The following is a 57,151-nucleotide window of genomic DNA, read 5'->3' on the forward strand; positions in this document are numbered from 1 at the left end:
ATGCGCGCCGAGGTGCCGGGGCGGCGCGACGCGCGGCAGATCACGCTGTTCGATTCGGTCGGGTTCGCGATCGAGGATTTCTCGGCGCTGCGCTTCGTGCAGGAGCGCATCAGGGGCACCGATTTCTTCGAGCCGCTCGACATGCTCGCCGACCCCGATGACCCCCGCGACCTGTTCGGCATGCTCGATCGGGCAAAGTGAGCCGGAAAACGGCCGCAGGCCCGCGGATCGGGGGCGGGGGGCGCGCCGCAGTGAAGCGGCTTTCTTTCCTCAGCGACCGCGCCAGGCGTCGCGCTGAGAACGCCTCTCGCGGCGACACGCTCGAATGACCCTTTCAGGGACTTCATGGCATTGGCCTGCGCGCCCGGGTCCTGTGCCAGGCTTCAATCCTGGTGCGGCCCGGCACCAGCTGCACGGCGCGCAGATTTCCGCACCGAAAGATTGCAGTGTCGCCCCTGCAGAAGCTGGTGAGAACCGCCGTGCGCTGGGGCCACCGGAGAGCGACTCAACGCGGCGGAGGTCATGTCTTCAGGTCAATAGTCCTGTCCGGTCGGAGCGATCTGAGGAATTCCGGGTCATGACTGACGACCAGCACCGCCCCGTCATATGCCGTCAATGCCGCTTCCAGGGCGCCGATGCCGTCAAGATCAAGGTGATTGGTCGGCTCGTCCAGGATCAGAAGCGCGGGCGGCGGCGTGCCGCCAAGGACGCAGGCGAGACCCGCCCGCAGTCGCTCGCCCCCGCTCAGATCCGCTGCGCGGCGCAACGCGTCCTCGGCGCGGAACCCGAACCGCGCCAAGGCCGCATGCGCCATATGCGGCGTTGCAGCAGGGTTCAGCCCCAGGAAATTCTCGCGCAGGGGCAGGTCGGCCTTGAGCAAGCCAACATGCTGATCCAGCATGGCGAATGTGCCGAGGAGGTCCACCCGTCCGCCCTGCGGCGTAAGCTGGCCGGTGATCAGCTTGAGAAGCGTGGTCTTGCCACTGCCATTCGGTCCGGCGATGACGATCCGTTCGGGGCCGGTGACGGAGAATGACAGATCGCGGATCACCGGACGGTCCGGATCGTGGCCGCCCGTCACATGGTCCAAGCGCAGCACGGTCTTGCCGGAAGGCAGACCGGTCGGCGCGATCTGCATGCGAAAGGGCTCCAGCACCTCGATCTTTTCGCGCGCGGCGGCAAGTGTCTCTGTCGCCGCGTGGTGTCGGGCTTCGTGCAGGCGCGCCCCCGCGCCGCCCGAGGCTTCGGCGCGCTCTTTGGCGGCATCCATGAGGAGTTTCGGCTGATCGCCCTTCGCCCTTGCCTTGCGTCCGGCGCTGTCCTTGCGGGCCTTGCGCTCGGCCGCTTGTTGTGCGCGCCGCGCCGCCTCGGAGAGGGTCTTTTCGGCATGGCTTACGTCTCGCGACGCGGCGTCCAGCGCGGTTTCCTTTTGCTGCCGAAAGGCGGCGTAATTGCCGCCATATCGGGTCGCCCCAAGCGGCGTGAGCTCGACGATGGCATCCATTTCCGCCAACACCTCCCGATCATGGCTTACGATGATTGCCCCGCCTTTCCAGCCGCGCAGAAGATCGATCACCGCCTTGCGTCCGCCCCGGTCGAGGGTGTTCGTCGGCTCGTCCAGCAGAAGGAAATCGGGCTCCGCCAGGAGCAGCGCCGCAAGAGACGCCCTGCTGCGCTCTCCGCCGGAAAGCGTGGCAAGCCGGGTCTGTGGCGCGATCGCCAGACCGCAGTTGGCCAGCGCGGCATTGATCCGCGCGGGCAAGGTCCAATCGGCTGCGGCCAGATCCTCAAGGCGCGCCGCACCCGCCTCGGCACGGCGCAGAAGGTCAAGCGCCGCCTGCACGCCGAAGAGATCCGCGATGGTTTCGTCCGGGTGCTCCATCGCCTCCTGACGCATCATGGCCATGGACCCCGTCACGCGGATCTGACCGGAGGCCGGCCGCAGCTGCCCCGCGATCAGCCGCAGAAGCGTGCTCTTGCCGGTGCCGTTGCGGCCCACAAGGCCGGTGCGCTCGGAGCCGAAGGTCAGGGTCAGGTCGGAGAAAAGCGGCGTGCCGTCAGGGGTGACCCAGGACAGGCCGGAAAGCGAAACATGTGCAGGCATGGGACAGGACTTCTCGCAGCGACACCAAAGGGGGGAAGGCGGCGAAGATCCTGTCCATGTCGAAGGCGTCCCCCGGGCTGCGATGCCTTTCAATTTAGGGGCCTTCGCATCCGTTCACAAGAAGGGACTTGTGGCGTCGATCCGCAGCAACCGAAGACCGGCACCAGAGGCGGAAGACAGCGGCCGCGCCGCGCGGAGCCGCCGTGGATCTCGCCGTCAAAAGCTTCTACAAACCGCGCAGACGGCATTCGAAACTGGGCTACATCAGCCCCATCGAGTTCGAGGCCCGCACTATGCTAGCTTAACCCGTTGTCCACGAAACCGGCAGCAGGCCGAAGGGGCGCAGGAATGTGTTGTCCCCCTCGGTCATGAGGACATCCTCGGTCGAGCACGTGACCCTGCTGCGCCTCAAAGCCTGGGCGATCCTCCCCGCCAAGGATCAGCCGCGCGACCATCGCTTCTTCCGTTTGCCTGGCCTCGCCGCATGCTGCGCAGGGAACCGAACGCCCGGTCCTCAGATCATCGCGCGGACCCGGGCCGCCCGCCCCATCGCATCGGTCGAGATCGCATGGATCAGCGCGCGCGGACCCTGATCTCCGACCGCAAGCGCCGCGGATGCAAGCGCGCCGCCAAGACGATCCGTCATGTCCCAAAGCAGCTCGAGCGCCCGGCCCTTGGGCAAGCCGCATGCCCTTCCCTCAGCCTCGAAATGACGCGGGACGATCTCATCGATGCGGCAATGGCCGTCGATGGACATTGCGAGACGATAGCGCTCGCGCTGCAGACGCCCCGCCTGAACGACCGGCGCGACGCTCAGGATGTCATGAAGCGGTGCCAGCCTGAACCGGCCACGGCGCCCGAGACGCAAGCTGAAATTCTTCGCATGCCCATCCGAGGCACCGATCAGGAAGAAAAAGATCTGTGCCCGAAAAAAGGTTTCCCGGTCCGTCCCCGGATCATCGGATTCCCGCAACAGCTCCATGATCTCGCGTATCCCCGGCCCCCTGATATTTCCGCGACGACGGAAATCCCAGCGCCTGACAGAGGTCTTCCTGCGGGAGGCGCTTGAGAACCTCTCCCCGCCAGATCCGGTCGAAGCGCTCGACGGCAAGGGCCACCTGCCCGGGCAAGACCAGCTTGGCGACGGACGCGGCGGGCAAGCCGATCTCGCACGCCAGCGTCATGCAGAACAGCTCGTTTTCGACGCTGTCGCTCCGGTCGATCGCGTCAGGTCCGGGCAGAATGCTTGTCGGCGTCTTGAAGATATGGCTCGTGGGCGTGATGCCGCGTGGCTTCGCCCAATGCGCGCCGACACGAAGATAGGCGGTCTTTTCCTGCGCCCCGGCAATCGAGATCCTGAAATCGTCGTCCGCGCCCCGCGCAAGCGGGGCCGCGGCAAGGCTTTTCAGATCCGCAACCATCTCGGCTTCGGGAATTTCACGAAACTGCATGTGCTGATCGGCGGGCTCTTCCTCGGGCGGCAAGAACTGCAGGGCACCGACACAATCGCGCCCCAGGATCGACAAGAGCGAAAAGACGTCCTTGCCGGGCGCCCCGAGGCGCGCGACGATCTTTTCCCGCAGCTCGCCTTCGGCATCCGGAAGCAGGTTGTCGAAAGCGGCGATGACGGGATCCCCGCGCCACGTGCCTTGTGTCAGCGGCAGGACATTGGCGACCGGAAAGGCCAGATCTGAGTGAAGCCAGGCGGGGTCATAGCTGAAGCGGATGCCGCCATCCGACGCCCTGACAAGCAGGCCAACCCTTGCGCGATCATACCAGACGGCGGTCTTCGAGCGCCGCCCCCCCTGTCGAAGGCGTGCTGGTCTTGCCATGTCAGAACCGATCCCGATCGGAAAGACGATCGCTGACCGAAAGGTCAGACCCAAGCGCTTCGAGCAAGCGCAGATAGACATCGAGGCTGACAGACACGCCCCCCGTTTCGATGTCCGAGATCGTCGACTGCGCCGTTCCGGTGGCGGCGGCCAGGTCCTTTTGCGTCATCTTGCACGCGCGCCTCCGGGCGCGCAGGGCGAAGCCGGCTTGCCGCAGACTTCGGATACAATGCGTGGGCGACTCACTCATGGCCGCAGGCATAGCCCAGAGGCAATATAATCGAGATATCGTCTGCGGGCTAATTTTCGACCTTATCGCTTGGTGGCGATATTTCGGGCATATCGTCCTTGGGAGATAAAGATCCCCGCGACCGCAACCGCCGCATGGATCCCGATCCCCGGCAACTTCGCTGTGAGAGACGCGATGACCGTGACGCGCCAGCCGGGTTCGATAACGCCCTCGGGGTCATCGTCTTGCGCCGCCACCCGCACGCGCTGCGCATCTTGGACCTTGGCACTGGCGCCCATCCCGTCAAGGCGCGGGTCGGGCAGCGCACCGCTTTCCGCGATCAGCCGCTGGCCCGCTTCGCCCGTGTCGCGCACCGCGCGCAGCGCTTGCGTCAGCGCAAAGGCCGCCTCCTGCGCCTTCGACAAGGCCCGCGTTTCTGCCGTGAGGCTGGACAAGCCCGCCTCGATCTTGCGCGCCTGCAAAAAGCCAAAGAGCAGATTGAAGTGATCGCGGGCAAAGGCGTGCTGATCGACCTCGGCCCGGTCACGGCCCAGATCGTTCTTGTCCCAGCTGTTGTGCAGCGTCTCGCGTGTGCGGTCGAGAGCGACCGAGGACACGAGCTTCAGGTCGAACCCGGCGACGCCCAGATGATACATCAGCACGCGATGATAATTGGCGGTGGCTTCAAAACCGATGCGCGCTGGCAGGCCGTATTCCTGCAAGATCGCGATCAGGCGCATGAAGTCATCGGTGCTGTTGGTGATCGTCAGGCGTCGGCGGCGCCTCTTGCCCGGGACGGCAATCAGCACCTCGTGCCGGGGTTTGGAAAGGCCGATGCCTGCCAGAACACGGGCACCCGAAGCATGCTCACCCTTGGTCATGGCCGGTCTCCTCTGTGGTGTGGTTCGCAAAACCACCATAGAGACCCGGCTATGACCGCCTGGCTCGCGCAATTTGGGAGGCTGCGCAGGCGGCCAGAACCTTCAACAGCGTGTCATTCCCGACATGCCATGGCCCGGAATACATCAGCTCCACGCTGATCAGCTGGGCCGAGAAGCAGGGCATTGCGCTGAACCACATCCAGCCCGGCAAGCCACAGTGAGACACGCCTATGTCGAGCGTTACAACAGGGCCGTCCGCGATGACTGGCTCGACCAATACATCTTTGACACCATCGAGGAGGCGCAGCAGATCGCAACCGACTGGCTATGGACTTACCCCAACGAGCGCCGCGACATGGGCGTCGGCGGCATGACACCCGCCCGGAAACTGACGATGGCTGCCTGAAGTCGACTTCTCTCCCTTGTTAAAATGAGGAGGATGGCCCGCGCAGGGAATTTCCAACGTCATGACGCCCCGGGCGTTCCCCGATCCTGGCTCAAACGCTGCAGGTGACGTTCCAGGATCGCGGCGGCGCCCTTTGCGTCGCGGCGGCGGATCGCGGCCATGATGCCATGGTGATCGTTGTCGATCCGTGGGCGCCAGCGCGCCCGGTAGTGGATAAGGATATAACGCGCCGCAAGATTTTGCATGTTCTCGACCGTTTCCAGCAGCCGCGGCATCTCGCAGGCCGCGTAGATCTGCATGTGGAAGGCGCGGTTCATCTCCTCCCAGTCATAGATGTTGGACGCCTGATCACAGGCCTCGCGCAGCCGGTCGGCCTCGCGCACCTGCGCAGAGGTCAGATGCGGGACGGAATGCAGAAGCGTCAGCGGCTCCAGCGCCAGACGCATCAGTTTCAGCTCGCGCTGCGCCAGCGGATCCAGCGGCGCAACCTGCACGCCCTTGTTGTGTTGCGACACCACCAGCCCGCGCGCGGCAAGCTTCAGCAGCGCCTCGCGCACGGGGACGTGACTGACACCGAATTCCGCCGCCACATAATCCTGCCGCAGACGCTCGCCCGCGATCAGCTCGCCGCGGATGATGCGGCGGGCGATTTCGTCGGCGATCAGCTGCGGGGTGGGCGAAACGGGCATGAAAGGCGGGATCCGAAGGGATTTCAACGGCGAGAGCGCCGGTCAGCACCTGCGCGCCATACAGTAAGACGGACGATAGGTCAAAGTTGTCGGTCCGGCCCGGTTCATCTGCCGCATCAGCGCGCGCAGGCCCGGCGCCGACAGATGGCCCGCCCGCAGCCCGTTCACCCCCGTCGCGCGCAGATGCGCCATCAGCGCGCGGGCGTCGGGGAAGGACAGTTCGAGGCTCTCGTCCCAGGCGGCGAGGACCTGCATCCCCGCGGGCAGATCGGCGCAAAGACCGTCGGCATCGCGATAGCCGGGTGCCCCGGGCGGCAGGCCCAGCCCGGCCAGTTCGGGAAAGTTCCCCGGCCCGAAACTGCTGACCGCCAAGATGCCACCCGGGCGCAGCGCACGGGCGGACTTGTGCAGAAGTGCCGCCGGATCGGCAAGCCATTGCAGCATCGAGGCCGAGGCGATCAGATCCAGCTCCGCGGGAAAGCGCAAGGCCGCCGCATCGCCGGGCAGCGCCTGCACCCGGGTTGCATCGGGCCAGCGCAGCACGGGCGGCGGCGCGACAAGATCGTTCAGCCAGATCTCCTCGGGGGCAAGCCGCGCAAGCTGGCGCGTCAGAAACCCGGTGCCATGGCCCAGTTCCAGCATCCGCGCCGCGGGGGCGACGAGCGGTGCGATCCGGGCCGCCAGCCGGTCGGCGATCTGCGCCTGCGCCGTGGCGGCGGTGCCGTAGCTTGCCAGATGACGGGCAAAGCCCGTGGCGATGCGCGGGATCATCCGGTGATCTCCTGCCAGTCGCGCCAGCGGGCGAAGGGGCTGTGGCCGCCCGCGATCCAGTCGATCTCTGCGCCCGGCCAGGCGGCGGCCATCGCGGCGCGGGGAAAGATGCGATCCCCGGTCGCGGCAAGGATACGGTCGAAAGCCGGGGCGGGGGCGGCCGGGCGGCTGGCCAGCGCGCGCAGTTCCGCGGCAAGGGCCGCGATCTCGGCCCCGGACGGCACGGCGGCCCCGGCGCGGCGGGAAAATTGGTCAAGGCTCTGCGGGCTCAGCCCGGCAAGGGTGGCGTCATAGACCGCGGGGCCGATCACCGCGCGCGGATCGGGGGCGCCGCAGATCGCCACGGCGCGCTCTGGCCGCAGCCGCGGCAGATGCCGGGCGGCGACGGCCACGCCCATCGAATAGGCGACGACGGTCAGGCGGTTGGAGGGGGTCCAAAGCGCCTTTGGCAGGGTTTCGTCGCGATAATCCGACAGCACCAGAACATCCGCCGCGCCACTCAGATGCCGGAGCGGATCGAGCCCCACCGCCCAGCCCGCGAAGACCAGGATCAGATCCGCGCTTCCCCGCCGTTGCAGCCAGTCTGCCCGCATCACAGCCCCCCGGCGATCATCCGCATCGCGGCGCTGACGCGGCTCAGATCGTCCGGCCCGATCGTCAGCGGCGGCATCGCGTAAAGAAGCCGGCCGAAGGGGCGCAGCCAGACGCCGGTTTGCGCGCAAAAGCGGTGGATCGGGTCCAGCGGCAGGGGGGCTTTCATCTCGATCACGCCGATGCCGCCCAGACAGCGGACATCGGCCACCCCCGCAAACCCGCGCGCAGGCGCCAGCTCTTGCGTGAGCTGCGCCTCGATCCGCCGCGCCTCGGCCGACCAGTCGTGGCCTTGCCACAGATCCATCGCCGCCGCCGCCACCGCGCAGGCGAGCGGATTGGCCATGAAGGTCGGCCCGTGCATCAAGGCGCCCACGCGCCCGGCCAGATCGCGGGTTGCGACCGTCGCGGCAAGGCTCATCATCCCGCCGGTCAGCGCCTTGCCCAGACAAAGGATATCGGGCACCACCCCGGCCTTGTGCAGCGCGAAATCGCTGCCGGTGCGGCTGAAACCGGTGGCGATCTCGTCGAAGATCAGCGCGATGTCATGGCGGTTACAAAGCGCCCGCAGACCCTGCAGATAGGCGGGGTGGTAGAAATGCATCCCGCTGGCGCCCTGCACCACCGGCTCGAGGATGAAGGCGGCGATCTGATCGCCATGCCGCTCGAAAAGCGCTTCGACCTCGGCCAGACCGTTCAGCCGGCCCTCGTCCGGCCAGTCGGCGCCATAGGCCACCGGCGGGCGGGCGACGAAATGTTGCGGCGCGATGGCGCGGCCGAAATGGGCATGCATCCCGGCCTCCGGGTCGCACAGGCTCATCGCCGTCCAGGTGTCGCCGTGATAGCCGCCGCGCGCCGTGGCCAGACGGGTGCGCCCCCGCCGCCCCTGCGCCAGCTGCGCCTGAATGGCCATCTTCACCGCCACCTCGACCGCGACCGAGCCGCTGTCGGAGTAAAACACCTGATCCAGCCCCTCGGGCAGGGCCTTGACCAGACGGCGGGTCAGCTCGATGGCGGGGCGATGCGTCAGCCCGCCGAACATCACATGCGGCAGGGTCGCGGCCTGATCCTGCAGCGCCTTCACCAGCGGCTCGGGCGCATGGCCGAAGGCGGTGCACCACCAGGACGACATCGCGTCGATCATCCGCCGCCCATCTTCCAGTGTCAGCCAGATCCCCTTGGCGGCGACGATCTTGTGCTGCGGCGCGGCGGTGAACCGCGCCGTGTAGGGATGCCAGACATGGGCGGCATCAAAGGCCAGATCGTCGGTCACAGCGCCCCCCGGATCATTGTCAGGTCGATGCCGCGGAAGGCCTTGGCCAGCGTCGCCCGGCTCAGATCGGGCAGGTGCGGCAGACGGCCAAGCGCGGGCAGACCGGCCAGACGGCAGATCGTGTCCTGACTGTCGCGGACCTCCGCGCCGATGAAGGCCACGCCCAGCACCGGCACGCGGCGGGCGCGCAACGCCTCGATCGTCAGAAGGCTGTGGTTGATCGTGCCCAAGCTCGTGCGCGCCACCACGATCACCGGCGCCTGCCAGTCCGCCATCTGATCGGCGTAAAGCCTGCGCCCGGCCAGCGGCACCAGCGCGCCGCCCGCCCCCTCGATGACCAGCGGGCCGGGCAGATCGGGCAGGGGCAGGGGCCCGATCTCGACCCCGTCGAGCGCCGCGGCAAGATGCGGCGAGGCCGGGCTGCGCAGCCGGTAAGCCTCGGGCAGGGTCGGGCAGCCGGTGAGCCGCGCCACCGTCTCGCGGTCGGTCTCCTCCGCCAGCCCGGCCTGAACCGGTTTCCAATAGGTGCCCTGCAGCGCCAGCGTCAGCCCGGCGCTGAAGACGGTCTTGCCGATGCCGGTATCGGTGCCGGTGATCACCAGGGCAGAGGTCATCGCAGGCCCCCGATCCGCAGGGTGGCCAGCGCGTCGAACAGCGCGTCAATGTCGGAAAGCTGCAACCCGCCGGTGAGCGAAAGGCGCAGCCGCGCCGTGCCCTTGGGCACGGTCGGCGGGCGGATGGCGCGCAGATCGAACCCCGCCTGGTGCAGCGCCTGCGCGGCCTGCAGCGCGGCGAAATCCGTGCCCAGGATCAGCGGCAGGATCTGGCTTTGCCCCGGGTCCAGCCCGATCTGTGCCGCGCGCAGCTGCGCCTGCGCCCGCAGGGCCGCCGCATGGGCGCGCAGCCCGGGCCGCGCGGGCAAGAGCCGCAGCGCCGCCCGCACCGCCGCCGCCAGCAAGGGCGAGGGGGCGGTGGCATAGAGGAAGGGCCGGGCGCGGTTCACCAGCGTCTCGATCACCACCCGATCGGCGCAGACCAGCGCGCCGCTTGCCCCAAGCGCCTTGCCGCAGGTATGCACGACGATCAGCGCCAGATCGCCCGTCTCGGGCGCCAGACCGCGCCCGTCGCGGCCGTAAAGCCCGGTCGCATGCGCCTCGTCCAGGATCAACACGGCATCTTCGCGCCGCGCAAGGGCGGCGAAATCGTCCACGGGGGCGAAATCGCCCTCCATCGAATAAAGCGTCTCAAGCGCGATCCAGACCCGGCCGCGCCCACCCGCCGCCCGCCAGAGCCGGATCTGATCGGCCGCATCCTGCGGGTCATTGTGGCGAAAGCTGCGCGCCTCGGCCGCGCCCAGCCGCAGCCCCTCATGCGCGCTGGCATGGATCAGCGCATCATGCAGCACCAGATCCCCCGCCATCGGCAGCGTCGCAAAGACCGCCTGATTGGCCTGAAACCCGCCGCCCATGAAAAGACAGGCCTCGGCGCCGAAAAACGCGGCGGCCTCATGCTCCAGCGCGACAAATTCCGGGTCATTGCCGCGCAGAAGCCGCGATCCGCCCGCCCCCACGGCGACCCCGCGCGCCAAAGCCTCGGCCACCGCCTGCGCCAGATCCGCCGAGGCCCGCAGGCCAAGGTAATCGTTCGAGGCGAAATCAAGCCCCCGCGCCGGGGTCAGCGCCCGCGCCCGCCCGCGTTCGGCCATGCGGGCAAGGCGCTCGGCATGGCGGGGATAAGGGCTCATGCCGCATCCCCGCAGGCGCGCGCCGCCTCGGGTTGCAACCCGAGCTTGGCGAACAGCCGGGCATCGGCGCTGTCATCGGGGTTTTCGGCGGTCAGAAGCGTGTCGCCGACGAAGATCGAATTCGCCCCGGCAAAGAAGCACATCGCCTGCAGCTCGTCCGACATCGCGCTGCGCCCGGCCGAAAGCCGCACGTAGGATTTCGGCATCAGGATCCGGGCGGTGGCGATGGTGCGGACCATCTCGATCGGGTCGAGCGGCGCGACATCGGCCAAGGGCGTGTCGGCCATCGGCATCAGCATGTTGATCGGGACCGACTGCGGCGGCTCGGGCAGATCGGCCAGCGTCTGGAGCATGCTGATGCGGTCCTCGGCGGTCTCGCCCATGCCGACGATCCCGCCCGAGCAGACATTGATCCCCGCCGCGCGGACGCGGTCCAGCGTGTCGAGCCGGTCGGCAAAGCTGTGGGTGGAGATGACCGAGGGGTAAAAGCGCTCCGAAGTGTCGATATTGTGGTTGTAGTAATCCAGCCCCGCGGCCTTCAGCTGCCGCACCTGCGCGTCATCCAGCATGCCCAGCGTCATGCAGGTTTCCAGCCCGAGCGCCTTCACCCCCTCGACCATCGCCAGAACTGCGGGCATGTCGCGGGCCTTGGGCGAACGCCAGGCCGCGCCCATGCAATAGCGCGTGGCCCCCGCCTCCTTGGCCTTTTGCGCCTCGGCCAGAACCTTCTGCACCTCCATCAGCTTCGCGGCGGAAAGTTTCGAGCCATTGCGCCCCGATTGCGCGCAATAGGCGCAATCCTCGCCGCAGCCGCCGGTCTTGATCGACAGAAGCTTGGCGCACTGGATGCGGTTCGGGTCGAAATTCTGCCGATGCACGCTTTGCGCGCGGAACAGAAGATCCATCAGCGGCAGGGTGTAAAGGTCTTGGGCTGGGCTTTGCATGGCGATCCTCCTGGCTGTCGAGATCAGGGGATCGCAAATCCGCCGCGGCCTCAATTTTGAAAGCTATCTATGATCCTGCCGCCCGGCCCTGAATTTATCCCTATTCCTGTCAGGCACTTGCCTGTGTTTTCGCCGATCCTGCCCGCACCGGTCCTGCGCCTCTCCTGACTATAATATATAATCCGGCACCGGCGGCCGGATCGGCACCGGCGCTTGCCATCGTCAGAGGTGGTGATCACCGTGCAGATCTGCGCCTGACAAAAGCGCGGCCGCAGACCCCGCGCAGGAATTGGCTGACGCCGAGGTCATGTGGCGATGTCCGCCCCCAGCCGGGCGAGCCTGGCGACATCGCGGCTGAGGTCGAGATCCCCCGTCTCGAGCGCATGGAGCGGAACCCACCGGACTTCAAGGGCATCATCCCCGGCAACCGGCTCTCCGGCGACCCAGGAACACAGGACCGCCACCAGGACATGGTGATGACGCAGGGCGCCGGTCTCGTCGCGATCGAACGCATCGACCGCGGTGAAAACCTTCCGCGCCGTCGCATCTATCCCGGTTTCTTCGAAAAGCTCGCGGAGCGCGGCCTGTTCAAGGGACTCTCCAAGCTCCACCTTGCCGCCGGGAAAACCCCAGGTGCCGGCCTCGGGCGGGTTTGCGCGCCGCACGAGGAGCACATGCCCCGCCTTGAAAACCGTTGCGATCGTCGCGACGATCGGACGGCGGGCCGCTTGCGCGGGCTCGATGCCGTGCTTTTCCGCTGCCATGCGTAACCCTCTGGCAAAGACTGGTTCGACCCTGCCCGACGGAAACGGGGCCGCGTGCAGGACAGCGCATCCGGCCGGGATTGGCAAATCTTTCGGCGGTGTCGGCCCGCGTTTCACCGGCGGCGCGGGCCGAAGACCGCTGTCAGCGATGCGCCAGATACTCCGCCGACACATAGCCCGAGATGCCGGGCTTGTCGGTGAGGAAGACCCGGCACCAGACCTTGCCCTTGCGTGTCACGCAGGCCTGACGGGTCAGGCGCGTGCCATCGGGCAGGCCGATGATGATCCGGGAGTTGAGGCCCGGGCCCTCGCGCAGCTTGAGCAGATCATCCGGCCCGGCCCCCTTGACCACCGCGCCGGTTCCGACCGCGCATCCGGCCGCGAGGATGAGGGCGAAGAGAGCCGCAAAATGAAGTCGCATGATCTGTCCTGACTCGTTTCGTCCTCCATACGACACCGCCGCGCCGAAGGACAGCGCAGAGCCGCCCGGCCGCGTCAGGGCCGGGGCGGGGCGATCCCGCCCGCAGGCACCGGCCGCTTGGCACGCCGTCCGCACCTGCGCCGCGCAACGAATCTCTTGCCTTAAATCTACACCTAACGTAAGAAGCGATTGTCCGAGGGATCGGGCGAGTGAATTATCGATTTGGCAACGTATGGGAGAGTTGCATGAAACTTGTTGTAGGGAACCGGTTCCGCGAATTTGCGCAGGCGACCGATGCGCTTCTGGCGCGGGACGCGCTGGAGGCCTTTGTCGCCGGATCGGCCGGTGACATGTATCTGGGGCAGGGCGTGTCGGAAGAAGACGCGCAGATCGTGACTTTGCTGGGGGTCGCCTCCGGGTTGCGCATCCGGCGCGAGGGCACCGGCGAACGTCGGGCCAGCCGCGAGGTCTCGCACAAGCATCGCATTGAAAATCGGCTCATTTCTCATCCCCGCCCGGTGGATGCGGACATTTTCGAAGCGGATCTTCTGGTCGATGACCGCAACGAGATCATGTCCGATCATGTGACGGGCTGCCATTTGCAGGGGATGCTTCTGATCGAAGCGACGCGGCAGATGTTCATTGCGGTGGGGGAAACGCAATATGCCCATCTGGGCGTGCCGCGGAACGGCTATGTCGTCTTTGATCGCATCGAAACCCGGTTCGAGCAATTTGCCTTCCCGTTGCCCGCGCGGCTGCGCCAGACGGTGACCGAGGCGACGCCCCAGCGCGGCGATCGGGTGAAATTCGCCGCGCAGATCGAGATCTTCCAGCCGCAAGGGCGTGTGGCGGTGTCCGAGGTGAGCTACACGATCTTCGATGCGGAGGTTCTGGCGCCGAAAGAGCGGAAACTGGCGCAGCGTGCGGTGGAAGCCGCGTTGGGCGCGCAGGCGGCGGCCGTGGCCAAGCCGGAACGTCGGTCCGCGCAGGCGCAACTGACACGCGCCGAGGCCTGAGCCATGATGCAATCAGATTGCAGGGCAGGCGCTTTCGCCTTCTTCGACGTCGACGAAACGCTCGTCGCCGAAAAGACGATGTTCACGATTCTGGCGCAGATCGGCCATCATCTGCCGGGCTATGACGCACGCGCCCATGCGGCGGCGACGGTGCAGCTGCGCCGCGACGGCGCCGACCGGGCCCGGGTGAACCGCTTCTTTTACAGCGGCCTGAAGGGGTTGGAGGCGTCCCTGGTGCGCGCTGTCGCGCAGGATTACGTCGCGGCGCGTCTGGCGGAAAACGCCACCCGCCCGTTTCTGATCGAAGGGGCGGTGGCGCATATGCAGGCGCTGGCGCGCCGGGGCGTTGCTCCGGTGTTCGTGTCCGGGTCCGCGCGCTGGTTCGTCGAGCCGATCGCGCGGGCGCTGGCGGTTCCGCATGTTCTGGCGACGGAGCTGGCGGTGGACGACGGCGGCAGGCTGACCGGCGCGCTGGCGGGCGACTGCATGATCGGCCCCGGCAAGCGCCGCGCGGTCGAGACGTTCCTGCAGCGGCAGGACACCGATGCCGGGGCCTGTTTCGGTCTGGGGGATCATCCGTCAGATGTCGATTTCCTGTCCCTCCTCGGGCATCCGGCCTTTGTCGCCGGGAACGAGGACGCCGAAGCGATCGCGCGCCGGAATGGCTGGCCGCTGATCCCGAACGCCTGTTTCGAGGAGGTCTGAGACGATGCAGATTTACATCCAACGCCTGCCCCGCATGGTGATCCTCGGGGGGCTCGCCGCCTGGATGAGCATTGCGGCGCTCAACAACATCACGGACACGGCCACCAACCTGTTCCATCTGGACGTGATGACCTCCATGGAGCTGCTCAAGCAGGATGCGCTGCTTGGAAACGGGCTGGAATGGCGGGCGCTTGGCCAGGGCTCGGGGGCGATTTTCCTCTCGGGAGTCGTTCTGTGGCAAATGCTTACCGCGGCGGCCTTGTGGTGGGCGGCGCAGGACGCAGCACGGGGCGTCATCGGGCGTTGCGATGCGGCCAGGCTCTCGTTGTCGGGAAATCTGGCCCTGTCCATGTTTCTGGCGATGTGGCTGAGCTTCCTCTGCGGCGGGCTCTGGTTCGGCTACTGGATGAAGCAGGGCGCCATACAGGGCGTCCATCTGAGCCTCGTCATCCTCTCGCTGGCCGCCCTGCACATCATCAATCTGCCCGCGGGCGAACCGCTGCGCCTCTTTCGCAAAAGCGCGGCGGTGCCCGCCGCCTGAGCCGCCCTTGTCAGGTCGACATTCGTCCGATATCTTCACCTGACGTTAGAAAAGGAAAAGACATGACCGGCACAGCCATGAAGATCGGGGACCTCGCCAAACGGGCCGGTGTCAGCCATCGTACCATCCACTACTATGAATCGCGCGGCCTGATCGCGCCGATGCAGCGCGACGGCGCCTCGCATCGGATGTATGAGGAAGAGGCCCTGCAGCGGCTCGAAAAAATCTCGGCGCTCAAGCATCTTGGGCTTTCGCTTGACGAGATCGAGGAGGTGCTGGATCTCTATTTCGAAGACACGGAAAGCCACCTTGAGGGCAAGAAACGTGTGATCGAGATCCTCAGGGCGCAGTTGGCGAAAACCGATGCGCAGATCGACGAGCTGGCGCAGTTCCGCAGCGATCTGATCCGCAACATCCGCCACATGGAACGCCTGTATCAAGAGGCCCATCCCCGGCAAACTGCCTGACTCCAAGGGGCGTCCGCCCCTTTTTTACCCTAAAACCTTCAGCTAACGTTAGGATAAGAAATGACGTTTCGTCATGCGTCGCTTGTCGTCTTGCTGATGCTCACGGCCCTGATCGTCGTCGGCCAGCTTTACGTCACCATTCCCCTGACCGGGGCCATCGCCCGCCAGTTTGCAACCGATCCGGCGCTGGCCGCCTGGTCGGGCACGGCCTTCGGCTTTGCCTATGCCGCCGGGTTCCTGCTCTGGGGCCCGCTCTCCGACCGCGTCGGGCGGCGGTGGGTGCTGGTTCTGGGCCTTGTGTGCACCGGGGCGGTGACCGCCGCGCTGAGCCAGGCGCAGGGGATCGAGAGCTTTCTGGCCGGGCGGGCCCTGCAGGGCTTCTTCGCCGCGAGCTTCCCGCCGGTTGCGCTCAGCCTTTTGGGCGAGACCCTGCCGCCCGCCCGGCGTGCCTTTGGCATCTCGCTGATAAGTTTCGCTTTCCTGGCGGCGGCCCCGATTGCCCAGGTCGTCGCGGCCGGGATTTCGGTCCCGCTCACCGCTTTCATGCTGCTCCTGGCGCCGGCCTATGTCGCGCTGGCGGCGGGGATCGCGCTGGCGCTGCCCGCCGGGACGAAACCGGCGGCGGTGGCGGCGGCGGGGCAGGACGGCGCGGGGCGGGGCCTGCTTGGCACGCCGCTGATCGTGCTGAGCTGGGGCGCCGCGCTGACCGTGCTGTTCGGTTTCGTGACCTTTCAGGCCGGCACGGCGGCGGGCCTTGGCGGCGGCTTCGATCCGCAGCTTGTGCGCCTGGTCGGACTGCCGCCGCTCGCGCTCAGCCTCTTTGCCGCGGCGATTGCCAGACGTCTCGGCGGTCCGGTGACGGTGTCAGGTCTGGGCCTGATCCTGGCCGCGGCGGGGCTTCTGGTGGCGGGGCTCTCCGGTCCGGTCACGCTGGCTGCGGCGGCGCTGGTCGCGGCCGGGGTCGGGCTTGCGGTGCCGGGGCTGATCGCGACCATCGCCGGGGCGGCGACGCAGACCAACCGCGGCCTTGCCCTTGCGCTTTACACCTTTGCGCTTTTCGTCGGGGCCAGTGTGGCGCCGCCGGCAAGCACGGTGCTGCAACCCCTTGGGCTCTGGCCGCTTTACGGGCTTCCGGCGGCCCTGCTGCTGATCGCGGCGCTGGGGCTGGTTCTGGGGCAGCGCCGTCAATCCCCGACCCTGCAACCGATCCAGAATTGATCCCGAAACGATAGGAGTTTCCCGATGACTGTCACGTCTCTTCTCTCCGCCGTCTTCCTGCAGGCGATGCTGCCTGCCGATTTCGCCCCCGTCGGCCGCGCCGAGATCCTGGTCGATGGCCGTCCGGCCGTGCTGACCCGGGCCCAGCCGCTGGACCAGCCCGAACCGAAGCTGGGCGGCGCGCATGTGTCCAGCGTCGAGGCCGGGGACCGTCTGCTCGGCTATGCGAAGATGACCGCCGAGATGGCCGAAGGACCCTTGCCCGGCAAGGAACGCGCGCAGGAGATCGCGATGCAGTTTCTGCAGGCGCATGCGCCCGATTTGCGCGCCGCCCATCAGATCCACTGGATCGCCCCGCATGAGGAAATGATCTCTGTTGACGGCAAGCGGCTGATCCTGACCGGGATGAAGGTCAAGATGCGCAGCACGTTGCCCGACAAGCTGTGGTTCTGGGTGATCGTCGGGCCGGGCGAAGAGGTCATGGTGTTCGAGCGCGACATCTTCTGGATTTCCCTGCCCGGGCGGCGCCGGACGGAAAAATGGCTGCAGGACGCTTGGCTGGCCGATCACGGCGGGGCCCGGGTTTTCGAGTGAGGCCCCCCCGGCGCATGTCCTTCGGTGCAGGCCCGCCCCCCGCGGGCCTGCGCAGCGCCGGTTCCCGCCTGAGGGGCATCGAGGATGGCCCTCAGGCATGGCCCCGCGCTGCGGGGTTATGGCATTCCGCTTGTGGATCGGGCCGGGCGGCGCAGTCAGTCGAGGCTTAGGGCGAAATCGTCCTTCGGCAGTCGGTTGACGAACCGCTCGGCGATTTCGGTGATCACGATATCGGGCTTCAGCGCCGCGATGAAGTCCCAGTCGAGGCTGGTCGACCAGACGAAATGCACGTCGCGGAAGGTTTCCGACAGCATCGCCGTCAGCAGATGCGGGCGGAATTCGCAAAAGGAATCGCCAAACAGGACAACCCTCTTGGCGATCGCCTGCGGCTGGTCGTTATGGTTGTGCACCATGCAGCCGACGAACCGCGGCGTCCCCTTGGCGAGGCCCTCGCTTTCGTTGTAGCGCACCATCTCGTTGTCGGCCTGCCGCTTCGCCTGCCGCAGCACCCGGCCGAAGCGCGCATGTTCCAGCACCGGCGGCGACAGTTTCGCGCCCAGATCCAGCACCATCTCCTTGCCGGGGCCGGGGCGGGCCTTGCTCAGGTCGCAAGGCGTGACGCCAAGGCTTTCGCACAGGCGCAGATAGGCGACCTGACAGCCCTCGAAGGTCCAGTGGCTGTCGGTCTTGAAGAAGAACGCATCCGACCCTTGGGCATCGCCGCCGCCGGGCTCCACCCGCGCCGCCCAGTTGCCGCGATCGCCGCGCAGGTCGGGCAGGATATCGACGCAAAGCGTGTCATCGGGAAAGGCCCGGGCGAACCGTGCCGCCGGGTGTTGGTCGAAATATCGCAACGGCGCGGTCAGGTGCTGCGGATAGACCGAGATCTTGTCGGGCACGACAAGGTGACGATACTGCGCCCCGATCTGCGCGCACCGGGCCGCACGGCCCCGCAGCAGTGTCACCCAGCCCGCAAGTTCCGGGGCCCCGAAATAGCCCGGGTCGGTGTAGTAGCGGCTGACATCGTTGGAACCGTCCCACAGGAACAACCAGCCATCGCGACCGCGCAGGATGCCGTTTTCCACGGACAGGCTGCCAGTGTCGCTTCTGCCGGGCGGAAATGTTTCGATACTCATATGGAGAAGTCCTCTTGCGACTTTTGCGGCGGTCCGGCCGATCGGGTGCCGAAAGCCCGGGGATCTGGCGCGCAGGGCGGCCAGCCAGTTGCTCGTGACAGGCTGTTGCTGGCGGAACAACGCCGCAAGGCCCCGCGCCGAAGGCAGGGTCACAACCTTGCTGAGTCTGATGTCCCGATCTCGCCCCATGGCTGCTCTTTTGGGCCTCCGCCTGCGGTTTTCACAATGTCATCTCCACCGGGGACAGACAAGGCTGACAAAAACGGCAGACGGGAAGCCCGTCTGCCGTCGAAATGCACCCTGGTGTGGCGCCTCAGGCGACCACGAAGAAATCGGCGTTGGTCAGCGCAAGGCCGGTCCCAAGTGTCGCCACAAGCACCCGGGCGGTTCCGCCGGTGCCATCGGCGTCATACCAAACCGAGCCGGTGTCGGTTTCGTAGATGATCCGGTCCAGCGCATCGGTCGCCAGACCCGTGGTGTTCTTGGTGAAGGCACTGGCGACCAGCGTGCCGGTGGCCGCGATGCCGCCGAAGACCGACCGGTCGATGCGGATCGTGTCATCGACGACGCTGAAATCGGTGATGCGGTCGGCATTGGCCGCGGTCACCGCGACGTTGAACAGGAACGTGTCCTGGCCCGCGCCGCCGATCAGCGTGTCCTGCCCGGTGCTGCCATCGATGAAGTCGTTGCCGGTGCTGCCGTCCAGCTTGTCGTTGCCGGCGCCGCCGCGCAAAGTGTCGTTGCCGCCGCGCGACATCAGCGTGTTGTTCGCGTTGTTGCCCATGAGCAGGTCATTGCCGTTGCCGGTGACGCCGATCTCGATCACCGTGCCGCGGGCAATGCCGACGTTGCCCACCAGACCGGCCAGGTTCGAGAAGCTGCCGGGGGCGAGATTGAGCGTCTGATTGACGTTCGAGAAGCTGAAATCGATGGTGTCGCGGCCGCCGGCATCATAGATCGTCATCGTCACCGGATCGCCGCCATAGGTCGCGGAGGTGCCCGCCACGAGGCTGTCGAACAGCGTTTCCAGATAGCCGCCGACGTTCGAATTCCGGCCATAGACCGTGCTGCCCGCGGTGGTGGTCGAGGCGCCATACATCGACTGGATCGCGATGATGTCGGCCATCATCGCCGACATGACCCAGGCAAAGGAGACCCCGGTGGTCGGGTTGTCGTCCTGATCGAAATAGGACATGATCGACAGGTGCCAGCTGTCATTGACGAAGGTCGTATCGTCGGGATAGGTCGCCGAGCCGTTGTAGGCGCCCTGATGGCCCAGCCCCAGCGCGTGCCCGATCTCGTGGATGTAGGTCTGCAGGCTGTAGCCGTCCATCGTGGTGCCGTAATTGGCGATCCAGGCGGTGTCGATGTTCACGAAGGAACTGTTGATCGTCGTGCCGGTGGTGTTCGAGGTCGAATAGGCGCCGGAATCCGAATCGTCGAATTCGATGTCGGCGGTGCCGGTCGTTTCGACGAAGACGAGATTGGCCGTGGCGGACCAGGCCTGCAGCGCCCAGCGCGCCAGCTGCTGCCCCTCGGCGGTCAGGTTGTGCAGATCGACGGTGATGACATTGTCCGACGTGGTGTCGAAGCGGCGCGCCTGCTCGCCATTGCCGGTCCAGAAGCCGTTCACCAGAAAATCGGCCAGAGTGTCGAGCGACGCCGGGGCCACCTGGGCCGCCGTCAGCGCATAGCTGCCGATATAGGAGCCATATCCCGCCGCTTCGAGGAAATACGTCCCCGAGGTGGTCGCGGTGAAGGTGATCTGCGAATTGGTGCCGTTGGCATCGTCGTTGTAGGCAATCTGGTTGCCCGCGGCATCGTAAAGTCGCAGATAGGTGTCGCTCAGCGTGCCGCCGTTCAGGTTGAACTGATAGGTCTGCCCCGCCACGAGATTGATCCGCACGCCGTCCCGGTCGCCCGAGGCCGCGATCGCCCCGTTGAACGTGTCCCCGACACTCATCGTGTAGGTCGTGCTGGTCCCTGCACCGGCATCTGCGCCCTCGTTCACCGCCGCGTAAAGAGGCTCTGCCGCGGCAGTGCGCAAAAATTCGCTGATCTGTCGTGTCATCGGTGTATTCCCTTCCCCAATTCTTCAGGCAGGCCTATCGGGCAATCGGGCTTGCGTCCCAAAGGCTTTGAAAGAACCCGCTGATCATGCGTGCGTTCAAATCGCGATCCATCACGCTGAGCGCCCTGGTCTCGCCCGTTTTCCAGTCCTCGCCGGGGTGCCGCCATTCCAGATGCGCGGCAATCCCGTTTTTCTTCAGCCGCTCGACATGCAGCCGAACGGCGGTTGTCATGTCCGGAGGCGTTTCCGCCTCGACCAGCTCGACCTTGCGGTCCGGCAGGCTGGTCGCGATCACCTCCTGCAGCAACCCGCACAGATCCGCCACCTCGGCGGTCTGCGGCAGGCAGCTCAGGGCAAGGCCCGGGTCAGCATTGACCTGGACGGGGGCAAGACCTGCGCCCATCATCACCAGAACCCTCCCGAATGCGATCAATTGCGTCACCACCCAATTGCGTCACCACCACCATGGCAGCCTAACTGCCGCAGGGGCACCTGTCTATCCTGTTGACGGGTCAGCGGCTGAAGCAATCGGCGCGGCCATCGGCCTTGATCGTGGCGGCGCCATCGGCGATCTGATTGGCCCGTTTCGACACATACCGCGAGGGCCGGGCGGCGTTGCGATCTTTCGGATCGGGCAGCACCGCGGCCAGCAGCGCCGCCTGTCGCGGGGTCAGTTTCGCCGGGGTGGTGCGGAAGTAATGGAAGGCGGCGGCATTGACGCCGAACACGCCCTCGCCGAATTCCGCAACGTTCAGATAGACTTCCAATATCCGCCGCTTGGTCCAGACCGCCTCGACCGCCGGCGTCAGAAGTGCTTCAAGCGCCTTGCGCAGCCAGCTGCGGCCCTGCCACAGGAAGACGTTCTTCGTCACCTGTTGCGACAGCGTGGAGGCCCCGCGATTGGCGCCCTTGTCGATCGCCTGCCGGATCGCCCCCATGTCGAAGCCCCAATGGGTGCAGAAATTCGCATCCTCGGCGGCCACGACCGACCGGGCCATCACCGGGGCGATGTCCTCGAAATCGGTCCATTCCTGATCGAGTTTGCCCAGCCGCTGCTTCTCGCTCCACATCGTGAAGGTCGTCGGCGGGTCCAGCACGTCATAAAGCACGATCAGCGCCAGATAGGCGGCCAGAATGCCGAGGCTGATCCGCGCCGTCCAGGCCGCCACAAAGCGCAGCGGCGCACGCACAAGCGCCCTGGCAGAGGCCGCGGGCCCCGGGGGAATCGTCGCTTTGATCGGGTGTTTCCTGCGTGCCGTCATGTCGTCATCTGTCACGCCCCGGGGGAGCCGGTCAAGCCGCGCCCGAATGCGAAAGGGCGGGGTCACCGGACCCCGCCCCCCTGTCATTTTCGCCCGCTCATTCGGCCGGAACCGCCTTCGGCTCGTCGGTCAGCGGATGCGGCAGATGCACCAGCATTTCCTTGGGGCAGACCTGCAGGAAGTTTGCCCGCTCGGCCTCCCAGTTCGACAGGATCGCCTTCGCCTTGGCCGAGCCGGTCTCGGCGGCGTGCCGTTCGATCAGGCCCTTGAGCTGCGCTTCCCAATGCGGATGGCCCAGCCCGCAGGTGACAAGGCTTTCAAGGTTCATGTAATCCTCGGCCAGGTTGTCCGGGTCATAGAGATAGGCCATGCCGCCGGTCATGCCCGCGCCGAAGTTGGCGCCGATCCGGCCAAGGATCACCGCAACGCCGCCGGTCATGTATTCGCAACCGTTCGAGCCGCAGCCCTCGACCACCACCTTGGCGCCCGAGTTGCGCACGGCAAAGCGTTCGCCCGCCCGGCCCGCCGCGAACAGATAGCCATCGGTCGCGCCGTACAGCACGGTGTTGCCGATGATCGTGTTTTCGGCCGCGGTCAGCGGGCTGGACATCGGCGGACGCACCACGATGATCCCGCCCGAGAGCCCCTTGCCGACATAGTCGTTGGCATCGCCCGAAACCTCCAGCTTCAGCCCCTGAGCCGCAAACGCGCCCAGCGACTGCCCGCAGGACCCGGTCAGCTTCACCGTCAGATGATCGGGCTGCAGCGCGTTGCGCATCCCGAAGTTCTTGACGATATGGCTCGAGGCCCGCGTCCCGATCGTGCGCAAAGTGTTGCGCACGGCATAGGACAGCTGCATCTTCTCGCCGTCCTCGAAGAAGCGGTGACCATCCTTGATGATCTCGGCATCGAGCGTGTCAGGCACGAAGTTGCGCGGTTTCGACCGGTCATAGACGATCTTGTCCCAGCCATCGACGGTGATCAGAAGCGGGTTCAGGTCGAGGTCGTCAAGGTGGGCAGAGCCGCGGTTCACCTGCGTCAGCAGATCCGCCCGGCCGATGATCTCATCCATCGAACGCGCGCCGATCGAGGCCAGCAGTTCCCGCACTTCCTGCGCGTAGAAGGTGATCAGGTTCACCACCTTGTCCGCCGTGCCGGTGAATTTGGCGCGCAGTTTCGGGTCCTGCGTGCACACGCCCACCGGGCAGGTGTTCGACTGGCACTGACGCACCATGATGCAGCCCATGGCGATCAGCGCGGCGGTGCCGATGCCGTATTCCTCGGCCCCCATCATCGCCGCCATCACGATATCGCGGCCGGTGCGCAGACCGCCATCGGTGCGCAAAGTCACCCGCTCGCGCAGGTTGTTCATCGCCAGCACCTGATGCGCCTCGGTCAGGCCCATCTCCCACGGCAGACCGGCGTATTTGATCGAGGTGGCGGGCGAGGCCCCGGTGCCGCCATTGTGGCCCGAGATCAGGATGATGTCGGCTTTCGCCTTCGCCACCCCGGCCGCAATCGTGCCGACGCCGGAAGACGCCACCAGCTTCACCGTCACCTTGGCGCGCGGGTTGATCTGCTTGAGGTCATAGATCAGCTGCGCCAGATCTTCGATCGAGTAGATGTCATGGTGCGGCGGCGGCGAAATCAGCGTCACGCCCTTGGTCGAGTGCCGCAGCCGCGCAATGAGTTCGGTCACCTTCATGCCCGGAAGCTGGCCACCCTCGCCGGGTTTGGCGCCCTGGGCCACCTTGATTTCCAGCTCTTCGCAGGCGTTCAGATATTCCGCGGTGACGCCAAAGCGCCCCGAGGCCACCTGCTTGATCTTGGCGGACGGGTTGTCGCCGTTCGGTTCGGGCACGAAATGCGCCGGATCCTCGCCGCCTTCGCCGCTGTCAGACTTGGCGCCGATGCGGTTCATCGCGACGTTCAGAAGCTTGTGCGCCTCGGGCGAGAGCGCGCCGAGCGACATCCCCGGCGTCACGAACCGCTTGCGGATCGCGGTGATGCTTTCGACTTCCTCGATCGGCACCGGACGGCCCAAAGGCTTGATGTCCAGCAGATCGCGGATGTGGATCGGCGGATTGGCCCGCATCATCGCGGAATATTGCTTCCACAGATCGAAGCTCGAGCGGTCGCAGGCCGCTTGCAGCATGTGCATGGTCTGCGCTTCCCAGGCGTGTTTCTCGCCCGATTTCCGCGCCTTGTAGAAACCGCCGATCGGCAGCACGTCCTGACCGCCCAGCCAGCCCTTGCCATGCACCTGTTCCAGCTTGTGCTGGATGCCGTGCAGACCGATCCCCGAAATGCGGCTTTGCATGCCCGGGAAATATTCGGCGACCATGGCGCGGCTCAGCCCCACGGCTTCGAAGTTCAGACCGCCGCGGTAAGACGAGATGATCGAGATCCCCATCTTCGACATGATCTTCAAAAGCCCCGCGTCGATCGCATCGCGATAGCGGCGCAGCGCGTCTTCCAGCGTGCCGTCCAGCAACCCGCGGTCGATCCGGTCGGCAATGCTGTCCTGCGCCAGATAGGGGTTCACCGTCGTCGCGCCCGAGCCGATCAGCACGGCGAAGTAATGGCTGTCGATGCATTCGGCCGAGCGCACGTTGATCGAGGTGAAGGTCCGCAGCCCCTTGCGGGTCAGCCAGGAATGCACCGCCGACGTCGCAAGGATCATCGGCATCGCGACTTTCGACGGGCTTTGATGTTCATCCGTCAGCACAAGGTGCGACGCGCCCGAGCGCACGGCATCCTCGGCCTCGGCGCGGATGCGTTCCAGCCCCTCGCGCAGGGCTTCCTGATCGGCGCCCGCCGGGAAGGTGCAGTCGATCTGCGCCACTTTCGCGCCGAAGGTCTTCATCATCGCCGCAAATTCGGTGTTGGCGATGAAGGGGCTTTCGAGGATCCAGATGTCGGTCTGCGAGCCGTCCTCATCCAGCACGTTCTTCAGGTTGCCAAAGCGCGTCTTCAGCGACATCACCCGGCTTTCGCGCAAGGAGTCGATCGGCGGGTTGGTGACCTGGCTGAAGTTCTGCCGGAAGAAATGGCTCAGCGGGCGGTATTGCTTCGACAGAACCGCGGGCGGCGTGTCGTCGCCCATCGAGGCCACGGCTTCCTTGCCATCCTCGGCCATGGGCGCAAGGATGTTTTCCAGTTCCTCGACCGAATAGCCTGCCGCGATCTGGCGCTTGCGCAGATCGGCGCCGGTGTAGACGGCCTTTTCCGGCACGTCGCGCAGGATCGCGTTCAGATCGACGACCTTCTCGACCCATTCGCCAAAGGGTTGGCTGTTCGCCAGTCGGTTCTTGATGTCCTTGTCGTGGTAGAGCTTGCCCTCGCGCATGTCGACGGCGATCATCTGCCCCGGCCCGAGCGCGCCTTTTTCGCGCACGTTCATCTCATCGACCGGCACCATCCCGGCTTCCGACCCGGCAATCAGCATGCCGTCGCCGGTCACCACATAGCGCATCGGACGCAGGCCGTTGCGGTCAAGTCCGCCGCAGACCCAGCGACCATCGGTCATCGCCAAGGCGGCCGGACCGTCCCAGGGCTCCATCACCGAGTTGCAATAGGCATACATGTGCTGCCAGGCCTTCGGCATGTCGGTCGTGGCTTTCGACCAGGCTTCCGGCACCAGCATGGTTTTCGTCATCGGCGCCGAGCGGCCCGAGCGCACCATCACCTCGAAGACCGCATCGAGCGCACCAGAGTCGGACACCCCCGCCGGGATGATCGGCTTGATGTCCTCGGCCGCATCCCCGAACGCCGTCGAGGCCATGCGGATCTCGTGGCTTTTCATCCAGTTGATGTTGCCCTTGATCGTGTTGATCTCGCCGTTATGGGCGAGCATGCGGAAGGGCTGCGCCAGCCACCATTGCGGGAAGGTGTTGGTCGAATAGCGCTGGTGATAGATCGCGAAGGCCGATTCAAAGCGGTCGTCCTTCAGATCCGGGTAGAATTCGGCCACCTGTTCGGCCAGCATCATGCCCTTGTAGATGATCGAGCGGCACGACAGCGAACAGATGTAGAGCCCCGCGATCTGCGCGGCGATCGCGGCTTTCTCGATCCGGCGGCGGATCACGTAAAGCTCGCGCTCAAAAGTCTCGTCGTCGATGTCCTTTTCGCAGCGGATCAGGATCTGTTCGATCTCGGGACGGGTGGCATTGGCCTTGTCGCCCAGAACGCCGGTGTTCACCGGCACGTGGCGCCAGCCGTAGATGTAATGGCCCATCCGCAGCACTTCGGATTCGACGATCGTGCGGCAGCGTTCCTGCGCGCCGAAATCGGTGCGCGGCAGGAAGATCTGCCCGACGGCGATGCGTTTTTCCATGTCGGGCTCATGCCCGGTGCGGCGGATCTGGTCGTAGAAGAAGGGCACCGGGATCTGCACATGGATGCCCGCGCCGTCGCCGGTCTTGCCGTCGGCATCGACCGCGCCGCGGTGCCAGATCGCCTTCAGCGCATCGATGCCCGAGGCGACGACCTTGCGGCTGGCCTTGCCATCCAGCGCCACCACAAGCCCGACGCCGCAGGACGAATGCTCGTCCTCGGCCTTGTAAAGGGCGTTTTCGTCCATCCACTTGCGCTTGGCTTCCTCGGCGGCAACCCAGGCTTCGTCGTAGTTCGTCATCTCAAGGCCTCCTTCGAGGGATGGTCAAGCGACAGATCGGTCATCATCATGTCGCAGTCATATTGCGGTGTGGCGGCGGCGAAATCGGCGTCGCCGGGAAAGGCGAAGGTCACCGGCCCTTCGGCGGTGGTGACCCGGTCGCCGAAGCCGTTTTCATAGGTCTCGGTCTGGGCAAAGAAGACGCGCATCTGCCGGCTGATCACCTGCATCCCCTTGCGGGTGGCGACGGTGTTGCCTGCCTCGTCCTCGATCTCCATCTCGAAGACGCAGCGTTCAAGGGGCACGCCGTCAATGCTGGTGCTTTCGCCGGTCAGCTGGTCGAAGCCCTTGAAGCGTTGCACCCGCCCGGTGCTGGTCCGGGTGATGAAGTCGTAATCGTCGCGGCCCGTCGCCAGAAGCGTGCTGAACGAGGCATTGTCCGCAGACCCCGCCGCATCCAGCTTTTCCACCGTGCCGTCCTTCAGGCTGACCGATTCCAGCCAGCGGGTTTCCGCATCGGTGCGGCTGACGAAGAATTCGCCCTCGCCATCGGCGATGGAGACCCATTGATCGCCCGGGGCATCGCCCGCGCAGGTGTAGTAATTCGCCACCTGACAGGCGTGCATCTGCACCGTGGTTTGCAGCGTGCAGCCCGGCGGCGGGGTGAATTTGGGCTCTGCCAGCGCGGGCAGGGCGGCGAAAAGCCCCCAGATCGCGGCCAGAATGCCCCCAAGACCTGCCCAATGCCGAAGCATGGCTTTGTCCTTTCGCGGATTGCGGATCACTCGGCGGCGACGCGACCGGCGCCGTCGAGGTATTTCACCATCTCTGCCCCGGCCTCGCGGCCATCGCGGATCGCCCAGACCACAAGCGAGGCCCCGCGCACGATGTCGCCCACGGCATAGACGCCGGGCAGGCTGGTCGCATGGGTGCCGAAGCTGGCCTTGACCGTGCCCCAGCGCGTGGTTTCCAGCGCCGAGACATTCCACAAGGCGGGCAGGTCCTCGGGCTCGAAGCCCAGCGCGGTGATCACCAGATCGGCCGGTTCTTCATAGAGGCCGCCCTCGATCGGTTCGGGGCTTTGACGGCCCGAGGCGTCGGGGGCGCCCAGACGCATGCGCTGCACGGTGACGCTGTCGACCGGATTGCCGGAAAACGCCTTCGGCGCCGACAGCCAGACGAATTCCGCGCCTTCTTCCTCGGCATTCGTCACTTCGCGCTGGCTGCCCGGCATGTTGGCGCGGTCGCGGCGATACAGGCATTTGACCGAGGTCGCGCCCTGACGAATCGCCGTGCGGACGCAGTCCATCGCGGTGTCGCCGCCGCCGATCACCAGCACGCGCTTGCCGGTGGCGTTCAGCGTGCCGTCGTCGAATTCGGCCACGTCATCGCCGAAGCTCTTCTTGTTCGAGGCGGTCAGATAGTCGATGGCGCGCACGATCCCCTTGGCTTCCGAACCGGGGTCGGTCAGCGCGCGGGTCTTGTAGACGCCGGTCGCGATCAACACCGCATCATGCTTGCCGCGGATCGCGTCAAAGGAAATGTCGGTGCCGACATTGCAGTTCAGCACGAATGCGACGCCGCCCTGTTCCAGCTGGCGGACGCGGTTCATCACCACATCCTTTTCCAGCTTGAAGCCGGGGATGCCATAGGTCAGCAGCCCGCCCGCGCGGTCGTTGCGGTCATAGACCGTCACCTGCACGCCCGCCCGGCGCAGTACGTCGGCCGCGGCCAGACCGCCGGGGCCCGCGCCGATGATGCCGACCGATTCCGGCCGCTCGATGGCGGGGGCGATCGGCTTCACCCAGCCGCGCTCCCAAGCCGTGTCGGTGATGTATTTCTCGATCGCGCCGATGGTCACGGTGCCATGGCCCGAGTTTTCAATGACGCAATTGCCTTCGCACAGACGGTCCTGCGGGCAGATGCGGCCGCAGATTTCCGGGAAGCTGTTGGTGGTCTGGCTGACCTGATAGGCCTCTTCCAGACGGCCCTCGGCGGTCAGCCGCAGCCAGTCGGGGATGTTGTTGTGCAGCGGGCAATGCGCGTGGCAATAGGGCACGCCGCATTGGCTGCACCGGCCCGCCTGTTCCGCCGCCTTCGCATCGGCGAATTCGGCGTAGATCTCGTCGAAGTCATGGGTGCGCGCGGTGGCATCGCGTTTTTCCGGCGTCTCTTTCGCCGTCGTGACGAATTTGAGCATGCGTTGCTGAGCCATGGCTGCGCCTCCCACTGGGGTCAATTCGGGAGGCCTTGTTACACCCGGCCCGATCAAAATAAAAGTCAGCAGCTATGACCTTAAATGGGGATTTATCGTCGCAACCGCCCCTTGATGGGGGTTGAAGGGGAAATAATGCGGCAGCTATGCTTACCTAACGCGAAAAACCGATAAGGATCTTGTGCAAAATCGGGGTGATTCGGTTCTTTTGGAAAGCTCAGACCAGAACGCCCGCCGCGCCCAGTGCCAACAGCACGCCGCCAAAGACGATGCGATAGATCGCGAAGAAGGTGAAGCGATGCGACTGGATGTAGGTCAGCAGCCATTTCACCGCGACGAAGGCGGTCACGGTGGAGACGGCAAAGCCGATGCCGAGCGCGGTCCAGTCCTCGGCCGGGCCGCCGCCCTTGAGGGTCTTCAGCAGCTCGTAGCCGGTGGCGGCATACATCGTCGGAATGCCGACGAGGAAAGCGAATTCGGTGGCAGCGGCGCGGTTCGTCGTGCCCATCAGCATGGCGACAAAGATCGTCGCGCCAGATCGCGAGGTGCCCGGAAACACCCCGGCGATGATCTGCGCCACCCCCACGGCGATGGCGACGCGCAGGGTGATCGTGGCGCAATCGGGTTTCTTGCCCGCCAGCCATTCGGCCACAATCATCCAGACCCCGCCCAGCACCAGCGCCCAGGCGATCGGCATCACGGTTTCGGGCAGCTCGAAGCCGAGCTTCTTCACCACCAGCCCCAGAACCGCGGTGATCCCGAAGGCCACGGCAAGCTTGATCAGGTAATCGCGGTTTTCCGGCTGGCCAAGGCCCAGAAAGAGCCCGGTGATCCGGCGCCAGTAGATCAGCGTCACAGCCAGGATGGCGCCCGCCTGAATCGCGATGTTGTAGGTGTCCGACCGTGCCCCCAGCCAGGTCTCGGCCAGCAGCAGATGCCCGGTGGAGGAGATCGGCAGGAATTCCGTGATCCCCTCGATCACCCCCAGGACGACATCGGCCAGATAAGACAAGACTTACACCTTTTTCACGTTCTTGGCCGAAGCCTGGATCGCCTCATATTGCCCATGCGGGCGGAAACGCCAGAGGTAATCGGGCAGCACCGCCGCCATCGGCGTCGGCGTGAAGCCCAGATCGGCGAAAGTCTTCGCGGATTTGCCCACCACATTGTGACGGCCGAGGTTCTTCAGCTGGTCGGTGGTCAGGATGCGGTTGGTGATCAGCCCGCCGGTCAGCCATTGCACGGTATCGCCCAGCGCCGCGGTGGTGCGGGCGACGACATGCGGCAGGCCGATGACGATGTTCTTGCGCCCGATCACGCTCAGCATCAGCTTCATGATGTCTTCGAAGGTCTCGACATCGGGGCCGCCCAGTTCATAGACCCCCTCGGCCTCGCCCAGGATGCCCTGCACCGCGGCGGCGGCGACGTCATCGACATAGACGGGCTGGAATTTCGTCAAAGGCGCGGTGATCGGCAGGAACGGGCCGAATTTCGCCATCGCGGCGAAGCGGTTGAAGAACCCGTCCTCGGTCCCGAAGATCACCGAGGGGCGCAGGATCACCGCCTTGGGGAAGGATTTCAGCACCGCAAGCTCGCCCCAGCCCTTGGTGCGGGAATAGGCGCTGTCCGATTCGTTGTCGGCGCCGATCGCGGAGATGTGAACAAGCTTCGCGACGCCCAGCTCGGCGGCGATGCGGGCGATCCGCCCGGCGCCATCGGCCTGCACGTCCATGAAGGTGTTGCGGCCTTCGTTGACCAGGATGCCGACGCAGTTCACCACCGCATCCGCGCCCTGCATCGCCAGACGCACCGAGGCATCGTCGCGGATGTTGCAGAAAACCGGTTCGACCTGACCCACGGCGCCATAGGGTTTGACGAACAGCGCCTCGTTCGGACGGCGCACGGCGACGCGGACGCGCCAGCCCTCTTTCGCCATGCGTCGGGCAATGTAACGCCCCACGAATCCCGAACCGCCGTAGATGGTGACAAGCTTCGACATCGTTTCCGTCCTCATTGCATACCGTCGTGCACTGATTTAGCCGCAGGACCCCGGTCAAACAAGCCCTGCGTGGTCAGAGGGTAGGGCATCTGACAGGTCGGTCAAATTTTTCTTGCGGACCCCTGTTGACACTCCCCGCGGGCCCGGCTAAACCCCGGCTCACGAAGACGCCCAGATGGCGGAATTGGTAGACGCGCTGGTTTCAGGTACCAGTGCCGCAAGGCGTGGAGGTTCGAGTCCTCTTCTGGGCACCATTCCTACGGCAAGCCGTGCAATCTCAATGAGATGCACGGCTTTCTGTTTTTCTGCGCCCGGCTGTCGTGCAGTGGATCGCGGCGGATCCCGAGCGCAGGTCACCCTGCCTTTCCAAAGATGGTTTCGACCGGCTCTGTCGGCTGCGAAAAGACCGTTGCGGGCCGCAGGACGGGGCCGACTGCCGCCCCCGATCGACCGGCCGCAAGGTCCCGACGCAAGCCCCCGCGCGACGCCGCGCCCGCAACGCAGACTGCCCCCTGGGCGTGTCAAACTGGGCGTGTCAGACGGCCATGCCGATCCGACCTCTTCCAAGGTCCGGGCCGAGGCTCATGCCCCCTGTCCTGCCGTTCAGGGCCTGTCGGCAACCGGTCGATCCGGTTGCGCGACGGCGGCGCTTACTTGCCCAGTTCCGGCCAGACGCAGTCGATCCCGAAGGCAGTGCAGAAGCGCTCGTAATCCGGCTGCATGATGTGAAACAGCCGGTCATAGGTCGCCTGCGAGATGTCCTTCAGGGTCGACTTGTTGCTGTGCTTGATCTCGACGAAGCTGTCGTTCCAGATCGGATCGACGCCGACATGTTCGAACATCCGCCGCACCGTCGTTTTCGGATCGTTGCGCAGTTGCGTGTTGTCGATCACCAGCAGCCGGTCGCCGAAGATGCCCGCGTAGCGTTGCGCCTTGGCCATGTACAGGCTGAAGCCGATGATATGCATGTAGTTGCTTTGAATCGCGCCGATGCCCGGCATCATCCTGGCAAGGTCGCGGTTGAAGAACATGTCCGGGGTCATGTCCAGCAGCGCGGGCACCTTGTTCACCACCTGCAGGTGCCGGAAATGCGAGATCGCGCGCTCGACCGGGTTGCGGGTGATCAGGATCAGCTTGCCCTTCGGGTTGTAGCGGTCGATCAGCCGCGGCAGCAACGGGGTGTTGCAGGCATCGAAATAGGTCGGGCTGGCATCGACATAATGCTGCCCGGCGGGCAGGCCCTCGAAATGGCGGTGATACCAGTCGTCGCCTTCCGCATAGTTCAGCGAGAAATAGTGGATTTCCTTCTGCGTGCCGGAATGGATCTGCGGATGTTCGGTCAGGATGCGGTGCAAGGCGGTGGTCCCGCCCTTCATCGTGCCGATGATGAAGATGTCGGGCCGGTTGATGATCTGGGTCATGCTTCTATTGCCTTAAACTGCCACGGCGACATTGACGGCCCGGGGGCCGGTCTGCCCCCCGGCGGCCGGGAGACCGTGCTTGAGGAGAGAGGGCGCAGCGGTTTCTGCGCGGGGCGAGTGCGGAAAAGCCGCGAGAGGGGTCATGCTTTTCCCGTTCCCGTCAGGCCGAACTGCACCGCCAGCTCGGCAATGTAGTCGGCGGCCTTTTGCTGTTGCGCGGCGCCAAGCCCGTGCCGGGTCAGGATGTCGCGCTGCACCGCTTCGATCTCGGCCAGTTGCCTGGCGTCGAAATTCGAGATCGTGACGCTGTTCTGATGCCGCCGGTGGATGTTCTTCGAGGCGGTGTTGAAGGCGATCCCGCCCCGTTCCAGCAGCCACAGATAGACCAGCCAGTCACCGACGAAGCGCACCGATTCCAGCTCGGCGCGATGCTCGCTCAGAACCGCGCGCAGCGCCCCGGCCGCCATCACCACCCCCGAGGCATTCGGGATCGTGTTCTTCAGATAGAGCACCTCGGAGATTTCCTCGGCGCCGTCGCGGCAATAGTTCTGCGCCCAATGCGTCGGGCTGATCTTGTCGGTGTAGTAGCGGTAATTCGCCGCCAGCGGCGTGCCGTTCTCGTCGATCTGCGCCGAGTCGGTATAGGACAGCACCGTCCCCGGTTTCTCGAAGCCGCGCATCGCGGTGGTCAGGAAATCGGGCTCGGCCAGATCGTCGGCCTCGGCGATCCAGACGTAATCGCCCTGCGTCAGCTCCAGCCCCTTGATCCATTGCCGGAACACGTTGCCCGAATTGACCGCGTTCGGGACGATGCGGATCGGCCGTCCGCAGCGCGCGGCAAAGGCGCGGATGCGCTCCAGGCTGTCGTCGGTGGAGCGGTCGTCAAGCACGATGATTTCGTAGATCGGGAAATCCTGCGCCAGAACCGACTGCAGCCGGTCCTCGATGTAGCGGCCATAGTTGTAGTTCGGCACGACCACCGAGACCCGCGGCACATGCCGCCCCGAAAGCCGCAGCAGATCCAGCGTGTATTTGGTGAAATCGGCCTCGGCCTCGATGTAGTCGCGCGCCGCCGTCACCATCTGCCCGCGCCGCTCGGGGTGGTCGATCAGGCTTTCGACGGCCCGGGCCATCCCGGCCGGGTCCTGACCGCCGACGGCCAGCGCCAGACCGCGCTCGGCCAGCACTTCGCAGCCGGTGGTGCCCGAGAACATCACGCAGGGCAGACGGGCCGCCATCGCCTCCAGCACGACCGAGGGGAAGGGATCCTCGCGCGAGGACAGCAGGAACACGTCCGAGGCGGCATAGAAGGGAACCGGATCCTGTTGCCGGCCCAGGAAGCGCATGTGCTCGGCCACGCCCAGTTCGCGGGCCAGCGCCTCGATCTGCATCTGGAAGGGGACGTCGGCATGGCCGATCCAGATGCCCTGCACCTTGCGTCCGACCTCGCGCAGCCGCGCCAGCGCGCGCACGAACAGATCGCCGCCCTTGCGGTGATCGACATAGCCCACGCCCAGAAGCAGCGTCGTGTCGGCGTCGAGGCCCAGTTCGGCGCGCAGCCGGGCGCGATGCTGCGCCAGCGCGTCCGAGGAAGCCAGCTCGTGCAGGTAAAGCCCCTGCGGCCGGACCTGCGCCTGCGCCAGCGCGCGGCCCAGATAGGCTTCGAATTGCGCCTGCACCAGCGGCGCCGGGAAGACGATCTGATCTGCATGATCGGCCGCCAGCGTCATCTGATGACGCAGGCCCATCTGATCATAGACCGAGGCCATCTCGTGGATCAGCGCCACGGTGCGATAGCCCGCCTCGCGCAGCATCGGCAGGATCTCGGCGCTGACGGTGGTGTTGACGATCGCCACCTGCGCATCTTCGGTGCGCAGCCGCCGCAGCAGGCGGATGCTGTTCTCGCCCGCCAGCGCCGGATCGTCGAGCACGACGACCTGCGCATATTGCGCATATTGCGTCACCATCTGCCCGCCCTGCAGCAGGAGGATCGTCACCTTGAAGCCGTTTTGCGCGTAGTTCCGCGCCAGGTTCAACAACAGGATCTGCGCCCCGTGCGGATGCGCGTCATGGCCGACCAGCGTCACCATCCGCGGCACTTCGACCGGGTTCAGCGCCGCCCGCGAGGCGTCCAGATAGGCATAGCCATATTTCGTGTCGGGCTCGAGATGCGCGCCCTCGGCCCATTCGTTCCAGGCATTGACGAAGATCACCCGCTCGTCGGGGGTGCGGGCATCGGCCAGCGTCCGGGTGACGGCGTTTTCCAGCCAGACCCGATACTCGGCCGGGTTCGAATTGGCAAAGATCGCGCCCTTGTTCTTGCGCCGCGCGGTGTTGTCCCAGGACGGGCAGACCGAGCGGTAAAGCTTGTAGTCGGGCATCGGATAATTGCGCGAGCGTTCGACATAGGACCGCCAGTCATAGATGATGCCCTCAAACTCGGGCGAGAGCCCCGGCACGCGGTCGGTCAGATTGTCGGGCGCATAGTTGTTGGGCGGGAATTCCACCGCCGCATCAAAGCCGTATTCCGCCGGATCGACGGTTTCGAAGCTTTGCGGATAGGCCAGATAGATCTCGCCGACGCCGTTCTTGCGGCACCAGTCGCGCCAGCGCGCCGAGGTCTCGGCGACGTTCGGCATCAGGCTGGGCCGATACAGCAGGATCAGCGGCTTGCCGTCGATGCGGATATAGCGCGGATCGCGCAGATAGGGCGCCAGCTCGATGATGAAATCCAGATCGTCTTCGGGGCTGTGGTTTTGCGAGATCAGCAGCTCCTGATCCAGCCCGTCCCAGCGCCGCGACCAGTTCTCGTTCGCCCAGCAGATGCAAAAGGGGAAATCGAGATCGGGGGTGTCCAGCCAGTTCCGCACCGGCTTTTCCAGAAGCCGCTTGCCGCCGAACCAGTACCAGTAGAAGCAGAAGCCGCCGATGCCGTAAAGCTGCGCCAGCTCGATCTGCTTGCGCTGCACATCGGTATCCAGAAGGTTGTACTGGCCCAGTTCCGGCACCGGCTCATGCGGCTGGTGATGACCGGGGAATTGCGGTTGCGCCGGGCCGACATTCGTCCATTCGGTGAAGCCCTTGCCCCACCAGGCGTCGTTTTCCGCGATGGCGTGGAACTGCGGCAGGTAAAAGGCGATCAGCCGCGCCTTCGGATGGCTCAGATCGGTGGTCGGACGGCGGGGCACGAAGGTGTTCGTCTCGGCGATCAGAACCGGCGCGGGCGGCATCGGTTCGGGCGCCACCGGGGCGGGGGCTGCGGGCGCGGGCACCGCTTCGGCGGCGACCGGTTGCACCGGGTCCGCGGCGGCGACGGGCGCCGCGACGGGCATAGCGACGGGCATCGCGACCGGGGCGGGGGGCACGGGCTGGGCCACCGGCTGGAACTGCGCCTGTTGCCGCTGGATCGCCTGCAGCTGCGCCGCGACCGCCTCGCGTTCGCGTTTCGCCTCTTGCCAAGCCTGATAGAACTGTGTGCTGCCCAGAAGGAAGCCGGTCTTGCTCAGCACCTTGTCCTTGAAGCGCAGCTTGCGCGCCATCGGCACCGGCAGGTAATGCCAGACGAACCGCGCCGTCGCCGAGGCCGAGCGGCGGCTGTTGCGATGGATCCAGCGCGCGCCGGTCACCACCACCCGCATCGGCGCGGTGATCCGCCACGAGGTGCTGGAGCGCAGCATCGCGATCGTCGTCTCGTGCTGGGCGATCACCCGGTCCAGATGCGCGATGTGGTGATAAAGCGCCTGCATCTGCACATGGTTCTGCTCGCGCTCGCCGATCAGCTGCGTGTCGCGTTCATGCAGCAGCGCCTGCACATGCGCCAGCTCTCCGGCGCGGGCCTGCAGTTGCTGCAAAATGTCGGTGCGGTCGGCCAGGGTCTGGTCCAGCCGCAGGCTCCGCTCGGTCAGCTGGCCGCGGGTTTCGGTCAGTTGCCCATGCGCCTCGGCCAGATGTTCGCGCGTCTGCGACAGCTGCCCGCGGGTCTGGGTCAGCTGGCCCAGCGTCTCGGTCAGCTGGCTCCGGGTCTCGATCAGCTCTCCGTGGGTCTCGCTCAGGTGCTCGCGGGTCTCGACCAGCTGGCCGGAGGTGTCGGAAAGTTTCGTGCGGGTCTGGCTCAGCTCCTCGCGGGTGCCGGTCAGCTGCGCGAAGGTCTCGGACAGCTTCGTGCGGGTGCCGGTCAGCTCTTCGCGGGTTTCGGTCAGCAGCCCGCGCGTCTCGGTCAGCAGGCCGCGGGTTTCCGACAGCTGACCGCGGGTATCCAGCAACTGCTCGCGGGTGTCGGTCAGCTGGTCGAAGGTTTCGGTGAATTTCCCGCGGGTTTCGATCAGCTCCTCGCGGGTGCCGGTCAGCGCCGCCCGGGTTTCGGTCAGCAGCCCGTGGGTTCCGGCCAGCTGGTCGCGGGTTTCCGACAGCTGCGCCGAGGTGTCGGACAGCTTGACGCGGGTTTCGGTCAGCGCGTCACGGGTTTCGATCAGCCGGTCCTGGGTCTCGGTCAGCTGGTCGCGGGTTTCGGTCAGCCGCCCGCGGGTTTCGGTCAGCTCCTCGCGGGTGCCGGCCAGATGCTGATGGACGTCGCCAAGGCGGGTTTCGACCGCCAGCCGTTCGCCCCGTTCGGTGTCCAGAGCCCCGGACACCGCCGCCAGCTGCGCGGTCGTCTCGGCCTTGTCGGCGGCGGCTTCGGTCAGCGCCTGTTCGGCCGTGTTCAGCCGGGACGCCAGATCGTCGCGCTCCGCTTGCAGATGCTCGATCTGCGTCTGGCTGGCCGCCAGCTTCGCCTCGAGATCGGCCAGACGCAGCATCAGATCCTGTTCCAGCTGCCAGCGTTCGGTCTCGATGCGGCTGCGTTCCGCCAGACCGGCCTCCAGCTTCGCCCGGGCCTGCGACAGCTGTTCTTCGAGCTGGGCGATGCGGGTCTGCGTCGCCTCATCCTGGACGGTCCGCTCGGCAGAGCTTTCCTCAAGCCGCTTCGTGGCATCGTCAAGACGCTGCTGCAGCATCTGGCCAGTGTTGCCAAGTTCCGCCAGCCGCGCATTCAGGGCGTTGATCTCGGTGACCTTTTCGCTCAGCAGGCTTTGCGCCTGCATCAGCTCTTCGGTCCGCATCCGCACCGCATTCTCGCGTTCCGCCAGCCGCGCGCTCAGATCCGAGATGAAGGACTCGTTCTTGCGGTTCAGCTCGGCAACGGTGCTGTGCAGCTCCCAGATGCCGCCGACATTGCGGGTCATGTCCTCGTACCGGACCTGCAGGTCGAGATGCTCGGTCTCAAGCGTGCGCAGCGTCGTCTGCACCTGCGCCAGCAGCCGGTCGGCCTCGCGCTGGGTCGGCAGCGTCAGGCGCTCCATCTCGTCGAGCTGCGCGCGCAGCCCGTCGAAGCGCTCCATCACCTCGGCCTTGTTCGGATCGGCGCAAAGATCGGCCAGCGCGCGGTAGATCGTCAGCGCCATCCCCGAGGTGAAATCGATCGCTGCAAGCGTGTCGATTTCGCCCTGATGGTGGCGGTGCTCCTCGGAGATGAAGGAATCCGCCTCTTCGGCGATCTCGTCGATCCGGCCCAGACGCTCCAGCCCGAGATCCCGGCTGAGCCGTTCCGTCTCGGTCGCCCAGTCCGCCATCAGGCCCGCATAATCGACGAAGCTGCGCCGCAGGCCGCGGCTGAACAGTTCGGCATCCAGCACATGGCGCATCCAGAGCAGCACGCCGCGCCGCAGCGGAATCCGGTCGCGGCTTTCCAGCGACCGCGCCACGTCCAGCGGGTTGCGATAAGGCAGGATGACGCGGGTTTCGAACCCTTCCTCGGACAGCGCGTCAAGGATCGGCTGCGCCAGTCGGCAGACCCGCGGTTCCTTGAGCACCAGACTGTAGCGGCTGCCCTTTTCCGTCCGCAGCCAGCCGCGCAGGTCGCTGCGATAGGCCGCCAGGACATCTTCGGGCACGGCCTCGAGATCGACATGCGACCAGTCGGACCAGGCGCTGCCGATCTTCGTCAGGAAGTCCTCGTTGAGCGTGTTCAGAACGAGGGGCTCCCAATGGCCGGTCGGGTTGCTCTCGTTCGCGCCGATCAGCTCGGCGGGCAGGGCATAGCCCGCGATGTTCAGCAGGCGGCTGAGCATGCTGGTGCCGGAGCGGTGCATGCCAAGCACAAGCAGGCAGATCGGCGTCGTGCTTTGGGCCTTGCGCTTGCGTCCTGCCGAAGACGTGCTTGCCGGAGAGCTGCTTGCCTGCACGGGCCGACGCGACGTGGAGGCTTTTACCGGACTTGCAGCGTTTCCGACATTCTTTGGCCCAAGGTTTTTCATGCTTTGCCTTTGCTGTAATTCCGATATTCGGGCGTGCGGCAACTGTGTCCGGCTGAAAATCGGGTGTAACGGGACCGGGCACGCCGTCAAGTCTGTTTGCGTCATTGCAGCGCCGTTCCGCGCTGCTTGCCCTGAGTTTCAGCGTTCCGAGAGGATTTTGCGGTGGTGACGATGCAACAGGATCATCCCCAGCGCGCCGATCAGCAGCGAAACCCCGTAGACGTAGGTTTCGGAAACATAGACCGCGTCATAAGTGTCATAAATGCCCTTGCGCATCATCATGACGACATGGGTCGGCGGCACCAGCAGGCTGATGATCCGCACCGGTTCGGGCATGTTGTCGATCAGGAACAGCACCCCCGCCACCAGGAACATCGGCCGGTTCAGCACCGCCCAGACCATCTGCCAGGCCGGAAAGGTGCTCATCAGATAGCAGTTCAGCAATCCGACCGCGGTGCCCAGCGCGATGAGCATGCCCCAGGCGCGGCCAAGCGCCAGGAAATCGAGGTTGATCTGGCTGTGCTGCATGGCGATGGCGACGGCGATGACGATGGCGAAGACCTGCAGCTGCGTCAGCGTCGTCAGGATCAGCCGCGCCGCGATCGCGTCGATGTAGGTCACGCTTGGATAGGCCAGCAACGCCTTGGAAAAGCGGATCGACATCGCGACGTTGATCGAGATCGCGTTGTAGGCGGTCAGCGTCAGATACCCGCTGGCGTAGAACAGGATGAAGCTCTGCCCCAGCGGCGGCTTGTGCACGATCATCGAGAACACCACCGAAAGCAGCGCGATGGCCGCCACTGGTTCCGCGACGGTCCAGAAATAGCCGCCGATGGACTTGCCGTAGGTCGTCGTCATCTCGCGCAGGATCAGCGCGAAGACGGCGCGGGCGCCGATCAGCCTGCCCCGGTTGGTCCGGACGGAAACTGCGGCTTTTGCCATGGAAACGGGCCTCCGAGGGGGGGTTCAGCGAGAATTTCCTAGTGCTTTTTTGCTTGCAATGCGAGGGACAAATAACCATGAGTTGCGTCACCTCGATGGCGCGACGGGAGTAAGGGCGATTAACAAGCAGCTGTCGGAAGCGGCCGATGCCGCGGTCAAACGCGCACCGAAGCCGATCCCAAATCCGGCTGCGGCAAGGCCGCGGTTCCGGCACAAGGTTCTGTTGTCCAGCTTTGTCCTGGGCGTCGTCGCCCCGACCGTTCTGGCCGTCGTCTATCTGTATCTGATCGCCGCCGATCAATATGCCTCGAAGGTGGGCTTCACCGTCCATTCCGAAGACATGAGTTCCGCCGGTGCGCTGCTGGGCGGGCTGTCGATGCTGACGCAAAGCAGCTCCTCGGATGCCGAGGTGGTCTACGAATTCATCCAGAGCCGCACCCTGGTCGAGCGGATCAACCGCAAGATCGATCTGGCGCAGGTGTTTTCGCGTCCCGCCTTCGATCCGGTCTTCACTTATGACCCCGACGGCACGATCGAGGATCTGGTCGACTACTGGCAGCGGATGGTGCGGATTTCCTATGCCTCGAACAGCGGCCTGATCGAAGTCGAGAGCCGCGCCTTCACCCGCGAGGATGCCCTGGCGATCGCCCGCGAGATCGTCGCGGAATCGACCGCGGTGATCAACGAGATGTCGGCGATCGCCCGCGAGGATGCCACCCGCTACGCGCGCGAAGAACTGGCCGTGGCGATCGAGCGGCTGAAACAGGCGCGCGAGGAACGCACCCGGTTCCGCTCGAAGACCCGGCTGATCGATCCGGCGGCGGATGTGCAGGGGCAGATGGGGCTGATGACCTCGCTCGAGCAGCAGCTGGCGCAGGCCTATATCGACCTGAACCTGACGCTGGAAACCTCCTCGGGCGACGATCCGCGGGTGTCGCAGTCGCGCCGCCGCATCGACGTGATCCAGACGCTGATCGAACAGGAAAAAAGCAAGTTCGGCATGGGGGACACGGAAAACCCCGATGTGGAATCGACCGAGGATTACCCGACGCTGATGGCCGAATACGAACGGCTGAGCGTCGATGTCGAATATGCGAATTCGGCCTATCTGGCGGCGATGGCCTCGCTCGATTCGGCCAAGGCCGAGGCGCAGCGGCAAAGCCGCTATCTGGCCAGCTACACGACGCCCTCGATGGCCGAGGCCTCGACCTATCCGCGGCGCGGTCTGATTGCCGGGCTGACGGCGGTGTTCCTGACGCTGGCCTGGTCGATCTGCGTCCTGATCTTCTACAGTCTGCGCGACAGGCGCTGAGCCGATGATCGAGCTGCGGAGCCTGAACAAGACCTTCCGGCTGAACGGGGTGTCGAAAACGGTCGCGCGCGACATCAACTTCGTCTTTCCGACGGGCGAGGCGGTGGCGCTTCTGGGCGGCAATGGCGCGGGCAAATCCACCATGCTCAGCATGATCGCGGGCACGGTCGAGCCGGACAGCGGCGAGGTGCTTTCGGACGGGTCGGTGTCCTGGCCGATCGGCTTTGCCGGCAGCTTTCACGGCGATCTGACCGGGGCGCAGAACGTGCGCTTCATCGCCCGGGTCTACGGCATCGACACCGACGAGGCGATCCGCTTCTGCCGCGACTTCGCCGATCTGGGCCAGCATTTCCACCTGCCGACGCGGACCTATTCCTCGGGGATGCGGTCCCGGCTGGCCTTTGCCATGTCGATGGCCGTGCCCTTCGACACCTATCTGATCGACGAGGTGATGTCGGTCGGCGACACCTCGTTCAAGTCGAAGTGCCAATCCTTCATGCAGGAGCGGCTGAAGACCTCGAGCGCGATCATCGTCTCGCACCAGTTCGGGGAACTCAAGCGGCTCTGCGCCTCGGGGGTCTATCTGGAGGGCGGGCAGCTTTATTACTACCCCGAGGTCGGCCAGGCGATCGAGCATTACCAGAAGGCGATGCAGCGCAACGCCGCCCGGACGCCCGGCGGCGTCTGAGATCCGTTGCCGATCCGCGGTCCCGGGCGCGCGCCGCTGTGCGGGCATCTTTACCTTCCCGCGGGAAAGCTGGGGCCGTTCATCACCCGCGGAGATCACCATGGCCGATCAAACCCCGCTTCTGGGGCTGCCCCTCCTCCTGCCGTCGCAGGCGCAAAAGCATGTCACCCACAACGAGGCGCTGAGCCTGCTCGATGCGATCGTGCAGCTTGCGGTGCTGGACCGGACGCTGACGGTGCCGCCCGCCTCGCCGCAGACCGGCGACCGCCACATCGTCGCCGCGGGCGGGGCGGCGGCCTGGACCGGGCAGGACGGGGCGGTAGCGCTCTGGACCGGCAGCGGCTGGCTCTTCGCGGTGCCGCAGCCGGGCTGGACGGCGCGGGATCTGTCCGACGGGGCGTTGCTGATGTTCGACGGCAGCGCCTGGGGGCTGGCGCCGGTCGAGACCGACAACCTGCCCGGGCTGGGCATCAATACCAGCCATGACGCCACGAACCGGCTGGCGGTCCAGGCCGCGGCGACGCTGCTCAGTCACGAGGGCGCGGGGCATCAGCTGAAGCTCAACAAGGCGCTGCCCACCGATACCGCAAGCCTGCTGTTCCAGACCTCCTGGTCGGGCCGGGCCGAGATGGGCACGACGGGCAGCGACAGTTTCGCGATCAAGGTCAGCGCCGATGGCACGGCCTGGAAGACCGCGTTCAGCTTTGCCGGAGCGACGGGGCTGGTGTCGGGCCTGGCGGTGCAGCAGTCGCGGACCGATGTGACGGCGGGGCGGCTGATGCGGGCGGATTGGGGCTACGGGCCGGGCAATCTGCTGGGCACGGTGGCGCAAAGCGCGGGCGTGCCGACGGGGGCGGTGCTGGAGCGCGGCACCACCACGAACGGCGACTACATCCGTTTCGCCGATGGCACGCAGATCTGTTTCGCGCAGCGCTCGCTCGGCTCGATCATCGCGCAGGGCGCGGGGTCCTTTGCCGCGCCCTACAGGACCGCCGATGTCAGCTGGACCTACCCCAAGGTCTTCGTCGCCGCGCCGGTGGTGATCTGCCGCGGCGTGGCGCCGACCGGCCTGACCCAGGACCGGCGCAGCTGCGCGGGTTGCGTCGGCGATCTGGATGCCACGGCGGCGGCGGGCATCCATGTCGTGCGGCTGGGCGGTGCGGCCAATGCCGATGTCTTCAAGGCCGATCTGATCGCCCTCGGCCGCTGGGTCTAAAGCCGTCGCAGCAGCGCCCCGGCATAAAGGGAAAGCTGCCCGCGCAGGCCTTGCCGGTAAAAGCCCGCGCGGCGGATCGCGGCAAGGCTTTGCAGCGGCGGCAGGGCGCGGGCCTGTTCAAAGGCGCTCAGCAGGGCGCGGTTTTCCGGCGTCAGCAGATCCTCGATCGTGCGCAGCGCGGCGATGTTGCGTTTGCACCAGTCGGAAAACCGCCCCGTCACCAGCATATGCGCCCGCATCAGCGTGGCCAGCGCGCCGCGGTTCGCGCCGATCACATTGCCCTCGTGCTGACGATAAAGCAGATGCGGCGTGTTGTCGAAGATCACCCGGCCGCCGATGCCGGTGATCACCTGATAGATCCACCAGTCATGGATCACCGTATCGGTGGTGCGCAGGGCGGCGGCACGGATCGCCTCGGCCCCGGCGCGGTTGAGCACCATCGTATTGCCGCCCGCGATGTTCTGCACCAAAGCATGCGCAAAAGAGGCGGGCCGGGGGGCGCCGCGAGAGAGCCGGTGCCCGGTCAGGTCCTCGTTCACCTCGAAGGAGCGGCCGCAGTAAAGCGCCGGTTGCCCGTCGGGCAAAGGCGCCAGCGCCGCCGCCGCGACCTGCAGTTTTTCCGGCAGCCAGACATCGTCCTGATCGGAAATCGCCCAAAGATCGGTTTCGACCGGCAGGCGCAGCAGCGACAGGAAATTCTGCGCCGCCCCGGCCCGCGGCCCGGCCCGCAGCGTGACGGCGATCTCGGGATGGGCGGCGGCCCAGTCGGTCAGCACCTGCACCGTCGCATCGGTCGAGCCGTCATCGCTGACGATCAGCCTTGCGGGCACAAGACTTTGCGCGGCGAAACTGTCGAGCTGCGGCACCAGCCGGGTTGCCCCGTTCCAGGTCGCCATCAGGATCGTGACCGAGGCCACCGCCCCTCACCCTTCCAGCAGCTTGCGCAGATAATCGCCGTAATCGTTCTTGCCGAACAGCTTCGCCCGGGCGCGCAGGCCCTCGGCATCGATCCAGCCGCGTTCAAAGGCGATCTCGTCCGGGCTGCCGGTCTGCAGGCCCTGCCGTTTTTCCAGCGTGCGGACGAAATTGCCCGCATCCAGCAGGCTGCCATGCGTGCCGGTATCAAGCCAGGCATAGCCGCGGCCCATCGGACAGACCCGCAGGCTGCCCTCGGCCAGATACATTTCCAGAAGCGTGACGATTTCCAGCTCGCCCCGCGCCGAGGGCGTGACCTTGCGGGCGCGTTCGGGGGCGCTGCCATCGAGGAAGTAAAGCCCGGTCACCGCAAAGTTCGACGGCGGCACCGGCGGTTTTTCGATGATCGCCCGGACCTTGCCCTCGGTGTCGAAATCCACCACACCATAGCGTTCCGGATCGGCGACGCGATAGCCGAAGACGGTGCCGCCGGTCGCATGGGCATCGGCCTCGGCCAGCAGCGCCGAAAGCCCGTGGCCGAAAAAGATGTTGTCGCCCAGCACCATCGCCGAGGGGGCGCCGTCCAGGAATTCCTCGGCCAGGATATAGGCCTGCGCCAGACCGTCGGGCGAGGGCTGCGCGATATAGGTCAGGCTGAGACCCCATTGCGAACCGTCGCCCAGCGTGCGCTTGAACTGCTCCTGATCGATCGGCGTGGTGATGATCGCGATCTCGCGGATCCCCGCCAGCATCAGCACCGAGAGCGGATAATAGACCATCGGCTTGTCATAGATCGGCAGAAGCTGCTTCGAGACGCCGATGGTGATCGGATAAAGCCGCGTGCCCGAGCCCCCGGCCAGAATGATACCCTTGCGTGTCGTCATTTCAAATCTCCAGTTCTTTCAAAACTTTGGAAAGACCGACCTGCCAGTCGGGCGGGGCGATGCCGAAATCGCGCGTCAGCGCCGTGCAGTCCATCCGGCTGTTGAGCGGGCGCAGCGCAGGCGTCGGATAGGCCGCGGTCGGAATGCCCGTCACCGCCACCTTGCGCCCGGCCCGGGCAAAGATCTCGCGGGCGAAATCGGCCCAGCTGACCCAGGGGCTGCCGCCGAAATGATAGGTGCCGCCGGGCTGTCCGGCGACCATCTTCTGCGCCATGATGACCAGCGCCGCCGCGATGTCGGCCGCGGGGGTCGGACCGCCGATCTGGTCTTCGACCACGTTCAGCGCGTCGCGGCTCTCGCTCAGCCGCAGCATGGTCTTCACGAAATTCGCCCCATGCGCGGAAAACACCCAGGAGGTGCGCAGGATCGCCGCAGCGCCGCCCGCCGCGCGGACGCCCTGTTCCCCGGCCAGCTTGCTGCGGCCATAGGCATTTTGCGGCGCCACCGGATCGGTCTCGACCCAGGGCGCGCTGCCCGCGCCGGAAAAGACGTAATCGGTCGAGACATGCAGGAAGGGGATGCCCCTTGCCGCCGCCGCCCGGGCCATCGCCGCGGGGGCATCGCCATTCACCACCGTCGCCGCGGCTTCCTCGGCCTCGGCCTTGTCCACCGCGGTCCAGGCGGCGGCATTGATCACCGCCGCGGCGTCGCTGTCGCGGATCGCGGCCGCGCAGGCCTCGGGATCGGCAAGATCGGCCTGCTCGCGTCCCAGAAACACGGCCTGCGGCAGCTGGCGTTGCAATTCTGTCGCGACCTGACCCGTCCGACCAAACACGAGAACCTTCATTTTCAGCCCCTGACCCGAGTGTTGAAACGCATGTCGAGCCCGTCGAACAGACCCGGTTGACCGATCGCCCGCGCGAAGGCGGGCAGGATGTCGCCCTCTTCGGCGCAAATCCGGTCGTAATCCAGCACCACCGGCGTGCCGATCCCCTGCCAGAAGGCCAGGATCGCCGCGGTGTCGTAATACCAGGCGCCATCGGTGCTGTGATCGTCGGGCAGCGCCTTTTGCAGGTCCCAGTTGCCGGTCTTGCGCAGCTGATCGGCGCGCGAAGCCCGCCAGTCGTCCGGATTGCGCAGGGCGATCAGCGGCACGATCCGCGCAAAGCCTGCGGCAAGGCTGCTTTGCAGCGCAAAGGCCTCGAGCGGCGTGCGCAGCAGGCAGAATTCCTCGCTGCTGATGATCATGTCCGGGGCGGTCCCGCGCATCGCCGCGATCTCGGCGGGAACCGCGGCAAGCCGGGCCAGATCGGGCAGCGGCTCGCCAAGGCTTACCCGCGGGGTCGAGCGGATCTCGGGACGCAGGAAGGTGTTCGCCAGGGACCAGGCGTTCGATTTGGAATGAACCGCAATACCCGCCGCCCGCAGCGGGCCGGTCGAACGCTGCAACGCCCGCTGGATCGAGGTCGTCCCGGTCTTGTGGGTGCCGACATGCAGCCAGAGCGTGCCCGTTCCCGCGTGGTTCACCCCTTGACCCCCAATCGCTGGCCGACGCCGTCGCGGTTCTGCAACGCCCGCCACCAGCTTTCGTTCGCCAGATACCAGTCGACGGTGCGTTCCAGCCCCTCTTCGACCGTGACCGAGGGCCGCCAGCCCAGTTCGGTGCGGATCCGCGTCGGGTCGATCGCATAACGGGCGTCATGGCCGGGGCGATCGGTGACGAAGGTGATCTGATCGGCATAGCTGCCCGCGGCCTTCGGGCGCTTGCGGTCGAGGATCGCGCAGAGGGTGCGGACCAGTTCGAGGTTGGTGCGCTCGTTCTCGCCGCCGATGTTGTAACTGCGCCCGACCGCGCCCTTTTCGACCACGGTCAGCAGCGCATCGGCGTGATCCTCGACATAAAGCCAGTCGCGGATGTTCGAGCCGTCGCCATAGATCGGCAGCGCCTTGCCCGCCAGCGCGTTCAGGATGATCACCGGGATCAGCTTTTCCGGGAAATGGAACGGCCCGTAATTGTTCGAGCAATTCGTCAGCACCACGGGCAGGCCATAGGTCTCGTGCCAGGCGCGGACCAGATGATCCGAGCCCGCCTTCGAGGCCGAATAGGGGCTGCGCGGATCATAGGGCGTGTCTTCGGTGAACTTGACCGCGGGGTCATGCGGCAGGGACCCGAAGACCTCGTCGGTGGAGATGTGATGGAAGCGGAAGCTCTCGGGACGACCGCGGCCTTCCCAATGCTGCCGGGCGGCCTGCAGCATCTGATAGGTGCCCATCACATTCGTCTCGATGAAGACGCCCGGCCCGTCGATCGAGCGGTCGACATGGCTTTCCGCCGCCAGATGCATCACCGCATCGGGCTGATGGCGGTCCAGAATGGCGGCGATGGCGGCGCCGTCGCGGATGTCGGCCTGTTCAAACGCATAAAGCGGCGCGCTGGCGACCGAGGCGACGTTGTCGAGACAGGCGGCATAGGTCAGGGCATCGACATTGACCACGGCATGACCGCGCGCGATCGCCAGACGCACCACCGCGGAGCCGATGAACCCTGCCCCCCCGGTCACGAGAATCTTCATGGCAAATTCCATTTCTTCTGGTTTGAAACAGGCTTACTTGCGCAGATTGCAAAGGACAACCGACCTTTGCAATCCTGTCGGTGTGGTCTCAGCCCTGCCAGGTGAAGGCGCTGTCGAAATCGGCGATCCGCCCCGCGACCGCATCCTTGGCCGACAGCACCGGCTCCAGATCGCCCATGCCCCAGTCGATGCCGATATCGGGGTCGTTCCAGATCAGCGCGCCCTCGGTTTCCGGGTGATAGTAATCCGAGCATTTGTAGATGATCTCGGTTTCCGGCGCGCGGGTGACGAAGCCATGCGCGAAGCCCTTGGGCACCAGCAGTTGACGGCCGTTTTCAAAGCTCAGCTCGGCGCCGAACCACTGCCCGTAGGTGGGCGAGCCCTTGCGGATGTCGACCGCGACATCGAAAAGACAGCCCTTGCCGCAGCGCACCAGCTTGTCCTGCGCATGCGGGGGGGTCTGGAAATGCAGGCCGCGGATCGTGCCCACGGTCATCGACAGCGAATGGTTGTCCTGCACGAAGACGGTGTCGATCCCGTGCTCGGCCAGCGCCTTGGCCGAGTAGCTTTCGGAGAAGAAGCCCCGGTGGTCGCCGAAGCGGCGGGGGGTGATCAGTTTGACACCGGCAAGCGGCGTGTCTTCGACGAGCATCGCGGTCCTCGTTGCAAGATGGGTTCCGCGCCTGCTTAACAATTGCTTGCGCCAAAGTCACCCGGCCTGTCGCAAGCCCCGTCGTCAGACCAGCAGGTAATGCGTCTCGCCGCCGATCTGAATCGTCAGCCGCTGCAGGCTTTCGGCATCCACCACCGTCCAGACCGCGGCGCCGGTCGGGCGATGGATGAGCTGCACGTCCCGCACCGCGGCGTCACCGCCCAGATTGACCCATCGGAGCCCGAACTCGCCGATCTGCGCCCCGGCGCGGGTGAAGACAAGCCGGTCGTCGGCGCCGTAATCGGAGATCCAGTCGGTGCCCGCCCCGGCCGAGCCGTCATGCAGGAAGACATCCTTGCCCAGCCCGCCGGTCAGCAGGTCGTTGCCGCTCTCGCCGAAAAGCCAGTCGTCGCCGTCGCCGCCGTCAAGCAGGTCGGCGCCGCTGCCGCCGCGCAGGGTGTCGTTGCCGCTGTCGCCGCGCAGGGTGTCGGCCCCCGCGCCGCCCCAAAGCGCGTCATCGCCGCCGCCGCCCGACAGGCTGTCGGCCAGATCTTCGGGCGTGCCGGTTTCCATCCCGCCATAAAGGCTGTCATTGCCCGATCCGCCCAGAAGCGTGTCGGCCCCGGCGCCGCCGCTGAGCAGATTGACCCCGGCGCCGCCCTCGATCCGGTCGTTGCCCGCGTCGCCCCGCAGCGTGTCGTCCCCCGCGTCGCCCAAAAGCGTGTCATTGCCCGCGCCGCCGCCAAGGAAGTCGTTGCCCTCGCCGCCCGAAAGCCGATCGTCGTCGCCACCGCCGTTCAGGTTGTCGTTGCCCGCCCCGCCCAGCAGCGTGTCGCGGCCGATGTCGCCCAGCAGCCTGTCGGCGCCGCCATCGCCGACGAGGGAATCGTCGCCCGTCGCGCCGTTGAGCACGTCGATGTCCTCGCCGCCGGTCAGCGTGTCATTGCCGTTGCCGCCGTTCATCCGGTTCGCGCCCTCGCCCCCGACCAGGGAATCGTCGCCGTCATTGCCCGCGATCGTGTCATTGCCGCTGTCGCCGAAAATCACGTCATTGCCGCCACCGCCCTGGATCATGTCGCTTGACTCGAGGCCGCGGATCGTGTCGGCCCGGCTGCTGCCGATCAGGGTGTCGCGGCCGATCGTGCCGGACAACGCGCCGCCGCCGCTGCCCGCCACGATCCGCTCGCCCTGCAGCTCGCCCAGCATCAGCAGCCGGTCGGGCAGGCCGAAGCTCAGCCCGGCCCAGATGTCGCTCAGCGCCAGCGGCCGCCCGGTCGCGGAAACGATCTCGATCTCGGTGCCGCCAAAGGACAGCAGCAGGCCGCGGTCGGTGGGCGTGGCGATCAGCTGCGCGGTCGAGCGCAGCATCGGCAGGCCGCTGAGATCGATGCGGTCGCCGGGGCTGTAATCCATCACATATTGCCGATTGACGGAGCTGCGGATCACGAACGTGTCGTTGCCCGCGCCGCCGAACATCACCGTGCTGCCCGGGCCCGAGACCAGAACGTCCTCGCCCGCGAGCCCCATCAGCGTGTCGCCGCCGCTGGTGTTGGCCACCAGCAGATCATCAAGCGCGGAGCCGTCGCGGCGCAGGCTGCCGCTGGGGGCGCCGTTCACCGTCACGCCCAGAGCGGCCAGATCGATGCGCAACAGGCTCAGCCCGGATTGGGCGCCCGAGGCGACGAAAATCTGCAGCTCGGTGCCGACCAGGGTCATCGCCACGGTGGTGATGTCCTGCAGGCCAAGCCCGGTGCCGTCCTCCAGGGTCTGCAGCTGCACCAGCCGCCCGTCGGGCAGAAGCGTGAACAGGGTCAGCCCGTCATCGCCGCCGCCAGCCACCACGAAGACCCGGCCCCGCACGGCGATCGCCTCCAGAGCGGTGATCGTGCCGAAGCGGCTGTCGAGCGTGTCCATCAGGTGATCGGTCGGGCGCAGGCTGCCGGTCGCGGTCAGTTCCATCACCGAAATCGTGCCGCTGCCGCCCGCGCCCAAAAGCACGAAGGTCTTGCCGAAGGCGGCGATCGTGGTCATCACGGTGGGGTCGTTCACGCCCAGCCCGTTCGACGCCCCGAGCGTGCCGACCTGCACCAGCGCGCCATTGGCGCCGACGCGATAGCTGGCGACACCGTCGAAGCCGCAATCGGCGCGCAGCAGGAACTCCTGTCCGGCCACCGCCACCATCTCGAGCAGCACCTGCCCGCCGACCGTCCCGCCCGAGGGGCTGGCGGTGCCCGAAACCCAGCGCGGAATGCCGTCGGCGTCGATCGCATAGCCGTTCAACACCCCGCTGATCGCGTCGGAAACATAGATCATGTCGGCGCCACTGGCGATTTCCGCCGTCAGCAGGCCGTTTTGCAGCCACGGGGAATGCGCGTCGTTCAGCCGGATCGTCGTCTGGCGGCCCAGATCGCCGGAGGCGTCGGAATTGCTGCTCAGCAGATCGCCGCCCTGGGTGACGCCAAAGATGATCCGAGTGTAGCCGTTGAACGTGGCCCAGGACAGATCCAGCGCCGCCATCCCGGCAAGGCTGCCCGGGAAGTAGAAACTGTCGGCGACGCTTGGCACGGCGCCGGCGCCGATCCGCCAGGCCAGGATGCCGCCATTGCTGCCGGTCACGCTGTAAAGGAAGGTTCCCGAAGCCGTCGCGACGATTTCGAGTCGTTCGATATTCGTGTCGAGCAGGGAGAACCCGGACTCGACCCGTCTTGTGAAAGCAATCCGCATCGCACACCCCCCAAGATGAGCAGGGGCAGGCTCTGCCGTCGCGTCGTCCCGGCCGTGTCGCGATCACGGCGAAATTATGACTCTTGGACGCAATTTTGCGCAAATCGCCAATCTGGAAACGGTCCGTTTCGGCGCCAACCTTGGCCGGTCTCGGCGCGATCCTGTCGCTCGGTGCTTGCCAAGCGCGCAAGGACGGGTCTAATCGGCGCATGACCCAATTTGCCCTTGCCGCCCTTGCCGCCACCCGCGCCCTGCGCACGCTCTTCGAGCCGACGCCCTTGCAGCGCAACGATTTCCTGTCCAAACGCTACGAGGCCGAGATCTGGCTGAAGCGCGAAGACCTGACGCCGGTGCGCAGCTACAAGCTGCGCGGCGCCTTCACCGCGATGCGCAAGCTGCTGGAGATCACCCCCGAGGCGCGGCAGTTCGTCTGTGCCAGCGCGGGCAATCACGCGCAGGGCGTGGCCTTTGCCTGCCGCCATTTCGGCGTGCAGGGGACGATCTTCATGCCGGTGACGACGCCGCAGCAGAAGATCGACAAGACCCGCACCTTTGGCGGCGATGCGGTCGAGATCGTGCTGACGGGCGATTATTTCGATCAGACGCTGGCGGCCTCGCAGAAATTCTGTGCCGAGGCGGGGGCGCATTTCCTCTCGCCCTTCGACGACGAGAACGTGATCGAGGGCCAGGCCTCGGTGGGGGTCGAGATCCTCGATCAGCTTGGCCGCGCGCCCGATCTGGTCATTCTGCCGGTGGGCGGCGGCGGTCTGGCGGCGGGGGTGACGGGCTATCTGCGCGCGACGGCACCGCAGACGGGCTATCGCTTCGTCGAGCCGCAGGGCGGCGCCAGCCTGACCGCGGCGGTGACGGCGGGAACGCCGGTGACGCTCAAGCATGTCAACAGCTTTGTCGATGGCGCGGCGGTGGCGCGGATCGGGGCCTTGCCGCTTGCGGCGCTGGATTGGGTGACCCCCGAAGAAATCCTGCTGGCGCCGGAAGATCGCATCTGCCTGACCATGCTCGAGATGCTGAACCACGAGGGGATCGTGCTGGAACCGGCCGGGGCGCTGGCGCTGAACGTGCTGCCCGAACTGGCCGAGCAGATCCGCGGCAAGACCGTGGTCTGCGTGACGTCGGGGGGGAATTTCGATTTCGAGCGGCTGCCCGAGGTCAAGGAACGGGCGCAGCGCTATTCCGGACTGAAGAAATATTTCATCCTGCGGATGCCGCAGCGGCCGGGGGCGTTGCGCGAATTCCTGTCGATGCTGGGGCCGGAAGACGACATCGCGCGGTTCGAATATCTGAAGAAATCCGCCCGCAACTTCGGCTCGGTGCTGATCGGCATCGAGACGAAGCAGGCGGGCGCCTTCGATGCGCTGACGCAAAAGCTGGATGCCGCGGGCTTTGATTACCGCGACATCACCGACGATTCCGCGATCGCCGAATTCCTGATCTGAGCCTCAGGCGGCGGACAGGAATTCGTCGACCCGGCCCATGAAGATGTCCTTCGAGCGGCCGTAACAGTCGAGCACGGCGGGAATGTCCACCGTCGCGGCATTGCCCGCGGCGCAGCGGCGTTCGCCGTCCTGACAGATCGCCCCGAAGTCGCGAAAGCCCAGATTCCAGGCCGACCCCTTGAGGAAATGCAGCTCGTCGCCCAGCTTGTCCGGCTTGCGGCCCAGGTTCATCACCACATTCTCGACCTCGTCGAGAAACAGCTCGAGCACTTCGGCAAACCCTTCGGCGCCGATTTCGGATCGCAACTCGGCGACCCGTTCCCAATCGATCATAGTTCCCTCCACAGAGCCCTTTTCTTCACCACAGCGAAAGGCTACGGGCCATTCCTTGCGGAAGCTTTAACCCCCGATCAGGATTACGGCGATTCACCTGTTCTTAAGGTCGATCGCGCAAGGTGCGCCATGCATAGTGCCGGTGAGCCCGTGACAGATCCGATTTCAGACCGTCCAGATCCGACCTCAGCTTCCGAGCCCGCCCCCGTGCCGCGCCGGGTTCTGGTCGTGGACGACAGCAAGATGCAGCGTCGCATCCTGTCCGCCCTGCTCTCGCGGTCGGGCTACGAGGTGCTGGAGGCGGGCACGGCAGAAGAGGCGCTGGAAATCTGCGACCGGATCGAGCCCGATTTCGTGCTGTCCGACTGGATGATGCCCGGCATGTCGGGGATCGAATTCTGTCACAAGTTCCGCGCCATGCCGCGCGAGGGCTACGGCTATTTCATCCTTCTGACCTCGAAGACCGAAAAGCATGACGTGGCCGAGGGGCTGCAAAGCGGCGCCGATGATTTTCTGGCCAAGCCGGTGAATGGTGACGAGCTGCGGGCCCGGCTGATGGCGGGCGAACGCATCCTGACCATGGAACATGCGATGAAGGAGAAGAACCGGCAGCTTTCCTCGGCGCTGGGCGAGTTGCAGTCGCTTTACGATTCGATCAACCGGGATCTGGTCGAGGCCTGCAAGCTGCAGCAAAGTCTGGTCAAGGAACGCCACCGCAGCTTCGGCAATGCGCAGGTGTCGCTGACGCTGCGGCCTTCGGGCCATGTCGGCGGCGATCTGGTCGGCTTCTTCCCGATCAACATCCGCCGCGTCGGGCTTTACGGCATCGACGTCTCGGGGCATGGCATCACCTCGGCGCTGATGACGGCGCGGCTGGCGGGCTATCTGTCGGGCACCTCGCCCGAACAGAACATCGCCCTGATCCAGACCGAATTCGGCTTTTACGACGGCCGCGACCCGGCCGATCTGGCGGCTTATCTGAACACCCTCGTGCTCGAGGAAATGCAGACCGACAGCTATTTCACCCTGATCTATGCCGATGTGGACCTGATTTCCGGCAAGGTCGCGCTGGTGCAGGCGGGCCATCCGCATCCGGCGGTGCTGCGCGCCGATGGCTCGGTGGAATTTCTGGGCGATGGCGGCCTGCCCGTCGGGCTGATCGAGGGGGCGAGCTACGAAACCGTCACCACCCGGCTTGCGCCCGGGGACCGGCTGTTTCTGGGCTCGGACGGCATCACCGAGGCGGAACCGCCGCGGCGGCCGCAGATCGGCGAGGAGGGGCTGGCGATGCTGCTCAAGCGGCTGAACCTGCTGCGCGGCCCGGCCTTTCTGGATGCGCTTTACTGGGAATTGCAGCGCATGACCTCGGACAACCTGGCCGACGATGTGTCGGCGGTGCTGTTCGAATTCTACGGCGCCAAGGAAAACGTCGGTTAAGGCTCGCGCAGCGCCTCGCGCGATTTGTAAAGCGGCTTGAGCAGATAGTGCAGCACGGTCTTTTCGCCGGTGTGCAGTTCCACCGTCGCCTGCATCCCGGGCCGGATTTCAAGACGGCGCTGCCGTTCGGTCATATGCGCCAGATCGACCCGCAGCGTCACCTTGTAATAGGGTTCGGCATCGGGCTTCTGTTCGTCCTTGAACGTGTCGGCCGAAACGAAATGCACCGCGCCCTGCAGGCTGCCGTAAATCGTGTAATCATAAGCCGACAGCTTGATCGTCGCCGCCTGTCCCAGCTTCACGTTGGCGATGTCCTGCGGCGCGATCCGGGCGTCGATGAACAGTTCTTCATCCAGCGGGATGATTTCCAGGATCTCCTCGCCCGGCCGCACGACGCCGCCGATCGTCGTCACCGAGAGCTTGTTGACGATCCCGTGCATCGGCGAGGTCAGCGTGGTCCGCGTCAGCTGATCTTCCGACAGTTTCAGCTGCTGGCGCAACGTGCCCAGCTTTTCCAGCGTCTCGGAATAGTCCGAGGCGCGTTCCAGCTCCGCCTTGGTGACGATGTCGTTCAGCTGCGCCTCGGCATCGGAAAAGGCCTTGCGCGCCTTGGTCACCTCGATCAGCGGCGCGACATCGCGTTCGAACATCTTTTCCAGCATGTCGCGCTCGGCCTTGGCCTGTTTCAGGATCGCCGCGGCACCCTTCTTGCGCGAGGAAAAATCGCTCAGCCGCGCCAGCAGCAGCGCGCTTTCCGACTTCACGATCTCGGGGACAAGCCGATCCTGCTCCTCGCTCGGCACGAATTCATCCAGCCCGTTCATCTCGGCCTCGAGCCGCAGCTGCCGGATTTCCAGCGCCGCGATCTGCGCCTGCAGATCATCGACCTGGGTCCGATACGAGGTCTCGTGCAGCCGCCCCAGCACCGTGCCGGGCGAGACCTCGTCGCCCTCGGACACATTGAGTTCCGCCAGAATCCCGCCTTCCAGGTTCTGGATGATCTGCGGCTTCGAGGAGGAGACGATCTCTCCGGGGCCGCGCACGATCTGGTCGATGCGGGCATAGGCGGACCAGACCAGAAAGGCCAGGATCGACAGGCCGATCAGCCAGATCGTCCAGCTCATCCGCCGCGCCGCCGTGGTCACCGCCGCAGGATCGACGGTGCTCATTTCGGCCCCCCGGCCTTCGCCTTGGTCAGATGCGCCAGCACCGCATCGCGCGGGCCATCGACCGCCATCCGGCCGTTTTGCAAGATCAGCGTGCGGGCGGTCAGCGCCAGGATCGGCACCCGATGCGTCGCGATGATCGCCGTGCGCCCGTCCAGCCAGGTTTCCAATCGGCTCACCAGCGTGGTTTCGAGCGTGGTGTCCAGCGCCGCGGTGGGTTCATCAAGGATCACCACCGTCGGATCCTGCAGCCAGAGCCGCGCCCAGCCGATCGACTGGCGCTGCCCGACCGAAAGCCCCTCGCCGCCGTCGCGGATCGGCAGATCAAGGCCCTTCGGATGGCCGCGCAGGAACGGCCCCAGCCCGGCAAAATCCAGCGCGCGGTAAAGCCGGTCCTCGTCGCGTTCCAGCTGCGTCAGGTTCAGGTTGTCGCGCAACGTGCCGGAAAACAGCCGCACGTCCTGCGACAGATACCCCACCGCCCGGCGCAGATCGCGCGGATGCAGCTGGCCGATATCGACACCATCCAGCAGGATCCGCCCGGCCGTCGGTTCGTAAACCCCGGCCAGCAGCTTCAGCAGCGTCGATTTCCCCGAGCCGTTCGAGCCCAGAATGGCGACCCTCTGCCCGGGCGGAATGCGCAGCGCGGCAATGTCCACCGTCGCCGAGGACTCGGGATCGTATTTGAATTCCAGCCCGCGCAGCTCGTATTCGCCCTCGATCCGCTCGGCGCGCAGATAGCTGCGGCTGGCGGCCTGCACCTGATCGGCCCCGGCGATTTCCTCAAGACCCTGCAGCGCAGCCTTCACATTGGCCCAGCGCGCCATCGTTCCCGCCAGCTGCGTCAGCGGCGCCAGCGTGCGCGAGGTCAAAAGCCCGATCGCGATGATCGCGCCCACGGTGAATTCGCCCTCGAAGACCATATAGGCGCCGACCATCACCGCGGTCACATAGGTCGCCTGCTGCACCATCTGCGCCCAATAGGTCAGGGCCGAGGCCAGCTTGCGGCTTTCCGAGGATTTCACCGCCGAAAGCGTCGTCAGCTCTTCCCAGACCCGCTTGAACCGGTCGGCGCCGCGCTGGGTGGCCACCGTTTCATGTTCATAGATCGCCTCGTGCAGAAGCTTCGCCGCCCGGGCGGAGGCGCCCTGCGTCGATTGCGTGATCTTCATCATCCTGCCCTGCATCAGGAAGCCGGGCACCACCATCAGGATGGCGCCCGCCAGCAGCACCCAGACCAGATTGCCGCCGATCGAGGCGACAAGGGCGAGGAAGATGAAGATGAAGGGAATGTCGGCGATCGTGCCGATCGTCGAGGCGGTAAAGAACTCCCGCACCGAGGAAAATTCCCGCATCGCGGAAAACAGCTGGCTGGGCGAGCGCCGCCCGGGCGCCGCCTTCATCCCCAGAAGCCGGTCCATCAGCAGGCCCTGCACCGTCAGCTCGATCTTGCGCCCGGCCAGATCCATCAACCCCGACCGGGCGAGTTTCAGCGCCATTTCAAGGACAAGCGCCAGCAGCGCGCCCAGCGCCAGCACCCAGAGCGTCGCCTCGGACTTGTGCGGAATGACGCGGTCATAGACCTGCATCGAGAACATCGAGACCGCGACGGCCAGGATATTGGCAAACAGCGAGCCCAGCGCCACTTCGACAAAGGCGCGGCGTTGCGCCTTGAACGCGCCCCAGAACCAGTGCTCGGGCGAGGTGTCGGGGGCGTGGCGTTGTTCGAGCTGGCGCAGCGAAGTGCGGGCGCGGATGATCTTGCCGGAAAAGAACGGCGCGAATTCGGCCAGCGCCACTTCGGCGCGCTGATCGGGGCAGGTCTTGTCATAGACGAACAGCAGCTCGGCTTCCTGCCGGATCACCAGAACGAGCTGCCCCGAGGTCATCTGCGCCAGCGCCGGCCATTGCCCGGGCGAGAGCCGGGCGATCTCCTCGACCGCGGCGGTCATCCCCGCGACCCGCAGCACCGCGGCGATATGTTCGGGCTGAACTTCCCCCGCTTCGGCGCCGGTGACGGCGGCGGTGGCCTCTCCGACGGCCAGAAGCATCTGTTCCAGAATGTCGGCGGCGGGCACCTGCGCGCCCAGAAGCGCGGCATAGGCCGAGGCCAGTTCCGCCCGCGCCCGTGCCCGTCCGGGGGCCCTCGGCGCGCTGGGCATGGCGGGGACGGCTTTGGGCAAAGCGCCATCGGACGCCCCGCTGACACGGGCCGCGTTCAGATCGAAGGCTATCACCCGGTCTGCCAAGCTCCCGCACCGTTTCAGATATTGCTGCCGTCCACCAATATCCCGTGTTTACGCGCGATTTCCAGCTCTATCAGCGCGATGTCATACTTCAGCCCGGCCTGCGCATGGGCCATCTGCGCATGGCTTTCATACATGCTCACCAGATCCATCAGCGACCGCCGTCCCATCTTGTATTGTTCGGTGAACATCTCCAGCCCGGCGGCGGTTTCCGCCACCACCGCGCCGTCGCGGGCCTCCCGCGCGGCAAGCGCGGCGATCTTGGCGCGCAGCGACGCCACTTCCTGCGCCTCGGTCTGTTCGGTCCGCGCCACCCGGGCCGTGGCCGCCTCGCGCGCGGCCTCGACCGCTTCCAGCTGCGCCCTGGTGCCGAAGCCCAGCATCTGGTCGATGCCAAGCGTCAG

47 protein-coding genes, 1 tRNA gene and 4 pseudogenes (1 of these 52 cut by a window edge) are annotated in these 57,151 nt (G+C 66.0%); 15 read left to right on the plus strand and 37 right to left on the minus strand.

What is annotated here, in order from left to right:
• Window positions 1-201: pseudogene (locus FBT96_RS09835) on the plus strand (ornithine cyclodeaminase); the annotation flags it as partial.
• Between the two features lie 319 nt (window positions 202-520).
• Here FBT96_RS09835 and FBT96_RS09840 read toward each other — a convergent pair.
• The 5 genes and pseudogenes from FBT96_RS09840 to FBT96_RS09855 form a co-directional block, all read right to left on the minus strand.
• Window positions 521-2,104 carry an ABC-F family ATP-binding cassette domain-containing protein gene (locus FBT96_RS09840; RefSeq protein WP_136906164.1) on the minus strand — a complete coding sequence of 528 codons (1,584 nt, stop codon included), beginning with the start codon at window positions 2,102-2,104 and terminating at the stop codon, window positions 521-523.
• Between the two features lie 514 nt (window positions 2,105-2,618).
• Window positions 2,619-2,750, minus strand: coding sequence for a hypothetical protein (locus tag FBT96_RS21450; protein ID WP_283234925.1), 132 nt, complete (start codon window positions 2,748-2,750; stop codon window positions 2,619-2,621).
• A gap of 48 nt (window positions 2,751-2,798) precedes the next feature.
• Window positions 2,799-4,017 (minus strand): annotated as a pseudogene (locus FBT96_RS09845) (HipA domain-containing protein); the annotation flags it as partial.
• Window positions 3,938-4,198: a helix-turn-helix domain-containing protein gene (locus FBT96_RS09850; protein ID WP_346655939.1), complete on the minus strand. Its 261-nt coding sequence runs from the start codon at window positions 4,196-4,198 to the stop codon at window positions 3,938-3,940. The gene FBT96_RS09850 and the pseudogene FBT96_RS09845, both read right to left, overlap by 80 nt.
• A 521-nt stretch (window positions 4,199-4,719) precedes the next feature.
• A pseudogene (locus FBT96_RS09855) lies at window positions 4,720-5,046 on the minus strand (IS110 family transposase); the annotation flags it as partial.
• 128 nt (window positions 5,047-5,174) lie between these two features.
• Between FBT96_RS09855 and FBT96_RS09860 the strand changes: the two are divergent.
• Window positions 5,175-5,452, plus strand: a pseudogene (locus tag FBT96_RS09860) (integrase core domain-containing protein); the annotation flags it as partial.
• 59 nt (window positions 5,453-5,511) lie between these two features.
• Here FBT96_RS09860 and FBT96_RS09865 read toward each other — a convergent pair.
• The 9 genes from FBT96_RS09865 to FBT96_RS09905 all read right to left on the minus strand — a co-directional run bounded on the left by FBT96_RS09865 (window position 5,512) and on the right by FBT96_RS09905 (window position 12,649).
• Window positions 5,512-6,141, minus strand: coding sequence for a GntR family transcriptional regulator (locus tag FBT96_RS09865; protein ID WP_136906169.1), 630 nt, complete (start codon window positions 6,139-6,141; stop codon window positions 5,512-5,514).
• Window positions 6,142-6,183: 42 nt separating this feature from the next.
• Window positions 6,184-6,912, minus strand: coding sequence for a methyltransferase domain-containing protein (locus FBT96_RS09870; RefSeq protein ID WP_136906172.1), 729 nt, complete (start codon window positions 6,910-6,912; stop codon window positions 6,184-6,186).
• Window positions 6,909-7,505 carry a pimeloyl-ACP methyl esterase BioG family protein gene (locus FBT96_RS09875; RefSeq protein ID WP_136906174.1) on the minus strand — a complete coding sequence of 199 codons (597 nt, stop codon included), beginning with the start codon at window positions 7,503-7,505 and terminating at the stop codon, window positions 6,909-6,911. The genes FBT96_RS09870 and FBT96_RS09875 overlap by 4 nt, the downstream gene beginning before the upstream one ends.
• Window positions 7,505-8,776 carry an adenosylmethionine--8-amino-7-oxononanoate transaminase gene (bioA, locus tag FBT96_RS09880; RefSeq protein WP_136906176.1) on the minus strand — a complete coding sequence of 424 codons (1,272 nt, stop codon included), beginning with the start codon at window positions 8,774-8,776 and terminating at the stop codon, window positions 7,505-7,507. Before bioA ends, FBT96_RS09875 begins: the two co-directional genes overlap by 1 nt.
• Window positions 8,773-9,390 carry a dethiobiotin synthase gene (gene bioD / locus FBT96_RS09885; protein ID WP_136906178.1) on the minus strand — a complete coding sequence of 206 codons (618 nt, stop codon included), beginning with the start codon at window positions 9,388-9,390 and terminating at the stop codon, window positions 8,773-8,775. Before bioD ends, bioA begins: the two co-directional genes overlap by 4 nt.
• Window positions 9,387-10,520 (minus strand): aminotransferase class I/II-fold pyridoxal phosphate-dependent enzyme, encoded by a 1,134-nt coding sequence (locus tag FBT96_RS09890; RefSeq protein ID WP_136906180.1) that lies wholly within the window; start codon window positions 10,518-10,520, stop codon window positions 9,387-9,389. The genes bioD and FBT96_RS09890 overlap by 4 nt, the downstream gene beginning before the upstream one ends.
• A complete protein-coding gene (gene bioB / locus FBT96_RS09895) occupies window positions 10,517-11,464 on the minus strand; it encodes a biotin synthase BioB (RefSeq protein ID WP_136906182.1) in 948 nt (315 codons plus the stop codon). The genes FBT96_RS09890 and bioB overlap by 4 nt, the downstream gene beginning before the upstream one ends.
• A gap of 305 nt (window positions 11,465-11,769) precedes the next feature.
• The gene (locus FBT96_RS09900; RefSeq protein WP_136906184.1) at window positions 11,770-12,228 is read right to left on the minus strand and encodes an NUDIX hydrolase; all 459 of its coding nucleotides are present in this window, start codon (window positions 12,226-12,228) and stop codon (window positions 11,770-11,772) included.
• A gap of 142 nt (window positions 12,229-12,370) precedes the next feature.
• Entirely contained in the window at window positions 12,371-12,649 is a 279-nt protein-coding gene (locus FBT96_RS09905; protein ID WP_136906186.1) for an SH3 domain-containing protein, read from the minus strand.
• 245 nt (window positions 12,650-12,894) lie between these two features.
• On the opposite strand from FBT96_RS09905, the gene FBT96_RS09910 reads away from it, so the two are divergent.
• The 6 genes from FBT96_RS09910 to FBT96_RS21045 all read left to right on the plus strand — a co-directional run bounded on the left by FBT96_RS09910 (window position 12,895) and on the right by FBT96_RS21045 (window position 17,190).
• Window positions 12,895-13,665: an AfsA-related hotdog domain-containing protein gene (locus tag FBT96_RS09910; RefSeq protein WP_136906188.1), complete on the plus strand. Its 771-nt coding sequence runs from the start codon at window positions 12,895-12,897 to the stop codon at window positions 13,663-13,665.
• Window positions 13,666-13,668: 3 nt separating this feature from the next.
• Window positions 13,669-14,370 (plus strand): HAD family hydrolase, encoded by a 702-nt coding sequence (locus FBT96_RS09915; protein WP_136906190.1) that lies wholly within the window; start codon window positions 13,669-13,671, stop codon window positions 14,368-14,370.
• 4 nt (window positions 14,371-14,374) lie between these two features.
• A complete protein-coding gene (locus tag FBT96_RS09920) occupies window positions 14,375-14,911 on the plus strand; it encodes a DUF2165 family protein (RefSeq protein WP_136906192.1) in 537 nt (178 codons plus the stop codon).
• A gap of 62 nt (window positions 14,912-14,973) precedes the next feature.
• Entirely contained in the window at window positions 14,974-15,378 is a 405-nt protein-coding gene (locus FBT96_RS09925) for a helix-turn-helix domain-containing protein (protein ID WP_249306417.1), read from the plus strand.
• Between the two features lie 60 nt (window positions 15,379-15,438).
• Window positions 15,439-16,596, plus strand: coding sequence for an MFS transporter (locus FBT96_RS09930; RefSeq protein WP_136906194.1), 1,158 nt, complete (start codon window positions 15,439-15,441; stop codon window positions 16,594-16,596).
• A gap of 24 nt (window positions 16,597-16,620) precedes the next feature.
• Window positions 16,621-17,190: a hypothetical protein gene (locus FBT96_RS21045; protein ID WP_212635379.1), complete on the plus strand. Its 570-nt coding sequence runs from the start codon at window positions 16,621-16,623 to the stop codon at window positions 17,188-17,190.
• 155 nt (window positions 17,191-17,345) lie between these two features.
• Here FBT96_RS21045 and FBT96_RS09940 read toward each other — a convergent pair whose 3' ends face one another.
• The 9 genes from FBT96_RS09940 to FBT96_RS09980 all read right to left on the minus strand — a co-directional run bounded on the left by FBT96_RS09940 (window position 17,346) and on the right by FBT96_RS09980 (window position 30,488).
• Entirely contained in the window at window positions 17,346-18,326 is a 981-nt protein-coding gene (locus FBT96_RS09940) for an alginate O-acetyltransferase AlgX-related protein (RefSeq protein ID WP_169583371.1), read from the minus strand.
• 313 nt (window positions 18,327-18,639) lie between these two features.
• Window positions 18,640-20,397 (minus strand): M10 family metallopeptidase C-terminal domain-containing protein, encoded by a 1,758-nt coding sequence (locus tag FBT96_RS09945; RefSeq protein ID WP_136906198.1) that lies wholly within the window; start codon window positions 20,395-20,397, stop codon window positions 18,640-18,642.
• 34 nt (window positions 20,398-20,431) lie between these two features.
• Window positions 20,432-20,830, minus strand: coding sequence for a hypothetical protein (locus FBT96_RS09950; RefSeq protein ID WP_169583373.1), 399 nt, complete (start codon window positions 20,828-20,830; stop codon window positions 20,432-20,434).
• Between the two features lie 79 nt (window positions 20,831-20,909).
• Complete coding sequence (gene mtgA, locus FBT96_RS09955) at window positions 20,910-21,659, minus strand: monofunctional biosynthetic peptidoglycan transglycosylase (RefSeq protein ID WP_136906202.1); 750 nt, start codon at window positions 21,657-21,659, stop codon at window positions 20,910-20,912.
• A 97-nt stretch (window positions 21,660-21,756) separates the two neighbouring features.
• Window positions 21,757-26,295, minus strand: coding sequence for a glutamate synthase large subunit (gene gltB, locus FBT96_RS09960; RefSeq protein WP_136906204.1), 4,539 nt, complete (start codon window positions 26,293-26,295; stop codon window positions 21,757-21,759).
• Window positions 26,292-27,029, minus strand: a complete 738-nt coding sequence (locus tag FBT96_RS09965; RefSeq protein ID WP_136906206.1) for a hypothetical protein — start codon at window positions 27,027-27,029, stop codon at window positions 26,292-26,294. Before FBT96_RS09965 ends, gltB begins: the two co-directional genes overlap by 4 nt.
• A 26-nt stretch (window positions 27,030-27,055) precedes the next feature.
• Window positions 27,056-28,489 carry an NAD(P)-dependent oxidoreductase gene (locus FBT96_RS09970; protein WP_136906208.1) on the minus strand — a complete coding sequence of 478 codons (1,434 nt, stop codon included), beginning with the start codon at window positions 28,487-28,489 and terminating at the stop codon, window positions 27,056-27,058.
• A 217-nt stretch (window positions 28,490-28,706) separates the two neighbouring features.
• Entirely contained in the window at window positions 28,707-29,501 is a 795-nt protein-coding gene (locus tag FBT96_RS09975) for an undecaprenyl-diphosphate phosphatase (protein WP_136906211.1), read from the minus strand.
• 3 nt (window positions 29,502-29,504) lie between these two features.
• Window positions 29,505-30,488 carry a complex I NDUFA9 subunit family protein gene (locus FBT96_RS09980; protein ID WP_136906213.1) on the minus strand — a complete coding sequence of 328 codons (984 nt, stop codon included), beginning with the start codon at window positions 30,486-30,488 and terminating at the stop codon, window positions 29,505-29,507.
• 169 nt (window positions 30,489-30,657) lie between these two features.
• On the opposite strand from FBT96_RS09980, the gene FBT96_RS09985 reads away from it, so the two are divergent.
• Window positions 30,658-30,742: transfer RNA gene (locus FBT96_RS09985), tRNA-Leu, on the plus strand.
• A 396-nt stretch (window positions 30,743-31,138) separates the two neighbouring features.
• Here FBT96_RS09985 and FBT96_RS09990 read toward each other — a convergent pair.
• Window positions 31,139-31,909 carry a sulfotransferase family protein gene (locus tag FBT96_RS09990; protein ID WP_136906215.1) on the minus strand — a complete coding sequence of 257 codons (771 nt, stop codon included), beginning with the start codon at window positions 31,907-31,909 and terminating at the stop codon, window positions 31,139-31,141.
• Window positions 31,910-32,049: 140 nt separating this feature from the next.
• The gene (locus FBT96_RS21630) at window positions 32,050-35,655 is read right to left on the minus strand and encodes a glycoside hydrolase family 99-like domain-containing protein (RefSeq protein WP_394347668.1); all 3,606 of its coding nucleotides are present in this window, start codon (window positions 35,653-35,655) and stop codon (window positions 32,050-32,052) included.
• A 201-nt stretch (window positions 35,656-35,856) separates the two neighbouring features.
• On the opposite strand from FBT96_RS21630, the gene FBT96_RS21635 reads away from it, so the two are divergent.
• Window positions 35,857-38,220: a hypothetical protein gene (locus tag FBT96_RS21635; protein WP_394347669.1), complete on the plus strand. Its 2,364-nt coding sequence runs from the start codon at window positions 35,857-35,859 to the stop codon at window positions 38,218-38,220.
• A 120-nt stretch (window positions 38,221-38,340) separates the two neighbouring features.
• On the opposite strand, the gene FBT96_RS10000 is transcribed toward FBT96_RS21635, so the two are convergent.
• Window positions 38,341-39,144 (minus strand): ABC transporter permease, encoded by an 804-nt coding sequence (locus FBT96_RS10000; RefSeq protein ID WP_136906219.1) that lies wholly within the window; start codon window positions 39,142-39,144, stop codon window positions 38,341-38,343.
• A gap of 223 nt (window positions 39,145-39,367) precedes the next feature.
• Between FBT96_RS10000 and FBT96_RS10005 the strand changes: the two genes are divergently transcribed.
• The 3 genes from FBT96_RS10005 to FBT96_RS10015 all read left to right on the plus strand — a co-directional run bounded on the left by FBT96_RS10005 (window position 39,368) and on the right by FBT96_RS10015 (window position 42,360).
• Complete coding sequence (locus FBT96_RS10005; RefSeq protein ID WP_249306419.1) at window positions 39,368-40,456, plus strand: sugar transporter; 1,089 nt, start codon at window positions 39,368-39,370, stop codon at window positions 40,454-40,456.
• 4 nt (window positions 40,457-40,460) lie between these two features.
• On the plus strand, window positions 40,461-41,144 hold the full coding sequence (locus FBT96_RS10010) for an ABC transporter ATP-binding protein (protein ID WP_136906223.1): 684 nt from the start codon (window positions 40,461-40,463) through the stop codon (window positions 41,142-41,144).
• Between the two features lie 100 nt (window positions 41,145-41,244).
• A complete protein-coding gene (locus FBT96_RS10015) occupies window positions 41,245-42,360 on the plus strand; it encodes a DUF2793 domain-containing protein (RefSeq protein WP_136906225.1) in 1,116 nt (371 codons plus the stop codon).
• Here FBT96_RS10015 and FBT96_RS10020 read toward each other — a convergent pair.
• The 7 genes from FBT96_RS10020 to FBT96_RS10050 form a co-directional block, all read right to left on the minus strand.
• Entirely contained in the window at window positions 42,357-43,277 is a 921-nt protein-coding gene (locus tag FBT96_RS10020) for a glycosyltransferase (RefSeq protein ID WP_249306421.1), read from the minus strand. The two genes, FBT96_RS10015 and FBT96_RS10020, sit on opposite strands and share 4 nt — an antisense overlap.
• 6 nt (window positions 43,278-43,283) lie before the next feature.
• On the minus strand, window positions 43,284-44,159 hold the full coding sequence (gene rfbA, locus FBT96_RS10025) for a glucose-1-phosphate thymidylyltransferase RfbA (protein WP_136906227.1): 876 nt from the start codon (window positions 44,157-44,159) through the stop codon (window positions 43,284-43,286).
• Window position 44,160: 1 nt separating this feature from the next.
• Window positions 44,161-45,006, minus strand: a complete 846-nt coding sequence (gene rfbD / locus FBT96_RS10030) for a dTDP-4-dehydrorhamnose reductase (protein WP_136906229.1) — start codon at window positions 45,004-45,006, stop codon at window positions 44,161-44,163.
• A gap of 2 nt (window positions 45,007-45,008) precedes the next feature.
• A complete protein-coding gene (locus FBT96_RS10035; RefSeq protein ID WP_136906231.1) occupies window positions 45,009-45,686 on the minus strand; it encodes a hypothetical protein in 678 nt (225 codons plus the stop codon).
• The gene (gene rfbB, locus FBT96_RS10040; protein WP_136906233.1) at window positions 45,683-46,732 is read right to left on the minus strand and encodes a dTDP-glucose 4,6-dehydratase; all 1,050 of its coding nucleotides are present in this window, start codon (window positions 46,730-46,732) and stop codon (window positions 45,683-45,685) included. Before rfbB ends, FBT96_RS10035 begins: the two co-directional genes overlap by 4 nt.
• A gap of 88 nt (window positions 46,733-46,820) precedes the next feature.
• Window positions 46,821-47,384 carry a dTDP-4-dehydrorhamnose 3,5-epimerase gene (rfbC, locus tag FBT96_RS10045; protein WP_136906235.1) on the minus strand — a complete coding sequence of 188 codons (564 nt, stop codon included), beginning with the start codon at window positions 47,382-47,384 and terminating at the stop codon, window positions 46,821-46,823.
• An 84-nt stretch (window positions 47,385-47,468) separates the two neighbouring features.
• A complete protein-coding gene (locus FBT96_RS10050) occupies window positions 47,469-50,108 on the minus strand; it encodes a calcium-binding protein (RefSeq protein ID WP_136906237.1) in 2,640 nt (879 codons plus the stop codon).
• 209 nt (window positions 50,109-50,317) lie between these two features.
• On the opposite strand from FBT96_RS10050, the gene ilvA reads away from it, so the two are divergent.
• On the plus strand, window positions 50,318-51,565 hold the full coding sequence (gene ilvA / locus FBT96_RS10055) for a threonine ammonia-lyase IlvA (protein ID WP_136906239.1): 1,248 nt from the start codon (window positions 50,318-50,320) through the stop codon (window positions 51,563-51,565).
• 3 nt (window positions 51,566-51,568) lie between these two features.
• On the opposite strand, the gene FBT96_RS10060 is transcribed toward ilvA, so the two are convergent.
• Window positions 51,569-51,898 (minus strand): Hpt domain-containing protein, encoded by a 330-nt coding sequence (locus FBT96_RS10060; protein ID WP_136906241.1) that lies wholly within the window; start codon window positions 51,896-51,898, stop codon window positions 51,569-51,571.
• 207 nt (window positions 51,899-52,105) lie between these two features.
• On the opposite strand from FBT96_RS10060, the gene FBT96_RS10065 reads away from it, so the two are divergent.
• Window positions 52,106-53,335, plus strand: a complete 1,230-nt coding sequence (locus FBT96_RS10065) for a PP2C family protein-serine/threonine phosphatase (protein ID WP_136906243.1) — start codon at window positions 52,106-52,108, stop codon at window positions 53,333-53,335.
• Here FBT96_RS10065 and FBT96_RS10070 read toward each other — a convergent pair.
• From FBT96_RS10070 to FBT96_RS10080, 3 genes are all read right to left on the minus strand, one after another.
• The gene (locus FBT96_RS10070; RefSeq protein WP_136906245.1) at window positions 53,332-54,504 is read right to left on the minus strand and encodes an HlyD family type I secretion periplasmic adaptor subunit; all 1,173 of its coding nucleotides are present in this window, start codon (window positions 54,502-54,504) and stop codon (window positions 53,332-53,334) included. The two genes, FBT96_RS10065 and FBT96_RS10070, sit on opposite strands and share 4 nt — an antisense overlap.
• A complete protein-coding gene (locus FBT96_RS10075; protein WP_249306423.1) occupies window positions 54,501-56,663 on the minus strand; it encodes an ATP-binding cassette domain-containing protein in 2,163 nt (720 codons plus the stop codon). Before FBT96_RS10075 ends, FBT96_RS10070 begins: the two co-directional genes overlap by 4 nt.
• Before the next feature lie 101 nt (window positions 56,664-56,764).
• Window positions 56,765-57,151, minus strand: the 3' end of a protein-coding gene (locus FBT96_RS10080) for a TolC family protein (RefSeq protein WP_136906249.1). 954 nt of this gene lie beyond the right edge of the window; the window shows 387 of its 1,341 coding nt (coding positions 955-1,341); its start codon lies off the right edge, out of view; the stop codon is at window positions 56,765-56,767.

Source organism: Rhodobacter capsulatus, assembly GCF_005144475.1.
GTDB classification, from domain to species: Bacteria; Pseudomonadota; Alphaproteobacteria; order Rhodobacterales; family Rhodobacteraceae; genus Rhodobacter; species Rhodobacter capsulatus_C.

Coding starts and splice junctions, on each gene's coding strand:
- FBT96_RS09840 (WP_136906164.1), bottom strand. CDS start 2,104: ATGCCTGCACATGTTTCGCTTTCCGGCCTGTCCTGGGTCACCCCTGAC.
- FBT96_RS21450 (WP_283234925.1), bottom strand. CDS start 2,750: ATGACGGATCGTCTTGGCGGCGCGCTTGCATCCGCGGCGCTTGCGGTC.
- FBT96_RS09850 (WP_346655939.1), bottom strand. CDS start 4,198: ATGCCTGCGGCCATGAGTGAGTCGCCCACGCATTGTATCCGAAGTCTG.
- FBT96_RS09865 (WP_136906169.1), bottom strand. CDS start 6,141: ATGCCCGTTTCGCCCACCCCGCAGCTGATCGCCGACGAAATCGCCCGC.
- FBT96_RS09870 (WP_136906172.1), bottom strand. CDS start 6,912: ATGATCCCGCGCATCGCCACGGGCTTTGCCCGTCATCTGGCAAGCTAC.
- FBT96_RS09875 (WP_136906174.1), bottom strand. CDS start 7,505: ATGCGGGCAGACTGGCTGCAACGGCGGGGAAGCGCGGATCTGATCCTG.
- bioD (WP_136906178.1), bottom strand. CDS start 9,390: ATGACCTCTGCCCTGGTGATCACCGGCACCGATACCGGCATCGGCAAG.
- FBT96_RS09890 (WP_136906180.1), bottom strand. CDS start 10,520: ATGAGCCCTTATCCCCGCCATGCCGAGCGCCTTGCCCGCATGGCCGAA.
- bioB (WP_136906182.1), bottom strand. CDS start 11,464: ATGCAAAGCCCAGCCCAAGACCTTTACACCCTGCCGCTGATGGATCTT.
- FBT96_RS09900 (WP_136906184.1), bottom strand. CDS start 12,228: ATGGCAGCGGAAAAGCACGGCATCGAGCCCGCGCAAGCGGCCCGCCGT.
- FBT96_RS09905 (WP_136906186.1), bottom strand. CDS start 12,649: ATGCGACTTCATTTTGCGGCTCTCTTCGCCCTCATCCTCGCGGCCGGA.
- FBT96_RS09910 (WP_136906188.1), top strand. CDS start 12,895: ATGAAACTTGTTGTAGGGAACCGGTTCCGCGAATTTGCGCAGGCGACC.
- FBT96_RS09915 (WP_136906190.1), top strand. CDS start 13,669: ATGATGCAATCAGATTGCAGGGCAGGCGCTTTCGCCTTCTTCGACGTC.
- FBT96_RS09920 (WP_136906192.1), top strand. CDS start 14,375: ATGCAGATTTACATCCAACGCCTGCCCCGCATGGTGATCCTCGGGGGG.
- FBT96_RS09925 (WP_249306417.1), top strand. CDS start 14,974: ATGACCGGCACAGCCATGAAGATCGGGGACCTCGCCAAACGGGCCGGT.
- FBT96_RS09930 (WP_136906194.1), top strand. CDS start 15,439: ATGACGTTTCGTCATGCGTCGCTTGTCGTCTTGCTGATGCTCACGGCC.
- FBT96_RS21045 (WP_212635379.1), top strand. CDS start 16,621: ATGACTGTCACGTCTCTTCTCTCCGCCGTCTTCCTGCAGGCGATGCTG.
- FBT96_RS09940 (WP_169583371.1), bottom strand. CDS start 18,326: ATGAGTATCGAAACATTTCCGCCCGGCAGAAGCGACACTGGCAGCCTG.
- FBT96_RS09945 (WP_136906198.1), bottom strand. CDS start 20,397: ATGACACGACAGATCAGCGAATTTTTGCGCACTGCCGCGGCAGAGCCT.
- mtgA (WP_136906202.1), bottom strand. CDS start 21,659: ATGACGGCACGCAGGAAACACCCGATCAAAGCGACGATTCCCCCGGGG.
- gltB (WP_136906204.1), bottom strand. CDS start 26,295: ATGACGAACTACGACGAAGCCTGGGTTGCCGCCGAGGAAGCCAAGCGC.
- FBT96_RS09965 (WP_136906206.1), bottom strand. CDS start 27,029: ATGCTTCGGCATTGGGCAGGTCTTGGGGGCATTCTGGCCGCGATCTGG.
- FBT96_RS09970 (WP_136906208.1), bottom strand. CDS start 28,489: ATGGCTCAGCAACGCATGCTCAAATTCGTCACGACGGCGAAAGAGACG.
- FBT96_RS09980 (WP_136906213.1), bottom strand. CDS start 30,488: ATGTCGAAGCTTGTCACCATCTACGGCGGTTCGGGATTCGTGGGGCGT.
- FBT96_RS09990 (WP_136906215.1), bottom strand. CDS start 31,909: ATGACCCAGATCATCAACCGGCCCGACATCTTCATCATCGGCACGATG.
- FBT96_RS21630 (WP_394347668.1), bottom strand. CDS start 35,655: ATGCAGGCGCTTTATCACCACATCGCGCATCTGGACCGGGTGATCGCC.
- FBT96_RS21635 (WP_394347669.1), top strand. CDS start 35,857: ATGTTCGCGCGTCTGCGACAGCTGCCCGCGGGTCTGGGTCAGCTGGCC.
- FBT96_RS10000 (WP_136906219.1), bottom strand. CDS start 39,144: ATGGCAAAAGCCGCAGTTTCCGTCCGGACCAACCGGGGCAGGCTGATC.
- FBT96_RS10010 (WP_136906223.1), top strand. CDS start 40,461: ATGATCGAGCTGCGGAGCCTGAACAAGACCTTCCGGCTGAACGGGGTG.
- FBT96_RS10015 (WP_136906225.1), top strand. CDS start 41,245: ATGGCCGATCAAACCCCGCTTCTGGGGCTGCCCCTCCTCCTGCCGTCG.
- rfbA (WP_136906227.1), bottom strand. CDS start 44,159: ATGACGACACGCAAGGGTATCATTCTGGCCGGGGGCTCGGGCACGCGG.
- rfbD (WP_136906229.1), bottom strand. CDS start 45,006: ATGAAGGTTCTCGTGTTTGGTCGGACGGGTCAGGTCGCGACAGAATTG.
- rfbB (WP_136906233.1), bottom strand. CDS start 46,732: ATGAAGATTCTCGTGACCGGGGGGGCAGGGTTCATCGGCTCCGCGGTG.
- rfbC (WP_136906235.1), bottom strand. CDS start 47,384: ATGCTCGTCGAAGACACGCCGCTTGCCGGTGTCAAACTGATCACCCCC.
- FBT96_RS10050 (WP_136906237.1), bottom strand. CDS start 50,108: ATGCGGATTGCTTTCACAAGACGGGTCGAGTCCGGGTTCTCCCTGCTC.
- ilvA (WP_136906239.1), top strand. CDS start 50,318: ATGACCCAATTTGCCCTTGCCGCCCTTGCCGCCACCCGCGCCCTGCGC.
- FBT96_RS10060 (WP_136906241.1), bottom strand. CDS start 51,898: ATGATCGATTGGGAACGGGTCGCCGAGTTGCGATCCGAAATCGGCGCC.
- FBT96_RS10070 (WP_136906245.1), bottom strand. CDS start 54,504: ATGAGCACCGTCGATCCTGCGGCGGTGACCACGGCGGCGCGGCGGATG.
- FBT96_RS10075 (WP_249306423.1), bottom strand. CDS start 56,663: ATGCCCAGCGCGCCGAGGGCCCCCGGACGGGCACGGGCGCGGGCGGAA.